Annotated in this window: 53 protein-coding genes, 1 tRNA gene and 1 pseudogene; 30 read left to right on the top strand and 25 right to left on the bottom strand. The window is 45.5% G+C overall.

Annotated features, from left to right (window positions below):
• Positions 1-140: 140 nt before the first annotated feature.
• The 4 genes from ABIX36_RS19505 (at position 141) to ABIX36_RS19490 (ending at position 6,603) form a co-directional block, all read left to right on the top strand.
• Complete coding sequence (locus ABIX36_RS19505; RefSeq protein WP_348083848.1) at positions 141-794, top strand: NAD(P)H-binding protein; 654 nt, start codon at positions 141-143, stop codon at positions 792-794.
• Positions 794-2,659, top strand: a complete 1,866-nt coding sequence (locus ABIX36_RS19500) for an ABC-F family ATP-binding cassette domain-containing protein (protein ID WP_348083847.1) — start codon at positions 794-796, stop codon at positions 2,657-2,659. Before ABIX36_RS19505 ends, ABIX36_RS19500 begins: the two co-directional genes overlap by 1 nt.
• A 319-nt stretch (positions 2,660-2,978) precedes the next feature.
• The gene (gene mnmG / locus ABIX36_RS19495; protein WP_348083846.1) at positions 2,979-4,841 is read left to right on the top strand and encodes a tRNA uridine-5-carboxymethylaminomethyl(34) synthesis enzyme MnmG; all 1,863 of its coding nucleotides are present in this window, start codon (positions 2,979-2,981) and stop codon (positions 4,839-4,841) included.
• 115 nt (positions 4,842-4,956) lie between these two features.
• A complete protein-coding gene (locus ABIX36_RS19490) occupies positions 4,957-6,603 on the top strand; it encodes an Ig-like domain-containing protein (RefSeq protein WP_348083845.1) in 1,647 nt (548 codons plus the stop codon).
• Here ABIX36_RS19490 and ABIX36_RS19485 read toward each other — a convergent pair.
• Positions 6,593-7,105 carry a gamma carbonic anhydrase family protein gene (locus ABIX36_RS19485; RefSeq protein ID WP_348083844.1) on the bottom strand — a complete coding sequence of 171 codons (513 nt, stop codon included), beginning with the start codon at positions 7,103-7,105 and terminating at the stop codon, positions 6,593-6,595. The genes ABIX36_RS19490 and ABIX36_RS19485 overlap by 11 nt on opposite strands.
• A gap of 450 nt (positions 7,106-7,555) precedes the next feature.
• On the opposite strand from ABIX36_RS19485, the gene ABIX36_RS19480 reads away from it, so the two are divergent.
• Positions 7,556-7,628, top strand: a tRNA-Gly gene (locus tag ABIX36_RS19480).
• Positions 7,629-7,632: 4 nt separating this feature from the next.
• Here ABIX36_RS19480 and ABIX36_RS19475 read toward each other — a convergent pair.
• Positions 7,633-8,106 (bottom strand): hypothetical protein, encoded by a 474-nt coding sequence (locus ABIX36_RS19475; protein ID WP_348083843.1) that lies wholly within the window; start codon positions 8,104-8,106, stop codon positions 7,633-7,635.
• A 9-nt stretch (positions 8,107-8,115) separates the two neighbouring features.
• Positions 8,116-9,708, bottom strand: coding sequence for an L-aspartate oxidase (nadB, locus tag ABIX36_RS19470; RefSeq protein WP_348083842.1), 1,593 nt, complete (start codon positions 9,706-9,708; stop codon positions 8,116-8,118).
• Between the two features lie 407 nt (positions 9,709-10,115).
• On the opposite strand from nadB, the gene nadA reads away from it, so the two are divergent.
• Complete coding sequence (gene nadA, locus ABIX36_RS19465) at positions 10,116-11,108, top strand: quinolinate synthase NadA (protein WP_348083841.1); 993 nt, start codon at positions 10,116-10,118, stop codon at positions 11,106-11,108.
• A 115-nt stretch (positions 11,109-11,223) separates the two neighbouring features.
• Here the strand turns inward: nadA and ABIX36_RS19460 are convergent, their stop codons facing one another.
• Positions 11,224-12,669: a DNA/RNA non-specific endonuclease gene (locus tag ABIX36_RS19460; RefSeq protein WP_348083840.1), complete on the bottom strand. Its 1,446-nt coding sequence runs from the start codon at positions 12,667-12,669 to the stop codon at positions 11,224-11,226.
• A 141-nt stretch (positions 12,670-12,810) separates the two neighbouring features.
• Here ABIX36_RS19460 and thiL point away from each other — a divergent pair, with 141 nt between their 5' ends.
• Positions 12,811-13,857: a thiamine-phosphate kinase gene (thiL, locus tag ABIX36_RS19455; protein ID WP_348083839.1), complete on the top strand. Its 1,047-nt coding sequence runs from the start codon at positions 12,811-12,813 to the stop codon at positions 13,855-13,857.
• 119 nt (positions 13,858-13,976) lie between these two features.
• On the opposite strand, the gene ABIX36_RS19450 is transcribed toward thiL, so the two are convergent.
• Both ABIX36_RS19450 and rmuC read right to left on the bottom strand, forming a co-directional pair.
• A complete protein-coding gene (locus tag ABIX36_RS19450; RefSeq protein ID WP_348083838.1) occupies positions 13,977-14,279 on the bottom strand; it encodes a GIY-YIG nuclease family protein in 303 nt (100 codons plus the stop codon).
• A gap of 103 nt (positions 14,280-14,382) precedes the next feature.
• On the bottom strand, positions 14,383-15,750 hold the full coding sequence (gene rmuC / locus ABIX36_RS19445; protein WP_348083837.1) for a DNA recombination protein RmuC: 1,368 nt from the start codon (positions 15,748-15,750) through the stop codon (positions 14,383-14,385).
• 357 nt (positions 15,751-16,107) lie between these two features.
• On the opposite strand from rmuC, the gene ABIX36_RS19440 reads away from it, so the two are divergent.
• Positions 16,108-16,404 (top strand): PKD domain-containing protein, encoded by a 297-nt coding sequence (locus tag ABIX36_RS19440; RefSeq protein WP_348083836.1) that lies wholly within the window; start codon positions 16,108-16,110, stop codon positions 16,402-16,404.
• 62 nt (positions 16,405-16,466) lie between these two features.
• Positions 16,467-16,745, top strand: a complete 279-nt coding sequence (locus ABIX36_RS19435; protein ID WP_348083835.1) for a hypothetical protein — start codon at positions 16,467-16,469, stop codon at positions 16,743-16,745.
• A gap of 88 nt (positions 16,746-16,833) precedes the next feature.
• On the opposite strand, the gene ABIX36_RS19430 is transcribed toward ABIX36_RS19435, so the two are convergent.
• Positions 16,834-18,024, bottom strand: coding sequence for a tetratricopeptide repeat protein (locus tag ABIX36_RS19430; RefSeq protein WP_348083834.1), 1,191 nt, complete (start codon positions 18,022-18,024; stop codon positions 16,834-16,836).
• Positions 18,025-18,083: 59 nt separating this feature from the next.
• Positions 18,084-18,335 (bottom strand): hypothetical protein, encoded by a 252-nt coding sequence (locus ABIX36_RS19425; protein ID WP_348083833.1) that lies wholly within the window; start codon positions 18,333-18,335, stop codon positions 18,084-18,086.
• 78 nt (positions 18,336-18,413) lie between these two features.
• On the opposite strand from ABIX36_RS19425, the gene ABIX36_RS19420 reads away from it, so the two are divergent.
• The gene (locus ABIX36_RS19420) at positions 18,414-18,794 is read left to right on the top strand and encodes a hypothetical protein (protein ID WP_348083832.1); all 381 of its coding nucleotides are present in this window, start codon (positions 18,414-18,416) and stop codon (positions 18,792-18,794) included.
• A 6-nt stretch (positions 18,795-18,800) separates the two neighbouring features.
• Here ABIX36_RS19420 and ABIX36_RS19415 read toward each other — a convergent pair whose 3' ends face one another.
• The 4 genes from ABIX36_RS19415 to ABIX36_RS19400 all read right to left on the bottom strand — a co-directional run bounded on the left by ABIX36_RS19415 (position 18,801) and on the right by ABIX36_RS19400 (position 23,166).
• A complete protein-coding gene (locus ABIX36_RS19415; RefSeq protein ID WP_348083831.1) occupies positions 18,801-20,078 on the bottom strand; it encodes a tetratricopeptide repeat protein in 1,278 nt (425 codons plus the stop codon).
• Between the two features lie 78 nt (positions 20,079-20,156).
• A complete protein-coding gene (locus tag ABIX36_RS19410; RefSeq protein ID WP_348083830.1) occupies positions 20,157-20,636 on the bottom strand; it encodes a gliding motility lipoprotein GldH in 480 nt (159 codons plus the stop codon).
• Positions 20,636-22,021 carry a regulatory iron-sulfur-containing complex subunit RicT gene (gene ricT / locus ABIX36_RS19405; protein WP_348083829.1) on the bottom strand — a complete coding sequence of 462 codons (1,386 nt, stop codon included), beginning with the start codon at positions 22,019-22,021 and terminating at the stop codon, positions 20,636-20,638. Before ricT ends, ABIX36_RS19410 begins: the two co-directional genes overlap by 1 nt.
• Positions 22,022-22,023: 2 nt before the next feature.
• Positions 22,024-23,166: a hypothetical protein gene (locus tag ABIX36_RS19400; RefSeq protein WP_348083828.1), complete on the bottom strand. Its 1,143-nt coding sequence runs from the start codon at positions 23,164-23,166 to the stop codon at positions 22,024-22,026.
• Positions 23,167-23,295: 129 nt separating this feature from the next.
• On the opposite strand from ABIX36_RS19400, the gene ruvX reads away from it, so the two are divergent.
• The 9 genes from ruvX (at position 23,296) to ABIX36_RS19355 (ending at position 28,513) form a co-directional block, all read left to right on the top strand.
• Positions 23,296-23,706 carry a Holliday junction resolvase RuvX gene (gene ruvX / locus ABIX36_RS19395; RefSeq protein ID WP_348083827.1) on the top strand — a complete coding sequence of 137 codons (411 nt, stop codon included), beginning with the start codon at positions 23,296-23,298 and terminating at the stop codon, positions 23,704-23,706.
• A gap of 68 nt (positions 23,707-23,774) precedes the next feature.
• A complete protein-coding gene (locus ABIX36_RS19390; RefSeq protein ID WP_348083826.1) occupies positions 23,775-23,942 on the top strand; it encodes a GxxExxY protein in 168 nt (55 codons plus the stop codon).
• Positions 23,911-24,204, top strand: a complete 294-nt coding sequence (locus ABIX36_RS19385; RefSeq protein WP_348083825.1) for a GxxExxY protein — start codon at positions 23,911-23,913, stop codon at positions 24,202-24,204. Before ABIX36_RS19390 ends, ABIX36_RS19385 begins: the two co-directional genes overlap by 32 nt.
• Before the next feature lie 18 nt (positions 24,205-24,222).
• Positions 24,223-24,861, top strand: a complete 639-nt coding sequence (locus ABIX36_RS19380; protein ID WP_348083824.1) for an O-methyltransferase — start codon at positions 24,223-24,225, stop codon at positions 24,859-24,861.
• A 2-nt stretch (positions 24,862-24,863) separates the two neighbouring features.
• Positions 24,864-25,421, top strand: a complete 558-nt coding sequence (locus ABIX36_RS19375) for a glucosaminidase domain-containing protein (RefSeq protein ID WP_348083823.1) — start codon at positions 24,864-24,866, stop codon at positions 25,419-25,421.
• A 48-nt stretch (positions 25,422-25,469) separates the two neighbouring features.
• Positions 25,470-26,300: a glucosaminidase domain-containing protein gene (locus ABIX36_RS19370; RefSeq protein WP_348083822.1), complete on the top strand. Its 831-nt coding sequence runs from the start codon at positions 25,470-25,472 to the stop codon at positions 26,298-26,300.
• A 62-nt stretch (positions 26,301-26,362) separates the two neighbouring features.
• The gene (locus tag ABIX36_RS19365; protein WP_348083821.1) at positions 26,363-27,112 is read left to right on the top strand and encodes a hypothetical protein; all 750 of its coding nucleotides are present in this window, start codon (positions 26,363-26,365) and stop codon (positions 27,110-27,112) included.
• On the top strand, positions 27,109-27,432 hold the full coding sequence (locus ABIX36_RS19360; RefSeq protein WP_348083820.1) for a hypothetical protein: 324 nt from the start codon (positions 27,109-27,111) through the stop codon (positions 27,430-27,432). Before ABIX36_RS19365 ends, ABIX36_RS19360 begins: the two co-directional genes overlap by 4 nt.
• Positions 27,433-27,496: 64 nt before the next feature.
• Positions 27,497-28,513 carry a DUF3078 domain-containing protein gene (locus tag ABIX36_RS19355; protein ID WP_348083819.1) on the top strand — a complete coding sequence of 339 codons (1,017 nt, stop codon included), beginning with the start codon at positions 27,497-27,499 and terminating at the stop codon, positions 28,511-28,513.
• Positions 28,514-28,565: 52 nt separating this feature from the next.
• Here ABIX36_RS19355 and ABIX36_RS19350 read toward each other — a convergent pair whose 3' ends face one another.
• Positions 28,566-31,013, bottom strand: coding sequence for a DUF5916 domain-containing protein (locus tag ABIX36_RS19350; RefSeq protein ID WP_348083818.1), 2,448 nt, complete (start codon positions 31,011-31,013; stop codon positions 28,566-28,568).
• Positions 31,014-31,305: 292 nt separating this feature from the next.
• Here ABIX36_RS19350 and ABIX36_RS19345 point away from each other — a divergent pair, with 292 nt between their 5' ends.
• The 3 genes from ABIX36_RS19345 to ABIX36_RS19335 all read left to right on the top strand — a co-directional run bounded on the left by ABIX36_RS19345 (position 31,306) and on the right by ABIX36_RS19335 (position 34,753).
• Positions 31,306-32,475, top strand: a complete 1,170-nt coding sequence (locus ABIX36_RS19345; RefSeq protein ID WP_348083817.1) for a hypothetical protein — start codon at positions 31,306-31,308, stop codon at positions 32,473-32,475.
• A gap of 70 nt (positions 32,476-32,545) precedes the next feature.
• On the top strand, positions 32,546-33,874 hold the full coding sequence (gene ffh, locus ABIX36_RS19340) for a signal recognition particle protein (RefSeq protein WP_348083816.1): 1,329 nt from the start codon (positions 32,546-32,548) through the stop codon (positions 33,872-33,874).
• A 90-nt stretch (positions 33,875-33,964) separates the two neighbouring features.
• Positions 33,965-34,753, top strand: a complete 789-nt coding sequence (locus tag ABIX36_RS19335) for an energy transducer TonB (RefSeq protein WP_348083815.1) — start codon at positions 33,965-33,967, stop codon at positions 34,751-34,753.
• A 149-nt stretch (positions 34,754-34,902) separates the two neighbouring features.
• Here ABIX36_RS19335 and ABIX36_RS19330 read toward each other — a convergent pair whose 3' ends face one another.
• Positions 34,903-35,676, bottom strand: coding sequence for a LytTR family DNA-binding domain-containing protein (locus ABIX36_RS19330; protein WP_348083814.1), 774 nt, complete (start codon positions 35,674-35,676; stop codon positions 34,903-34,905).
• 151 nt (positions 35,677-35,827) lie between these two features.
• On the opposite strand from ABIX36_RS19330, the gene ABIX36_RS19325 reads away from it, so the two are divergent.
• The 5 genes from ABIX36_RS19325 to ABIX36_RS19305 all read left to right on the top strand — a co-directional run bounded on the left by ABIX36_RS19325 (position 35,828) and on the right by ABIX36_RS19305 (position 41,164).
• Entirely contained in the window at positions 35,828-36,466 is a 639-nt protein-coding gene (locus ABIX36_RS19325; RefSeq protein ID WP_348083813.1) for an intradiol ring-cleavage dioxygenase, read from the top strand.
• A 1-nt stretch (position 36,467) separates the two neighbouring features.
• On the top strand, positions 36,468-36,890 hold the full coding sequence (locus tag ABIX36_RS19320; RefSeq protein WP_348083812.1) for a DoxX family protein: 423 nt from the start codon (positions 36,468-36,470) through the stop codon (positions 36,888-36,890).
• Positions 36,891-37,084: 194 nt separating this feature from the next.
• Positions 37,085-39,238 (top strand): DPP IV N-terminal domain-containing protein, encoded by a 2,154-nt coding sequence (locus ABIX36_RS19315; RefSeq protein WP_348083811.1) that lies wholly within the window; start codon positions 37,085-37,087, stop codon positions 39,236-39,238.
• A 175-nt stretch (positions 39,239-39,413) separates the two neighbouring features.
• Entirely contained in the window at positions 39,414-39,794 is a 381-nt protein-coding gene (locus tag ABIX36_RS19310) for a hypothetical protein (RefSeq protein WP_348083810.1), read from the top strand.
• A gap of 341 nt (positions 39,795-40,135) precedes the next feature.
• Positions 40,136-41,164: an acyltransferase gene (locus tag ABIX36_RS19305; protein WP_348083809.1), complete on the top strand. Its 1,029-nt coding sequence runs from the start codon at positions 40,136-40,138 to the stop codon at positions 41,162-41,164.
• A gap of 259 nt (positions 41,165-41,423) precedes the next feature.
• Here the strand turns inward: ABIX36_RS19305 and ABIX36_RS19300 are convergent, their stop codons facing one another.
• Both ABIX36_RS19300 and ABIX36_RS19295 read right to left on the bottom strand, forming a co-directional pair.
• Positions 41,424-42,182 (bottom strand): class I SAM-dependent methyltransferase, encoded by a 759-nt coding sequence (locus tag ABIX36_RS19300; protein WP_348083808.1) that lies wholly within the window; start codon positions 42,180-42,182, stop codon positions 41,424-41,426.
• Positions 42,183-42,309: 127 nt separating this feature from the next.
• Positions 42,310-42,654: a hypothetical protein gene (locus tag ABIX36_RS19295; RefSeq protein ID WP_348083807.1), complete on the bottom strand. Its 345-nt coding sequence runs from the start codon at positions 42,652-42,654 to the stop codon at positions 42,310-42,312.
• Positions 42,655-42,813: 159 nt separating this feature from the next.
• On the opposite strand from ABIX36_RS19295, the pseudogene ABIX36_RS19290 reads away from it, so the two are divergent.
• Positions 42,814-43,866: pseudogene (locus ABIX36_RS19290) on the top strand (YifB family Mg chelatase-like AAA ATPase); the annotation flags it as partial.
• Here ABIX36_RS19290 and ABIX36_RS19285 read toward each other — a convergent pair.
• The 3 genes from ABIX36_RS19285 to ABIX36_RS19275 form a co-directional block, all read right to left on the bottom strand.
• Positions 43,847-45,331 carry a recombinase family protein gene (locus tag ABIX36_RS19285; protein WP_348083806.1) on the bottom strand — a complete coding sequence of 495 codons (1,485 nt, stop codon included), beginning with the start codon at positions 45,329-45,331 and terminating at the stop codon, positions 43,847-43,849. The pseudogene ABIX36_RS19290 and the gene ABIX36_RS19285 overlap by 20 nt on opposite strands.
• A gap of 10 nt (positions 45,332-45,341) precedes the next feature.
• Entirely contained in the window at positions 45,342-45,491 is a 150-nt protein-coding gene (locus ABIX36_RS19280) for a hypothetical protein (protein ID WP_348083805.1), read from the bottom strand.
• 311 nt (positions 45,492-45,802) lie between these two features.
• Positions 45,803-46,708, bottom strand: a complete 906-nt coding sequence (locus tag ABIX36_RS19275) for a DUF1566 domain-containing protein (protein WP_348083804.1) — start codon at positions 46,706-46,708, stop codon at positions 45,803-45,805.
• A 192-nt stretch (positions 46,709-46,900) separates the two neighbouring features.
• Between ABIX36_RS19275 and ABIX36_RS19270 the strand changes: the two genes are divergently transcribed.
• The gene (locus tag ABIX36_RS19270) at positions 46,901-47,119 is read left to right on the top strand and encodes a helix-turn-helix transcriptional regulator (RefSeq protein ID WP_348083803.1); all 219 of its coding nucleotides are present in this window, start codon (positions 46,901-46,903) and stop codon (positions 47,117-47,119) included.
• A 279-nt stretch (positions 47,120-47,398) separates the two neighbouring features.
• Here the strand turns inward: ABIX36_RS19270 and ABIX36_RS19265 are convergent, their stop codons facing one another.
• The 4 genes from ABIX36_RS19265 to ABIX36_RS19250 form a co-directional block, all read right to left on the bottom strand.
• The gene (locus ABIX36_RS19265; protein WP_348083802.1) at positions 47,399-50,341 is read right to left on the bottom strand and encodes a type IV secretion system DNA-binding domain-containing protein; all 2,943 of its coding nucleotides are present in this window, start codon (positions 50,339-50,341) and stop codon (positions 47,399-47,401) included.
• A gap of 4 nt (positions 50,342-50,345) precedes the next feature.
• Positions 50,346-50,801, bottom strand: a complete 456-nt coding sequence (locus ABIX36_RS19260; protein WP_348083801.1) for a hypothetical protein — start codon at positions 50,799-50,801, stop codon at positions 50,346-50,348.
• A gap of 372 nt (positions 50,802-51,173) precedes the next feature.
• Entirely contained in the window at positions 51,174-52,382 is a 1,209-nt protein-coding gene (locus tag ABIX36_RS19255) for a hypothetical protein (RefSeq protein WP_348083800.1), read from the bottom strand.
• A gap of 340 nt (positions 52,383-52,722) precedes the next feature.
• Positions 52,723-53,886, bottom strand: a complete 1,164-nt coding sequence (locus ABIX36_RS19250) for a type IV secretion system DNA-binding domain-containing protein (RefSeq protein WP_348083799.1) — start codon at positions 53,884-53,886, stop codon at positions 52,723-52,725.
• A 450-nt stretch (positions 53,887-54,336) separates the two neighbouring features.
• Between ABIX36_RS19250 and ABIX36_RS19245 the strand changes: the two genes are divergently transcribed.
• Positions 54,337-56,001, top strand: a complete 1,665-nt coding sequence (locus tag ABIX36_RS19245; RefSeq protein WP_348083798.1) for a recombinase family protein — start codon at positions 54,337-54,339, stop codon at positions 55,999-56,001.
• Between the two features lie 289 nt (positions 56,002-56,290).
• Here the strand turns inward: ABIX36_RS19245 and ABIX36_RS19240 are convergent, their stop codons facing one another.
• Entirely contained in the window at positions 56,291-56,806 is a 516-nt protein-coding gene (locus ABIX36_RS19240; RefSeq protein ID WP_348083797.1) for a hypothetical protein, read from the bottom strand.
• 35 nt (positions 56,807-56,841) lie between these two features.
• Positions 56,842-57,671 (bottom strand): hypothetical protein (locus ABIX36_RS19235; RefSeq protein WP_348083796.1); only part of this gene is annotated, 830 nt, incomplete at its 5' end.

Genomic DNA, 57,671 nt, shown 5'->3' with positions numbered 1-57,671 from the left:
TATAAATTAAATTCGGCTTTAATCTGTTTCCATCGTCGGTCTTTCTATTTTCCAATCCCCTATCTTTTACACAACAAAAACATACCGTTTATAACCACTATATTATTTATGCGTATTTTTGCGGTTTAAACTGGCCATCAATGGAATATAAGGCAATTATAGTGGGTGCAAGCGGGCTTGTAGGCGATAAACTGCTTACGGTGCTGCTAAACCATGCCGAATACGACGAGATATTGGTTTTGGTGCGAAAAAAATTGCCGATGGAGCATAAAAAACTGGTGCAATTGGTGATAAACTTTGACGATCTGCCTAAATACGCGGCATCGTTAACCGGCCATGCGGTTTTTAGCTGCCTGGGCACTACCAATGCCAAAACGCCGGATAAAGACCAGTATCGCAAGATAGACCATGATTATCCTTTGCAGATAGCAGAATTAGCCAAGGCTAACGGGATTGAACAATTCCACCTGGTATCTGCTGTTGGCGCCAATGCCGGCTCGTCTACCTTTTATTTAAAGCTGAAAGGTGATTTAGAAGATAGTTTAAAAGCGGTCGGTTTAAAAAGCTTGCATATCTATCAGCCATCTATGTTATACGGTGGCAGAAAAGATCAGCGCACTTTGGAAAACGCCTTAATTGGCCTTTTTAAGGTGATAGACCACCTGATGATAGGCGGCTGGCGTAAATACCGCAGCATAGATGCCGCTACCATTGCAAACGCCATGTTCCGTAATTCGCTGAAGAGCGCACCGGGAATACATACATATACATTTGATCAAATAAAGAACGCTTAGTGAGTACATACATTTCGGCCGAGAATTTGGGCCATTCCTTTCATGATAACTGGTTGTTTAAAAACCTAACTATTGGCATTAACCGCGGCCGCAGGGTCGCTTTAGTGGGCATTAATGGTGCCGGCAAGTCTACTCTTTTAAAAATTCTGTCAGGTTCGTTAAAACCCACAGAAGGCAAAGTGGCACAAGCGCGTGACCTTAACGTTGGATATCTGGAGCAAGATCCGCATTTTAAAAACGCCGTTACCATCAGCGATTACATCTTCCATGCTGATAATATACAGCAGCAATTGATCCGCCGTTACGAGGAGTTGTTGGAGAACGACCCGGATAATATGAAGGAGATGGACAAGATAATGGAGGAGATGAGCGACATCGATGCCTGGGATTATGAATACAAGATAAAAACCATTTTGGGCAGGCTGGATATTCATCACCTTAACCAGCCTATCAACACGCTTTCGGGTGGTCAAAAGAAACGTTTGGCCTTAGCTAAACTGCTTATTGAAGACCCCGAAATCTATATTTTAGATGAGCCTACCAACCACCTTGATATTGATACTATTGAGTGGCTGGAAAAGCTATTAACGGAAGGCAGCAAAACCATCCTCATGGTTACGCACGACAGGTACTTTCTTGATAACGTTTGTAACGAGATTTTGGAAATAGACCGCGGTAAGATCATCCCCTACGTGGGAAACTATGGTTACTACCTGGAAAAGAAAGCCGAGCGCGAAGCGACCGACGAAGCCACTTTCCAAAAAAACTCACAGTTATTAAAGAAAGAATTGGAGTGGATGCGCCGCCAGCCAAAGGCAAGAGGAACCAAGTCTAAATCGAGAATTGACTCTTATTATGACCTGGAAGCCAAAACCAAGAACAATGGCGGCAAACAGGATGTAGAACTGAGCGTGAAGATTGCGCGGCAGGGAAACAAAATAATGGAGATGCACCATGTTACCAAAGGCTTTAATGGCAACACTTATATAAAAGATTTTAATTACGTTTTCAAAAAAGGCGACCGTATTGGCCTTGCCGGTAAAAATGGCAGTGGCAAATCCACCCTCCTTAACTTAATTACCGATGGCTTAAAACCGGATAGCGGAGAAGTTGTAAAAGGCGAGACCACTGTTATCGGTTACTTTAATCAGGCTGGTTTGTCTTTTAAGGAAGATGAACGCGTTATAGACGTGGTAAAAAACGTTGCCGAGTTTATTACCATGGCGGACGGTAAAATGATATCCGCCTCTGCCCTGCTCACATTGTTCCTGTTCCCGCCTGCTAAGCAATACGGCATGATAGCCAAGTTAAGCGGTGGCGAAAAGAAAAGGCTTCACCTGATGAGCATCCTAATGAAGAACCCCAACTTCCTGATATTGGATGAGCCTACAAACGATTTGGATATTGACACGCTGAATGTATTGGAAGAGTTTTTAACCACCTATCCCGGCATCCTTATGATCGTATCGCACGATAGATATTTGCTGGATAAAATGGCCGAGCAGCTGTTTATTATGGAAGGCAATGGGGATGTGAAGGTTTACAACGGCAACTATTCATCGTACAGGATAGAGCTGGAAGAAAGCAAACAGGCTAATAAAAAGCCTTTGGCTCCTACCCCAATACAAGTAGAAGCACCGAAGAAAGCCAAGTTGAGTTTTAAGGAAGAAAAAGAATTTGAAGGTTTAGAAAAAGAGATAAGCGATATTGAGAACAAGCTAAAGGAAACAACCGATGAGCTAAACACTATCAATATAGAAACGAAAAAACTAAACCAGCTTACAGATAAAATAACTTATTTAAATAAGCAGCTTGATGCAAAAAGCATGCGCTGGATAGAGTTATCTGAGCTGAAAGAAGCATAAGATGAAGCTATCTGACGTTATTGCATCTACGGGTGTTATTATATTATTAGCGGCTTTTTTACTTAATTTATACAAGAAACTACCGTCGCACAGCCGTTGGTATAGCGGAATGAACTTTATAGGAGCGGGCTTGTGTGGGTTATCATCCTACATAATCAGCTTCTACCCTTTTGTGGTTTTAGAGAGCATTTGGGCATTATTTGCCCTTTATTCGTTCATTGTTCCACGTGGAACATTTACCAACGAGAGCGAATAATGTTCCACGTGGAACATTAAAAATTGATATTAAACAATGTTCCATGTGGAACATGGAGGTTATATGTTTAAGAAATATAATGTAATAGTTGTTGGTGCAGGTCACGCGGGCTGTGAAGCTGCGGCTGCTGCAGCCAACCTTGGTTCGTCGGTTTTGCTGATAACCATGAATATGGGAACCATTGCGCAAATGAGTTGTAACCCCGCCATGGGCGGTGTTGCCAAGGGGCAAATTGTGCGCGAGATTGATGCCTTAGGTGGCTATTCTGGTATCATTACGGATAAGACTTCTCTTCAATTTAGGATGTTAAATCTCTCAAAAGGCCCCGCTATGTGGAGCCCTCGTGCCCAAAGTGACAGAGCAAGATTCGCTGAAGAATGGCGTATTGCCCTGGAAAAAACGCCCAATGTCGATTTTTGGCAAGATACCGTTACCTCGTTATTGGTTAAAGGCAATACCATTGCCGGTGTAAAAACATCCATAGGTGTAGAGATAGAGGCCGACTCTGTTGTGCTCACCAATGGAACTTTTTTAAACGGCGTTATCCATATTGGAGAGAAAAAGTTTGGTGGAGGCCGTTCGGGCGAAAAGGCGGCAACCGGCTTAACCGAGCAATTAATAACCCTTGGCTTTGATAGCGGCAGAATGAAAACTGGTACCCCTCCCCGTGTAGACGGACGAAGCCTGAACTACTCTTTAATGGAAGAGCAGTGGGGGGACGAAGAACGCGGGCGTTTTTCTTATACCAATGTTGAACTTGCTAAGGACCAACGCTGCTGCTGGATCACCTACACGAACGCTAAAGTACACGAAACACTAAAAGAGGGCTTTGAGCGTTCGCCAATGTTTACCGGGCGCATCAAGGGTTTAGGTCCGCGTTATTGCCCATCCATTGAAGATAAAATAAACCGCTTTGCCGAGCGCGACCGTCACCAGATCTTTGTAGAGCCCGAAGGATGGAACACTTGCGAGATCTATGTAAACGGTTTCTCTACTTCATTGCCAGAAGATGTGCAGTACAAAGCGCTTACCCAAATACCAGGTTTCGAAACAGCGAAAATGTTCCGCCCGGGTTATGCTATAGAATACGATTACTTCCCGCCTACCCAATTGGGCTTAACCCTGGAGACGAAACTCATCAGCAACCTGTACTTTGCCGGGCAGATAAACGGCACCACCGGTTATGAGGAAGCAGCATCACAGGGCTTTATTGCAGGTATCAACGCGCATCAAAAAATAAACGATAGGCACGAACTGATCCTGAAAAGGTCGGAGTCTTATATCGGCGTATTGATAGATGACCTGGTAACTAAAGGCACCGAAGAGCCATACCGGATGTTTACCTCAAGGGCAGAGCATCGCTTGTTGCTTCGCCAGGATAACGCGGATATCCGCCTTAGTCCGATGGGCCACGATCTGGGCCTGATCAACGACGAGCGCTTAGACAAGGTAAATCAAAAGATTAAAAACTCGGATGACATCGTTGCCTTTACCCGCAGCAAAAGCGTTGATCCCGCCGCTGTAAATAACCTGCTGGAAGAGTTAGGTACCAGCCCGATAAACCAAAGCGCTAAACTGTTCAATTTATTAAGCCGCCCGCAGATTGGAATTAAGGACCTTAAAAGCATCGACCCTACCCTACAGGACAAACTCTCGGCCTACGATAAAGAAACTATTGAGCAGGCTGAAATAAAAATTAAATATGAGAGTTACTTTATAAAAGAAATGGAAATTGTTGAGCGGATGAAAAAAATGGAGGACAGAGAGATCAATCCCGAATTTGATTACAGCCAACTGGTTTCACTTTCTAAAGAAGCTCGTGAAAAATTGAAAAGGATAAAACCACGCACTTTGGGCCAGGCATCCCGCATTTCCGGTGTTTCACCGTCGGACGTATCGGTTTTGATGGTTCATGTGTCGAGATAGATTATAATTGGCTGTAAATCAATTATTTATAAAATATCGTTTATAAAGCATTATTTCAAATTTTTAATACCAGCGTTCATAAAAACATAAAAGTTGCTTACAGGCCAAAAAAACTATGTTAAATCCAAAATCGGTCTTTTTTTGTAAAATTTTATTCTTCCTGTTGATAGTTTTGGTGTTTTGTGGCTGCGCGGCTCAACAAAAACCGCAGGGTGGCCCCAGGGACCTCACTCCTCCCAAAATATTGAAGGCAACACCCGAAGACCAGACCCGGAATTTTAAAGCAAAAGAAATCCGTATAGATTTTGATGAGTACTTCCGTTTGACCAATCAATACCAGGAGATCAGCATCAGCCCGGCCCAGGAAAAGCAACCGGAGTACAAGATCGACAAAAAAAGTTTGGTGATCCAATTTAAAGATACGCTTTTAAAGAACACTACCTACGTGATCAACTTTGGTAAAGCCGTTGCCGATGTGAACGAAAATAATGTGCTCAAAAATTATACATACGTTTTCTCCACCGGGAGCCATATCGATTCACTAAGCCTTTCGGGAAACGTGGTTAACTCCATTACCGGCCTGAAAGAAAAAGATGCGACCGTATTCCTTTTTACACTGAGCCAGGATTCTCTCCTCTTCGGCAAAAAGAAACCGGGCATTTTTACCACAACAGATACTGCCGGCAATTTCTCTTTAAATAATTTACGTGAGGACACTTATCGGATCTACGCACTGAAGGAAAGCAGCCCTGATAAAATTTTTAACAATGATAACGACCTTATAGCTTTCACAAAAAATCCGATCAAGGTTGATAAGGACAGCTCCAACATTTTATTAAAGCTATTTAAACAGGTCCCCGATAATTTCAGGGTGTCCGAAAAGAAGTTTACACTTGATGGAAAACTATCACTGCTCTTTAACCGCCCGGTGCAAAAGCCATCAATAAAGGTTTTATACCCGGCCGCGTTGGATGCGCAGAAAATAGTGGAGTTCACCAAAACTAAGGATACGGCAGTCGTTTATATGCGCAATATGGTATTCGATTCCCTGAGCATCGCCATATTGGATAACAACAAACCCATAGACACTGTTTACCAGCTAAAAAGTAAAAACGAAACCTTTGAAAGAAACCTAAATTTCACCTTTGGGGTAAACCGCGACAATAAACTAAAACCCGGAACGGACCTGCCTATTACCGGTAACTTCCCGCTGGATAGTTACGATGCCGCGCAAATAGTGTTATTGGAAGATTCTATCCCGATCACCAATTTCACGCTTACAAAAGATACCTCCAATTTGAGAAAGTATTACTTAAAATATCGTTGGCGCGTGAATTCAAAATACCAGATAGGGTTAAATGAGGGCGCGTTTACAGACATCTACGGCGATAAGAATAAGAAGTTTGCCAAGCCCTTTACGGTAGATAAGCCTGAAAATTATAGCCAGCTTACCCTAAAGGTGAGTGTGCCTGCAGACACCGGCAAAACCTATGTAGTTGAAATTTTAGATGATACCAAAACCGTGCTCCGCAGCGATATAGTCAGTAAGAACACTTCTTTAGTTTATAAAAACTACGCTACTATAAAGTACTCCATTCGTGTTATCTACGACGTTAACCACAACGGCCGATGGGACAGCGGTAACGTAAAACGCAGGGCACAACCCGAAACGATATGGGTAAGCCCGAAAGACATCGTGCTGCGTGCCAATTGGGAAGCTGAGGAACCCTTGGATATACCTAAGGAACAGTCTAATCCTTAAACCAGCCCGAATACATAATATAGTTTTGTGGTAATTTATTTAGTAAGGCCTTTTGCTCATCGGTAAGAAGCTTTATTTTTTTTGCCGGGGATCCGGCGTACAGATAACCCGATTCACAAACGGTCCGTTCCAGCACTACGGAACCCGCCCCTATGATCACATATTCTTCCACCACGGCATCATCCATTACAATTGCACCCATACCTATCAAAACGTTATTTTGCAGCGTACAGCCGTGTACAATGGCGTTATGGCCTATAGAAACGTTATCACCAATATTGGTTGGTGCTTTTAAGTAAGTAGCGTGGACGCAGGCACCATCCTGTATATTGGTGTTGTTGCCTATTTTGATGTAATGCACATCTCCACGTACCACCGCATTAAACCAAACGGAGCAATTATCGCCCATTACTACATCGCCTACGATGGTGGCATTTTCGGCTATAAAACAATCGTTTCCCCATATGGGGCTTTTATCTTTTACGGGGAGTATTAGCGGCATGTATAATTACTATTTAAATTTTTTAGAAAAAGGGGTTTGGCTCATGAACCTATGTATAGGTATAGCCCATTTACATATTAAATGACTAACTAAAAGAATTATCGCTATAGGTACTATACGTGGTGTTGTAAAGCCAGTTTCATCTACATTAGACCCAGAACTTATGGAAAAGTGTTTATAGCTAAAATCTACTAAATGACAGCTATATAAAATCAAAAGGGTTAATAAAAAATATTGTCGCGATGAGGCCCTAAATAAGTAAACCGTGACGGTGATAAAAAGGGCTATATACCCGAGATAATTATTTAAAGGTAATCCAACCCCATTTTTAAAATGAGCAATTAAGGAATCAACCGTGAACAATATCAAAAAGGCAATAATTATAGCATCAGCGTATTTACTCTTTTTATCCATATTAAAATTTAATACTTTAGCACCTTCAAATTAAACGCGGGAATAGCTCAGTTGGTAGAGCGTCAGTTTCCCAAACTGAAGGCCGCGGGTTCGAATCCCGTTTTCCGCTCAACTTACCAAAATTTCCACCAAGGCTTCTCCTCGGTAGAAATCCAGTAATTATCATTAAAAGGTATGTTTGTATAACCACTTGTTACGCTATATCCATAAACATAAATAGAATCTTCTATTCCATTTTTAAATCGCTTTATTATCCTTTGCACGGGAAATATTAATGTACCATCCGGCATTAATACTGATACAGTTATTTCTCCATCAGGAGCTTTATCATCTGTTATCCAACTTGCTCCGGGCACGTTCTTTATAATAGTTTCTCCTATATAAGATCCAATTGAAAACAATACCGACCCTAAATTACTCCGTAAGCGTCCACCAAGCCTTGCCCGCCCGTTTATCGAATGTTTACCAATAAACTGGTCTATCGCTATAAAACTATTTATAGAATAATCCAATTTCAAGTTATCAGCAGCAAAAGCTTTTACTATCCATTTAGATTGCGAAACAATATCCTCCTTTAAAGTACCCATATTATAAATCTAAAATACCGTGTCCTCCAACATATCCGCATGTTCCGGGTAATCGGTTGTATAATGCAGTCCCCTGCTTTCGTGCCTGGCCATCGCCGATTTTACAACGAGGTAACTTACCTGTATTAAATTACGCAGTTCGCAAAGCTTAACCGATACTTTGGTATGCTTGTAAAAATCTTCGGTTTCTTCATACAACAAACGCAGCCTGCGCATTGCACGCTCTAACCTAAAGTCAGATCGTACTATACCCACATAGTCATTCATCAGCTTTTGCATCTCGCGGATGTTGTGTGTAACTAAAATATCTTCGTTAGAAAGTTTTACGCCGTGTTCGTTCCAGTCCGGAATATCACCAGGTAATTCAAATTCATTAAATGCAACAACGGCGTCCTTATATATGCGATGTGCAAATACCAGTGCCTCTAATAACGAATTTGATGCTAACCTATTAGCACCATGCAAGCCCGTTGACGAACATTCCCCGCAAGCATAAAGCTGCCTGATGGACGACCTACCGCTATGATCTACCAGCACACCACCGCACATATAATGGCAGGCAGGCGCTACAGGGATCATATCACGCGTCATATCAATGCCCATCTCCAAACACTTTGCGTAAATATTTGGGAAATGCGCTAATATGTCCTTCTTCTTTTTATGAGTTATATCCAAGTAAACAAAATCCTCCCCAGATTTTTTTATCTCGGCATCAATAGCACGGGCAACAATATCACGCGGAGCAAGCGATTTACGCTCATCATACTCCTGCATAAACTCTTCGCTATTGGTGCGTCTTAACACACCGCCCATGCCACGTACCGCCTCTGAAATAAGGAAAGAAGGATATTCCCCCGGGTTATATAAAGCCGTGGGATGGAACTGGATAAATTCCATGTTCCGTACCTTTCCTTTAGCACGGTAAACCATTGCCACACCATCGCCTGTAGCAATGGTAGGGTTGGTAGTAACCGAATAAATATGCCCCGCACCACCCGATGCCATTACTGTAACTTTCGACAGGATCTTCTCTACATTATTATTCTCGGTATTAAAAGCATATATACCGTAACAGGTGATATTATCCGACGATTTTGTTACCATCTCACCTAAATGGTGCTGAGTAATCAGGTCCACAGCAAAATAATGAGTAAGTATCTCTATGTTGGGTTCCCGATGTATCTCTTCCAATAAGGACCTTTCTATCTCAAAACCGGTAATATCCTTATAATGTAACACCCTAAATTCCGAGTGGCCACCCTCTTTTGCAAGGTCATAATTACCTTCATTAGTACGATCGAAATTGGTTCCGTACTCAATAATCTCATTGATACGTTCCGGGCCTTCTTTTACTACAGCCTCTACAACTTCCTTGTCGCAGAGCCCGTCGCCGGCAATAAGGGTGTCATTTATGTGCTTTTCAAAAGAATCCTCTTTTTTATCCACAACCACAGCAACGCCACCCTGGGCATACTTAGTGTTACTTTCATCTTCGTTGGCCTTGGTAACTATCAGTACCTTACCATGCTTTGCAGCCTTTAGTGCAAAACTTAATCCGGCAATGCCCGAACCTACTACCAGGAAATCCACTGTTCTGGTCATGCTTGAGTTATATATTTTGTAAAATTAATACTAATGTTAATAAGCGGTATAAAACGTGTTAAGTTTGTGTAAGTAAATAATTATAAATAACCGGAATAGTTAACAACCCGGATTTTTATCAATTTTTACAATACTTTTGAGCGATTTGTAAGACTATATTACAACGAAACTAACATTTTATTGAGCAAGTAAATATTAACATTTAAGTTTTGATATTAATAGTTGATTGTCACAGAAAGCTAAAAATCAGTAAAATAAAAAATAAAAATGCGTTGATAAATGTTAATAAAAATGTATAAACAACTTTTTTACTATAACCAGTAACGACTTTTACACATTACTAACACCTTAATAACAATAGGTTTATTTTATATATAAAAAGAAGTTATTATTAATTGATTTGTGGAATGGATACCTTCGAAGAAATAAAAATGAATGGTTTTGTGGACGAATACATCGACCCGTCGCTCGACCTTTTTGCCGAGATCAATAAACTTAAAAAAGAAAAAAATGCTGTTGTGCTGGCCCACTACTACCAGGAAGGAGATATACAGGATATTGCCGATTATATTGGCGATAGCCTTGGCCTTTCTCAGCAAGCTGCAAAAACCGATGCCGATGTTATCGTTTTTGCCGGTGTGCACTTCATGGCCGAAACAGCTAAGATATTATCGCCAAACAAGAAGGTTCTGCTACCGGATATGAAGGCAGGATGCTCCCTGGCCGACAGCTGCCCGCCACATTTGTTCAGAAAGTTTAAAGAAAACTATCCCGACCATTTGGTCATCACCTACGTGAATTGCACAGCGGAACTGAAAGCCCTGAGCGATATTGTTTGTACCAGCAGCAACGCTGTGCAGATAGTGGAAAGCTTACCTAAGGATCAGAAAATAATCTTCGGCCCGGATAAAAACCTGGGTGCCTGGGTAGCTAAAAAAACAGGGCGCGACCTGGTGTTATGGAACGGTGCCTGTATGGTGCATGAGATATTCAGCCGTGAAAAAATAACCAAGCTGAAGGAACGGCACCCGAATGCGAAGATATTGGCCCACCCGGAATGCGAGGAAGTGATACTGCAACTGGCAGATTACATAGGATCTACCACCGGGATACTGAAGTATGCTACCAATAGCCCCGAAACGGAGTTTATTGTAGCAACAGAGGCGGGGATTATTCACCAGATGGAAAAGGAAAATCCGTCTAAAAAATTTTTCCCCGCTCCGCCGAATAATACCTGCGCCTGTAACGATTGCCCGCACATGAAGCGTAATACGCTGGAGAAACTATACCTGTGTATGAAAAACGGCACACCAGAAATTGATGTGCCGCAGCATATTATTGAAAAGGCCGTTTTACCTATTGAGCGGATGCTGGAGATATCCGCGAGATTGGGACTTTAGATGTTTTAATAAAACCCGTCATTGCGAGGCACGAAGCAATCTCTGAACTTTGCATAGAGATTTGCTTATATGTAGATTGCTTAGTACTTCGTAATGACGCGTGGAGAAGGATAACTTACAAATTATCCTTTTTAGTTTCTACAGCATCCTGTACAGGTTGTGGCAAAGAGCTCAGCAGATTATACCCGGTAGCTTTTTCTATATCGCGAACGGTTACCCGGTACTGTTTCCAATCAGTATTTATCGTATTAATATTTGGTGTATTAACCGCAATTACGCGGGTAGTGGCAGATACACGGCTAACATCGCGATCTCCTATCGGAACGATCACAGCAATTTTCCAAACATTGCTTGGAACCGTAACATGCCCGTTGTTAATGGTAGTGGCCGCGCCGTTTTTACCTGTACCACCTGTGCCGTAAGCCCCCATTACAATATAAACCTCGTTACCGGCAACCACTTGTGCACGCAGGTAATTTTCCAGGTTTGCCCAAGTTTGCTGGTTATTATTTGGTGCCTGAGGGATCATGTTGGTCATTAAAAAAGTAGCCGAGTTGGCATTTGCAGAACTGGTACGATCTGCAGAAGGGCAGTTGTGGCCCCTATCGAAACCGGAATTTTGATAGCTGTTGCTTTCTACATGGTAAAAACTCGCGTCTAAGCCACTAAAACCTGCGAAATTATCAACACGTGGCGCCGCGTTGTTAATGGTAGTTGCATCAATATGCCAGCTTACCCAGTTTGGTGTTCCTTTCGTGCTGCTGTAAGATTCTACGTAATACTTTTGGTCTATCAAATAATCATTAAGCATAACCACATTAGGCTGTGCACCGGATGGATTACCGAATAGCAAATTGCTGTTATCACCGCTTTCGGGCTGTGCATCTACACCCGTGGTTACGCCGCGTTCGGCAGTTGGCGGGCTTGTAGTAGTTGTGGTATCGGCGCCGCTGTTATCTGTACTGCCGCCGACTATAATGCCTGCATCGCCCATGCCTTTAAAAGTAATATCATCAATATTGGTGCGTGCGGTAGCAGTTGGTAGGCTTATTTTTTTTATTTGGAAGCGAACCTTTTTAGTGGTTTCTACTTTAAATGAATCGGTAACGAGTGTAGTGTTGGTTTCATTAACGTCAGTTCCTAATTGTGTGTAGGTTTTACCGCTATCAACCGACATCAGTAATTGCCAGGTTTGATTAGCATCACTACCATATTTACCATGGGTGATATTTATCTGCGTTACACCGGCAACATCGAATTTCATAGTAAGATTGCCGTTTTTTAGCCTTATGGACTTCGAACCGTTTTTAAGGTCAGCCGGTAAACTACCGATTAAAGCATCGTCCAGGCTCCAGATGCCGGTATTTAACTTAGCGTCAGCAAGTAGGTATCCAGACTTACTGCCGGTTTCAAAACCCTCGGTAATGGTGTATGGTTTTGGTACAACAACTTCAATGGGTGGGGCTGGGTCTACAGTAATTCCGCCGCGGTAATCCTTGGCGCAACCGGCTATGAGTAATAGCCCCAGGCTTAAATAGATAAGTAACTTTCTGTTTTTCATATAGATATTATTAGATAAGCAAAAATATTACTTAAATATTAACCGTGTGTTAAATAGTTTTATGTACGGTAAATGTTACAATCAGCGCTAACACTAAGGGGATTAATTTATTATTGGTAATTTTGTGGTTTGTAATAAAATATGTTTGAGAACCAGGAACGTACCCATTTAGAAGAATTAGGTGAGTTTGGCTTAATAAGCCACCTTACTAAAAATATAAAGCTTACTCAAAAAAGCACCATTAAAGGCGTTGGCGACGATGCCGCGGTGTTGGATCATGCCGGCAAAAAACTGCTGGTATCTACCGATATGCTTTTGGAGGGAATCCATTTCGATTTGGCTTACACGCCTTTAAAGCACCTTGGCTATAAAGCCATACAGGTAAACCTGAGTGATATTTATGCCATGAATGGTACCGCCAGCCAGGTAACGGTTTCTATCGGTATGAGCAGCAAGTTCCCGCTGGAAGCTATTGAAGAATTGTACGAAGGTATTTACCTGGCCTGCGATAATTACAATGTGGATTTGATAGGCGGCGATACAACCGCATCCAAACAAGGGTTGGTTATTAGTGTAACCGTTTTGGGCTATGCCGATGGAAAGGATATCGTTTACCGTAACACCGCCGAAGAAGGCGACCTCATCTGCGTATCCGGCGATTTGGGTGGTGCATATACGGGCTTGCAATTGTTAGAGCGTGAGAAACTGGTCTACATAGAAAACCCCAACATTCAGCCAGACCTGGAAGGCAAGGATTACATTGTAGAACGCCAGCTGAAACCCGAGGCGCGTAAGGACATCATCGACCTGCTAAAAGAACTGGATGTAAAACCAACATCCATGATAGATGTATCTGACGGCCTGGCTTCGGAGCTATTGCACATTTGCAAGCAAAGCGACAAAGGTTGCAACCTCTACGAAGAAAAGATCCCCATAGACCCGATGACCTACGAAACCGCCCGCGAATTTGGCCTCGACCCTACCGTGTGCGCCCTAAGCGGCGGCGAAGATTACGAACTGCTATTTACCGTAAAGCAAGCCGAGTACGATAAGATAAAATTTAAAATGGATTTTACAATCATCGGTTACATTACCGAGCCAAATGCCGGTTGTAATTTGATCACCAAAAGTGGCAACGTGCATCCGTTAAAAGCGCAGGGGTGGAATGCGTTTAAAGCAGGCGAGTAGTAAGTACTAATCAATTAGCAGTTACAAATAAAAATTTTGTCATTGCGAGCGTAGCGCGGCAACCTCATAGGACAAGCAACCATGCAAGTACCGGATGTTTGTCCTTTGAATTTTTTAACTTAGTCATACCAACCATCACTCAGATCCTTCCAATCAGGGTTCATAGAAATTATTAAATCAATCTTCTTTTTTCTTGAACCTGCTTTTATTTGTTTTTCTCGGGCAATAGCATCATTAACCCACTGAAATTCTTCAAAGTAAACAAGCTTGTTACATTGATATTGGGCTGTGAATCCTGAATTAGCTTTTTCCTTATGTTGGAGAACCCGCTCTTTTAAATCATTAGTCATACCTGTATAAAGCACGTTGTTAGAATGGTTGGTTACGATGTACACATAGTATTCATGTAACTTTATTTTCATAAACTATTTTAAATAAATCCATGTTCCTGCGTGGCGGGCAGGCTGAGTTTGCCGCGCTGCGCTCGCAATGACATGGTGGTAATGTATTAGTTAACGGGCTCTCCTACTCATCCCCAATATACTTCACATCTATCTGCTTATTCGCCTTCGCTCCAAGCTTTTTAATTTTCTCTGCTGTCACGGTTAAATTACCACGGCCATCGGTGAGTTTGTTGAGTGCCTTATCGTAACTGTCCTGGCTTTGTTTAATGTTTTTGCCGATGCCTTCCATATCGCCAACAAAACCCACGAATTTATCGTACATCTCGCCGCTGAGGCGGGCAATTTCCAGTACATTGCGGTTTTGGCGTTCCTGTTTCCATATACTGGCTATGGTGCGCAGCGTGGCCAATAAAGTACTCGGACTAACAATAACGACCCGCTTATCCCAGGCATCGTTGAACAGATCGGCATCCAACTGCACCGCAAAGCTGAATGAAGATTCTATCGGCACAAAAAGCAAAACAAAATCGGGCGAGTTTACCTGGTACAGGTCGTGGTAGTTTTTAGATGACAGCCCATGCACGTGCCCACGAATAGATTCCACGTGTGCTTTGGAAAACAAACGTCGCTCTTGCTCTGTTTCGCAATTCACCAGCCGCTCGTAAGCGATTAGGGAGACCTTAGAATCAATTATTAAATGTTTTTCATCCGGGAGGTCAATAATCACATCGGGCTGCAACCTGCCGCCGTCCGCGTGGTTCAGGCTGGCTTGTGTACGGTACTCTCTGTCGCGTACAAGTCCGCTGCGCTCTAAAACTTTTTCTAAGATCACCTCACCCCAGTTGCCCTGCTTTTTATTATCGCCTTTTAGGGCTTTTGTCAGGTTTGATGCTTCGGTACTGATGAGTTTGTTCAAATCCATCAATTTAGAGATCTCCCCCTTCAGCACGTTGCGCTCGTCCGATTCGGCTTTGTACACCTTCTCTACTTTTTCCTCAAAGGCTTTGATGTTTTCTTTTAGCGGGTTAAGGATGGTATCTATGCTCAACTTATTTACATCCGTAAACTCACGCGATTTTTCTTTTAGTAACTTTTCAGCGATGTTTTCAAACTCTTTCTGAAAATGGCTGCGGGTATTTTCGATATCGGCTTTTTGTTCGGCAAGTTTTTCCTGCTGGGCCTTAAAATAGGAGCGGGACGATTCTAAGGATTGGTTTGCCTGGGCAAGTTGGGTGCGTTCGTACAAAAGTTCATCCAGCAAACGGTTTTGCTCGTCTTTTAGCAGTTTGGTAACGTTTTCTTTTTCGGACTGCAGCCCGGCAGTCTTCTGCCCGGCGATAGCGAGGGAAATTTTAAGCGATTCATTTTCGGATTTTACCACAGCAAATTCATCCGCGGAAATAAGTCCTTCGGGCCGCTTTTTAATAAAGAAGAAAACCAGGCCTGCCACAAAAACTACGCCCGCAACACCCAAAATAACACCGTCCATTTTGATAAAAAAATTAGCAAAACGAATGTAGTAAATTTAATATTACTAAAAAAAGGTAAAGTGTATTATCCAGAGAAATCTCTTTTAAAACAGGGGGCGCCTACGGAGCCAAAAAAAATTTTGAATGATGCTATAAACAGGAAGTTCCTACGGAACTACGAACTCATTTGTCTATAACTCCGGAGGAGTAACCTGTTTGTACAAATAATTAAGCAACGAAATTGGCTCCGTAGGTGCCTCCTGTTAACCACCACATTTTAAAAGCGATTTCCCTGGTGTATTGTCTCTACAGGGAAAAATATATGAACTTCTGATTTTTCCTTTTATTTTAGAGAAAAATTCTAAACCATTATCACTGTGTTAAAGAGAACTACTATTATCTATACTTGTATGCTGGTATTGTTATTTGCTTGTAAAAAAGATGACAGCAGCAAGCTGCCAGTAAACTACAATGCTACCTTTACTGTAGACAGAATTAATTACTATATAGGCGAACGGGTAGATTTTAAAACAGACGGTGTAAATACTACCAATTACCTGGTAGATTACGGCGATGGGCAACAGTCGGTAACAAGCAGTCATATTTACCAGACAGGAGGAGTGTACACGGTATCGCTACTCATTGAAGGAAAAAGTGTTTTTTCAAAAAAATAAGGATATATCCCGGCACTACAAGCTATGAATTGCGTAACGGCAGTTCGGTTAATTTTAAAAGCATGGTCGTGTTTACAATGATGAGCGGGCAACTAAATAGTGAAAATATACAGGATGTAGGAAGTTTTGCGATTGGCGCAAAAACAGACACTGTATTTTTAACTAAGCATACGTATGGGCCGGGCTTACAATTTGAAGCTAATATTGTTACTGGGTCGGGGACAGGTATGCACCTTTCTCCGTTTTATACTTTTTACATTTCCGAAATTAAGCATAACATTTTCACCATTACCGACGCGACTGACGTGGGATGGTATAACAAGCTCGGCGACTATAAATAGCCCGAAAAATTAGGTAAGCTATCGCTTTTTCTCCAGTGTATCCTTTGAAGTATTGGTGGTACCGCAGCCGATGCAGGTCTAAAGAAAATTACCGACAAAAATGTAGTGCGTTCTCTACAGCTGCTTTATTACCCAAAGAGAGCGCCTTTTTAAAATCGGGGCAAGCGGCGGCATCATTTTTAAGCAGGTGATTTATAAAGCCGCGATTATTGTAAGCCTCACCATTTTTAGGGTCGACGGAAATTACATTACTATAATCAGCAATGGCGCCCGCATAGTCTTTCAAGTTGCGCTTGCAAAAGGCCCGATTAAATAATACACGGGTACTAACAGATTCAATGGACAAACACTTGTCGTAATCATCAACAGCACTTTTGTAATTGCCTGTTTTTAAATAATCATTACCCCGTTGTTCGTAAGCGCTAAAGCCTGCGCCGTTAATTTTTAAGTTCTCGGTATAATCGGCAATAGCGGCAGTAAACTGCCCCAAATTATCAAAAGCCAATGCGCGGTTGAAATAAGCTATAAAGTTTTGAGGATCTGATTGAATAGCCTTGGTGTAATCGCCTACAGCACCAGAATAGTCCTTTATTTTATACTTGGCGCGGCCACGAATAACATAAGCATCGGCCGGAGCTATTTTTAGCAACCGAGCAAAATCTGCCGCAGCGCCTTTGGCATCATTAATAGCGCTCTTTGCCTCGGCGCGGGCGTTCAAAGCATCAACATTATTAGCATCAATGGCAATTGCGGCATCATAGTCGGCAATGGCGCCTTTATTGTCGCCTGTTTCTTTTTTTAATTGCCCCCTTTCGATGTAGGCATTTTTGTATTTGGGGTCGAGCGCGAGCGCCATATCATAATCTGCCAGGGCCGCCGGGAGGTTGTTCAAGATGAAATTAGTCCGCCCGCGGTTATAGTAGGCAACAGCGGTAGGTTTAATAGAGATGGCCTGGTCATAATCGGCAATGGCGCCGTCGTATTTACCTAAAACATCTTTTAACCGGCCGCGGTCCACATAGGCCCGGTCGAAATTTATTTTTAAACTCACCGCTTTATTAAGATCTATAAGCGCGCCGTTAAAATCTTTAAGGGTTATTTTGGCGTGGCCGCGCTGATAATACCCATCTGCTTCGTTGGGATAATCGGCAATGTCTTTGGTGTAAAAGTCCACAACTTTCACGGCTTCAAGGCTATCGGCCGACGTGGTTTTTAGTTGGGCGTTTTGTGCCGAAGCGAATGCGGGGATTATAAAAAGGAAGGCGAATAGCTTATTCATGACAGGATATTAGGAATACCTAAAGTAGCTATTTTATCCGCCAGGTCAGCAGTAAATTTTTATGGATTTGTTTTCAGTGTATCCTTTGGCGCCCTAATGGTACCGCTGCCATTGCCGCTGGTATCTTTCCCGCCGGTTTCGGTTGGGCTGGTTTTGTAGCCGGCGCTATCTGCCGGGCCCGAGTTGCCAACGTGTGTTTGCCCCGAATCTGCCTGAGCCCCGCCGGTTTGCCCGGTGTTTCCTTTACACGCTGTGAAAAACAACAGCGCCGCAGCTAACATAATTACGAGGTAAGAAATTATTTGTTTCATGAAGGTAATTTTTGTTGGTATACTTAAACTACAATCAGCATATTTACATGTTTAAATTTTCTCAAAATAGATCTGGTTATGAAATACGCGTTTATCCTGCTAAGCCTTGTTGGCTGCTTTTTTATATCATCGTGTTCAAAAAGTGGGAGCGCTGCACCGGTCCCGCATAATATAAAAGTTACCGTAACCGCTACGGCGGCATTTACGGTAAAGCTGTCCGCCACAAAAGCAGATGAAACCGTAAACTCGGCTATCGATACCAAAACGGTAAGCAGCGGCACTTATGAGTTTACAACGGGCCTGGTTGTAGGCGGCGTATTGCATTTAGAGATCCAGAACTCGGGCGCCGAGAACACCGTATCGTATACCATTACCAATAATGGTGCCGCGGGCACCTCAGATTCGGGCAAGGAGTTGGGCTCTTTCAGTAAAATAACTACCGATTACGCTGTAAACTAAACCAGACTACTTACAATATTTAGCAAGGTTTCCCACGGCTTGTGTATTACCATATTCTACGCCTTTTCTAAAATCTGCGCAAGCCCCTGTGGTATCCCCCAATAGGCGTTTTGCATTACCACGATTATTAAAGGCATCGCCGTCTTTTGGTTCCAGGGCAATGTATTTGGTGTAGCCCTCTATGGCCCCCTTATAATCGCCAAGAGATTTTTTTGCAAGAGCGAGGTTATAGTAGGCATCGGCATATTCCTTATCAATAACTATAGCCTTGTTCAGGTCCTCCACCGCGCCATTATCGTCGTCGAGGTTTAACTTTGATGTCCCTCTTTTAAAGTATCCGTCGGCCTCTTTTGGTGTAAGCGTTATGTATTTGGTGTAATCTTCAATGGCATCATTGTAATTTGCCAGCCCATCCTGCGCCAGCCCGCGATTATAGTATCCATCGGCATATTTAGGGTCGAGCGCAATGATCTTGTCTGCATCGGCAATGGCACCGGCATAATCTTTCAGGTTATATTTGGCTACGCTGCGGTTATTGTAAGCGTTTATAAAATCGGGAGAGAGCTTAATGGCGGTAGTATAATCATCAATAGCTGCCTGGTAATTTTTTGTATAGCGTTTGGTATTACCGCGGCTGTAATAAACATCCGGATCTTCGGGCGTTAGTGTGGCAACTTTGTTAAAATCGGCCATGGCTGCGGTATAATTTTTGGTGATGTTTTCTGCAATACCACGGTTATAGTAGGGGTTTGGCCCGGTAGGATTTATGGCAATGGCCCTGGCATAATCGGCCATAGCGCCCTTATAATCTTCCAGTATTTTTTTCTCCACGCCGCGTTCGTTATAGGCGTCTTCATCGTTCGGGTCGAGCGCGATGGATTTATCAAAGTCGAGTATAGCGGCTTTATGGTCATCCATGTGGGCTTTGGTAACCGCGCGTTCGTAATAAGCAATCGCGGTTGGTTTGATCAGGATGGCGGCAGAGTAATCGGCAATGGCGCCTTTGTAATCTTCCAGGTTGTCTTTAGCGCGACCGCGATCAATAAAGGCGTCCTGGTATTTTGGGTTAAGGCTTATTGCTTTGTCAAAATCCTTTATTGCTTCCTGGTAACTCTTAAGCTTTGATTTGGCGCTTCCCCGTTTATAGTAAGCTTCGGCGTCGCCGGGTTTATCGGCAATAATTTTGGTATAGTATTTTACCGAGCCGGCGTATTTAACACTATCGGCAATTTGCGCTTTTACAAATAAGGGGGTGAAGAAGAGTAATATGGCAAGTTTTTTCATTGCTTAAAGTAATAGGTTTAAGCAACTAATATAAAAACATGAAATGGCTTTACCCCGGCGTATGAAAAAAAAGTGTGCTTACTGCGCTTTTTCTACCCGCAAGCCTACGTCGCTCACCTCGTGCAGAGGGTTATCGCGCATGTTTTGCTCTATCTCAATGTGGTACACGCCTTTAGCGGGGAATTTATATTGTTTGCGTAAAGGCAACTGGTAGCTGTATAGGTTTCCGCTGCCGCTGCCCAGCCATTCCCCATCCGGGTTCGCTAATGGAAACTGGTAACGGGTTTTAGCTGTTTTACTGCCATGTTTTTGCAACAGAAGCACGTATATGTTTGAGTACCGGTATCCGCCCCCAACCCTCAGGTTTAGGTAAAGATTATAAGGCAGGGTTTCGTCAGCTATCTTCACATCAAACTTAACCCGGTTTACATACGCCCAGTTATGGTTGCTTATCTCCGAATTTTGATCTAAAACAGCAGCCGGGTCTGTGCAGCCCTGCATCAAAAAAGAGCTAAGGGCAACACATGCAACCAAAACAAAATTAAACGTCCGCTTCATTATTCCGGCCTTGCTGGGGGTGGGTTATTGTTGTTACGGTTTGGATTATTGGGGTTGTTAGGATTTGGCCTTGGTCTGTTTGGCCTGCGGTTTGGGTTATTGCCGCGGCTACCTTCAGGGCGGTTACCACCTTCGGGCCTTGGGCCGGCCTGCTGGCCGCCTTCGCGTTTTGGCGCGTTGTTTGGCTGGCGGTTACCTTCGGGGCGCGGTCCGGCTTGTGCGGGTGACTGCCCTTCCGGCCTTGGGCCCTTATTGCGGCTTTTGTTTTTGTTCTTATTTTTATTGGCATTGCGGCGCTCATCCAAACGGGTAAGGCTATCCTGGCCAACAACATTTTCGTAATCCAATACTTTTACCGGAGTTGTTTCCACCTCAACAATTTCGCCCAGGTCTTCCGGCAAAACACCGTCCCTGTTCATTTGCTGAATTTCCTTTACGCGGCTTATCGGCAAGGGGATCCATGCTTCTTCGCGCGGGTAAGCAAACCACATTATCTTTTTAAATATATCGGTCTTTTGCAAACGGGCGTCGCCTTTTTCGGTCTTCAGGAAGTTTACATTATCTGGAATGTGTTTCAGCGCATCCATGTAGGTATCCAGCTCGTAGTTGAGGCAGCATTTTAACTTACCGCACTGGCCGGCAAGTTTAAGCGTGTTTAACGATAGGTTTTGGTAACGCGCAGCAGATGTTGATACAGTCTTAAAATCGGTAAGCCAGGTGCTGCAGCAAAGTTCGCGGCCACATGAGCCGATACCACCTAAGCGGCTTGCTTCCTGGCGCATTCCAATCTGGCGCATCTCTATACGGATACGGAAACTCTCCGCCATTTTTTTGATCAGCTCACGGAAATCTACGCGGCCTTCGGCCGTATAATAAAAGGTAGCCTTGGTTTTATCGCCCTGGTAATCCACATCGCTAATCTTCATGCTCAGCTTCAACTCTAAAGCTAAGGTGCGCGATTTGTGCATGGTTTCCCACTCCATATCCTTGGCCATTTTCCACTTGTCCACATCGGCAGGGGTTGCGCGGCGGTAGATCTTTTTTACCACATCGGCTTCTTTTACGTGGCGCTTGGTCATTTGCATCCGCACCAACTCACCAGTGATAGATACGTGGCCAATATCGTAGCCACCGGTGGTGGTTTCAACCGCTACCAGTTCGCCCGCTTCCAGGTAAATATTGTCGTTATTATGATAGAATTCCTTTCGCGAGCCTTTGAATTTTACTTCGACTATACTAAAGGGCTTATAATTGTTTGGCATATCCATATGCGATAGCCAATCGTGTACATCCAGTTTGCTGCAACCGTTAGTAAGGCAACTGCCGTTACTTTTGCAGCCTGCAGGTGAGCAACCGCCCCCTGTTGAGCAACTTCCGCATCCCATAATTAATTCGGTATATAATGATTCCCCGGAGGGACGATTTTTAAATTTAGTACTTTTATAATTTGCAAAGATACATCTAAAAACAAGATCTTAGGGTTAGCATTGCGTTCTATATGGTAATGAGCCTTTTCCAGCTCGTCTATAATGGTTTCCGACTGTGCGATGTTCATCACTTTGGCCATTTTACGGGCCGTATCCAGTTCCTGATCCGGTAAATGTACCATTCCTTCGGCACCTGCCGATATTAAACAGCATTCGCGGATAAAATTAATGCCGTAGCGCAAAAAATTCTTTTGGTTCTCGCGCCCCATTTTGGAGGATTGATCTACAAAGCTCAACACTTCCAGCCCCTTGTTTCCAAAACACAAACGCAGCCATTGTACAAACAGGTTATGGTAGCCTTTTGCGTCCTGTTGTAACATGCCCAGTGCTTCGGTCATGTTGCCATTGCTTAAGTAGGCAATTTCGGCGGCGGCGGTTTCGGTTTGGTTGTGCTGCGCGATGAGATGATTTTTAACATCATCGAAATTTAAACACGGAATTTTAATGAGTTGCGTACGCGAGAGGATAGTGTTCAGGATCTGGTCCTGGTTTTGCGCGACCAGCAAGAACAGTGTATTGGGCTGCGGCTCTTCAATCACTTTTAGCAGGGCGTTGCCTTGTTTATCCAAATATTCGGGCAGCCATAAAATCAGAACCTTGTAAACCGATTCGAAGGGTTTAAAGCTGAGTTTTTTGATGATCTGGTGGCACTCCAGTATGTTGATATTAGCCTGTTTATTGCCCGAATCTAAATACCCCCGCCAGGTATCTAAGCTGAGGTATGGGTTTTCGGTAAAGGCCGTGCGCCACTGCTCAATAAAATCGATAGAAGATTCTTTTGGTGTGCCGAACGTTGGATAAGAAAAGTGCAGGTCGGGGTGCATCAGTTTTTGGTACTTGCGGCAACTGGAACATACACCGCAGGAATCGTCGGGCTGTTTATCCTCGCAGCTTAAATATTGCGCGTAAGCAACGGCCAGGGCCAGGCTTCCGCTACCTTCGGGCCCTAAAAAAAGCTGCGCATGGCTCACCCTGTTCTCGTTTACAGAGGTGATCAAACGTTGCTTTATAGCGCTTTGCCCGGTAATTTGCTTAAACTGCATTGGTGCAAATTAGTGAATTTAGTTTTAAGTAGTGAGTTTTGGGTTGAGGTTTTAATTTAATGCATTAAACCCGACTATACTTATACTTTTGTACAACTCAGAACACAGCACTTAAAACGCACTACTTAAATGAGAGTAATGGCTTTCGACTATGGTACCAAGCGCATCGGTATTGCGGTTACCGACCCGATGCAGATCATCGCTACCGGGCTGGATACCGTCCACCCCCTGAAAATTATCGACTACCTGAAAAAATACCTGCAAGCCGAGCCGGTGGAACGCTTCATTGTTGGTGAACCAAAGCAGATGGATAATACACCATCGCAATCGGCACCCCATGTAAAAGGGTTTGTAAACCTGCTCAAAAAAACTTTCCCCGAAATTCCCGTAGAAATGCTGGATGAGCGCTTCACCTCCAAAATGGCATCGGCAACCATTGCCCAAAGTGGCATGGGTAAAAAGGCAAGGCAGAATAAAGAGTTGGTGGATACGATATCTGCGGTGATACTGTTGCAGAGTTGGATGAGTAAAAGTTTCTGAACCGCTGATTTTAATGATTAAATGATTTCGCTGATGATTTTTATTTTTGATATACACAATAGATTTGAATGAAAGAAATTGTAAATACAGCCTATCAACATTCGGATATAACCGGAAAGATTATCGGATGTGCAATGAAAGTTCACAGCATCTTAGGAAATGGCTTTCAGGAAGTGATTTACCAAAAAGCGTTGGCATTAGAATTTGAAAAAGCCAAACTGCTTTTTTTCACGTGAACTGGAAATGGATATTTTTTACGATAGTGTTATCATTGGCGTAAGGCGCGTGGATTTCCTGGTTGAAGATAAAATTATGGTAGAGTTAAAAGCACTTACTAAATTAGAAGACGTGCATTTAGCGCAAGCGCTTAATTATTTAGAAGCATATAAGCTGGCTACGGGCTTACTTATTAATTTTGGATCGAAAAGTCTGGAGTTTAAAAGAATCACAAACGAGTACAAATTAAAGCATCAATCAACGCAATCATTTAATCATTAAAATCAGCGGTTCAGAAATATGGAAATTCTCCCACAAGACCTCCAGGATTATTTAGATGCGCACCTGGACCCGGAAACCCCCGGGCTGCAGGCCATCAACCGCGAAACGTACTTAAAAGTGTTGAAACCGCACATGCTGTCCGGCCATTACCAGGGCCGGGTACTGAGTATGCTGAGCAAAATGGTGGCACCAAAACTCATTTTGGAAATAGGCACATTTACCGGCTACTCTGCCATTTGTTTGGCTGAAGGATTGGTTGAAGGCGGCGTTTTGCACACCATAGAAGTTAACCGCGAGTTTGAGGAAATGCTGAATTCACATTTCAAATCAACAAATGTGGATAAAAAAATAAAGCTGCATTTTGGCGCTGCTGAAGGGGTAATTGCTGATTTAGAGGAGAATAACTTCGATTTAGTATTTATTGATGCGGATAAACGAAATAATTTTGCTTATTTTGAGTTAGTAATTGACAAAGTAAGGCCCGGTGGGTTAATAATAATTGATAATGTTTTGTGGAAAGGCAAAGTATACGGCAACGAAAAGGACGCCGATACCGTAAACATCCGCAAACTAAATGAACAGATAGCTGTTAACACGACGGTGGAAAAACTAATTCTCCCCATTCGTGATGGACTATTGATCATCAGAAAAAAATAATTATGAAGAAACTCTTTACTGTTACTCTACTGTTAGTATCTGCACTTGTTGCAACCACTACAGCCGTTTCGGCACAAAGCGCTCCACAATCATACATCGAGAAGTTCAAAGATAATGCCATTCGCATTATGCATGAAACCGGCGTACCCGCAAGCATCATTTTAGGCGTCGCCATGCACGAATCTGCCAGCGGAAAGAGCAATATAGCCCAAAACCTGAACAACCAGTTTGGAGTAAAAGGCGGAGGCACTGTAGTTTATTACAAACACAACAAAAAAGTAAGGACAGCATACAAACGTTACGAATCGGTAATGGATTCCTTCCAGGATTTCGCCCGCATCATGACGGAGCGGAAGCAATTCAGCCACCTGGCAGATAACCTTACCCAATATGATTACAGCGGTTGGGCCCGTGGTATCCAGCGCAGCGGTTACTGTAGCAGCCGTACCTGGGCATCGCAGGTAATGGCGATCATCAAAAAATACAAGCTTAACGATCTGGATGAAAAACCTGCTGACGCACCTGCGGCGGCCCAGTTAGCAGATAATAACCAAAAATAATTTTTCACTCTTTTTAGCTTAGCCCGGCAATGCGGGCTATTGGTTATTATGCGGAAATTTTGCATCCTCTTCGCTCTCGCTATTGTTTTCAATTCCTGCTCTGCGCATAAAAGCACCATCAGCAGCAGTAAGGCCCGCAAAAACAACAAAGCTATTCAAAAACGCAACCATGCAGCTATAGCGGCTCACCGTAATATGTCGTCGCTGGAGTATATCGAACGATTTAAAGCCATTGCTATACAGGAAATGAACACCTACGGCATCCCCGCCAGCATTACGCTTGCGCAGGGTTTGTTTGAATCGGGCGCGGGCAACAGCGACCTGGCCGTGGCTGCAAACAACCACTTTGGTATTAAATGCGGCAGCACCTGGAGCGGATCAAGCTATTATAAGGACGACGATAACACCAACGATTGTTTCCGGGTATATGATAACCCCGAAGATAGCTACCGCGACCATTCCGAATTTCTAAAAAAGAAAAATTACGCACGGCTTTTTGAACTGGATAAGGACGATTTTAAAGGCTGGGCCTACGGTTTAAAGGCTGCCGGTTATGCCACCAACCCCAAGTACCCGCAATTACTGCTGAACATCATCACCAAATACAACCTCGACCAATATGACCGCCCCGAAGGCGAAGTGGCCAAAATAAAACGCGAGGACCGGGTACTCGACCAGATCAACAGCAATATTGGCGTTGCACAGCAGGATACCATTGCCAAAACATCGCCCGACGACAAAATTTACACCGTAAAGCAGGGCGATACACTATACAACATCTCCAAACGTTTTGGTATCACTGTAGACGAATTGAAAGCACTGAACAGAATGGGCGATAATGGGCTAAGGATAGGCCAAAAGCTTGTTGTGGTTAAATAGCGTGTTAAAATTTGTTAATTTCAGCCAAACCCATTCGTTAAACGTGTAGTTTTAATCCCTTGATGAAATTATGGCTTCCCTTACTGTTCTGCATGGTTTACGGATCTGCTTTTGCCCAGCAAAAGGAGGTTACGGGTATCGTGTTTGATAAGGAGAACAAAGTTCGTATAGCGAGGGTAAACGTCCGCAATAACACCTCCGGGCAATCGGTATACAATACCATTAAAGGCGAGTTTACCATTAACGCTAACCTTGGCGATGTGCTCATCTTCGGTAAGGCAGACCACCACTCCGATACCATCACCGTTAAAAACTATGCGCCGCTTGCGGTTTATATGAAGGCAACAGCCATTCAGCTGAAAGAGGTAACCATCCGCGATAGCGTGTTGAACCCGCAGCGCCGTTATTTGGCCACAAAAGGCGAGTACGGGAAAATTTATGGCTCCTTAGCTAACCAGGATCTGCTGAGTATTGGGCAGGGCGGTGTAGGCTTTAGTATTGATGCTTTATACAATATGTTTAGCCGCAGCGGCAAAAATGCCGAGCATCTTAAAGAGATCATTGATAGGGATTACAGGCAGTCTGTTATTGATTACCGCTTCAATAAATCGTTTGTGGCCGGCATCACTTTTTTAAAAGACCCGGACTTAACCGATTTTATGTTTAAGTACCGCCCAAGTTATTATATGGTAACAACCGCCAACGAATATGAGTTTGTGGCATACGTTCGCACCAGTTTAAGGCGTTATAAAAGAAACCCTAAAGCATTTGAGCTGGCCCCGTTGCCAACCCAGTACATCAATATAAAATGAAAGGCTGGCTTATAGTTGCCCCGTTTTTAAATGTTAACGCCATGGCATTGTTCCCCATTATTTTGCTGCGCGACGAAGAGATGCGCAACGATGAGGTACTGCTAAACCACGAGCGGATACATTTGAGGCAGCAGGCCGAGCTACTGGTTTTGCCCTTTTATGTACTATACTTTTTAAATTACCTGGTAAACCTTGCCCGGTACCGCAGCCATTACAAGGCTTATCTAATGATCTCGTTCGAGCAGGAAGCTTATCAGCGGGAGTTGGATATGGCTTATTTAGGCCGCCGGAAATGGTGCAACTGGCTGGCTTTTTTTTGATTGCGAACACATTAGTTACATTTTGTGCCTTGAAATAACAGATTTTTCCATTTTCTTTGCGTTTATGTTGAAAACCGGTTTTAAAGTAGTTCTCACACTTTGTTGTTCAATTGCACTCTCAGCCAGTGCCCAAACAACCGATACTGTTAAAAGAGATACGGTTAAAATTGATACCAACCTATTGAACAGGTATCGCTTATCGCCAAAGCCCAATGCTATTCCCGTGCCCTCGAAACCTTTGCTGATACAGCAGGAACTGTTGCCCGTAACCATGCTTGATTATAAAGTGAGCTACTGGCGCAGGTATGTTACCCTGGGACTAAACTTTAACCAGGCGGCCTTTAGCAATAATTACAGCGCGGGTGGTGTTACTGCAATCGCTTTAGGTACCAATTTAATTTACCGTATCGAATATAATAAGGCCCCGTTCAGCTACTCAACAGATTTGAACCTGCTTTACGGAAAATCGAAAAACAAAGGGCAGGGTGCCCGCAAAACCAACGACCGGATCTTCCTGGATAATAAGGTGGCTACCCAAATGTCTAAACACTGGTTCTTCTTCGGTTCCTTAAGTTTCGAGTCGCAGTTTGATAAGGGTTTCCAGTACGATGCCGCGGGGGTTAACCCACCGGTGCTCATCTCCAACTTTATGTCGCCGGGCTATTTAACCGAATCTGTGGGTTTTGAGTACAAAGCCGAAAAGTTCTTCGATCTGCGCCTGGGTACCGGCACGGCCCGCCAAACTTTTGTGTTGGATACCACCATCTACCATAATAATCCGGGGAACTACGGCGTAACCCCGGGCAAAACCATCCGTACAGATATCGCCTTCCAGATGGTGGCCATATTTGATAAGGACATTGCCAAGAATATGCACTTTAATGCACGGTATGATATGTTTGTGCCTTACGGCAGGGCATTGGCTTTTGTTCGCCACAGGCTTGACGCGGTGTTGGCGGCAAAGGTAAACCGCCTCATCAACGTATCTATCAATGGTACGCTCCTGTTCGATAAAAATACGTCGGACAGTGTACAGGGCACCGAAGGCCTATCGCTGGGGATATTATATAAATTCCCGTAAAGAGTTATCTCTTCCCGCGCAATGACGCGTAGGTTAAAAAGCTTATAATGGCTTATCCCTTAGTGTTATGCTTCCTCAACGCCTGGAAATCGATATAATACAGCACCTTTAGCGAGAAGTTATTATTCTGCGGCAGGTTAAACGTGTTGTGTAAATTGTTGAGGTAGCCATCGTTGGCCGGCAGGTCTGTATTTACGGCAGAGTTTTTCCAGGCGAGGCTTAGCTCGCTGCCCGGGGTAAATTGCCAAACATACACCATATCCACGTTCCAGATGTTTACGTTGCGGTCGCTGTGATCAAAGTTGTTTGATGTAAGCGGCGCTACGTAACCGTCTTTGCCAAGGCTGAAGAATTCTTTGTTGTTCACCTTGCTCCAATAATGCCTCAACCGCAGGTTAAGCCCCATTATGGCGCTAAACGTATATTTAAGGCTGAAGATGTTTTCTACGGTGTGCACGTTCCTTAAAGCAAAAACCGGATGGTTGGCATCGTCATTTGTCGAGAAACCTAAGTAGTTTATCCTCGGGCTGATGGTAACATCCTCATTAATGGAGAATTTGTTGCTCAGGCGTAGGTTAAGAAACATTTCAAGGTCGTTACCGTGGCCGCCTTTACCGTTCCATACCCAGGTATCAGAATACCAGAAACCACCCGATACCATTTTAGAACGGTTGGTGCTTAAATTCCAGTTGAGCATAAAGTTACGGGGCGAGCGGTAGCGCTCCCCATCCCGTGCTTCATAAAAATCGTTACCTTCAAAACGGTAATGGCCGTTGATATTTGCCTGCCACAGGTTTTTAAAAGTACCAAAGGTGCCAAAGTTTTGGTTAAAGTTTTGGTAATTGGAAGCATTCACACGGCGCGAGTAATAATTGTTGGTCCAAATTCCGTATTGGGTAAACAGGTGTTTGGGTTTGTAATTGGTATACTGCATGTTAAGGTTGTGCTCCAAATAATTGTTGTTGTTGTAAAAACCAAGGTCGTTTACATCATAATGGCTATCCACCATATCCTGCCCAATATCCCAGGTAAAATTTCCTGATGATTTACCGCCGATAACCTCATAACTATAACCGGTTTTGGTTTTCATATTTTTGCCATACAAATTACTCATCATGGCAAAACCGCGTAATTTATAGGTGTTCTTTTTATTGTTGAGGTTATACACAAAGCCACCAACATCTGCCGAGTAATCTTCGCCAAAGCGGTTTACGTTAGTATTGATGAGCGTTATGGCCGAGTTGTTTTTCAAGTTTTGGTCGAACACCAAAATGTTGTAGTTGGTAAGCGGGCTGGTTTTCACCATCCTGCGGTTACCCAACGAGTCTTCTATGGTGGCGTAAGCTGTATTTGTAATGGCGTTAAAAAGCCCAATGCCCAGCCCCTTTGATGTCCGGCCGGAAAGCTTGATAGCATTTAACAGTTTTGTTTCGGTTGGGTTGTTTATAACCTCCTCGCCAGCCTTTAAGTCGATATTGTAGTAATTGATAGGCTGGCCCCCCACCCTGCGCGAATAGAACAGGTTGCCCTTGTTGAACAGCTCAGTACCCTCTGTAAAGAAGGCGCGGTTCTCGTTGTATTTTACTTCGAAGGGTGTAAGGTTGAGTACCTTATTATCAGATTGTACCTGCCCAAAATCAGGGATCAGGGTAAGGTCAAGTGTAAAGGCATCGTTGATGCCGTATTTTACATCCATACCACCGTTAACCGATGCTTTGGTATTAGGCACTCCGGCTGTATTGTATGGGTAATGATTTACGTAGGTGGAGAAGTATGGGTAAAAAGCCAGCCGCACGGGCGGGTTCAGCTTTTCTAAACCGGTTAAAATCCCTTCCTGGTTAATAAAGCCATTCGCTTTAGGGTCTATCTCGTTCCAAAACAATTGCTGCTGTATACGCTGACGTTTGCGGATGAGGTTCATGCCCCAGGTTTGCACATCCTTTTTGGCAAAACGCAATGCCGAATAGGGGATCCGCATTTCTACCGACCAACCGGTTTCGCCAATATGCACCTTGCTGGTCCACACGGAGTTCCAGTTAGGGTCTTCGGTATTTCCGTTGGCATCCGGCGGGGTATATTTGGCATCAAACTGGCTGTTGGCCGATGTTACGAAGAACCCGGTGCCGTTTATGCCATCCTGATAGGTATCAAAAATGATCCCCAGGAAATCTGCATTGCCTACGTTATCGCGCGTAGCAATTTCCTTAGCCATTTTATCTGAGGATGTTTCGTACATCCGCGCGCCAACGTAAATGGCGTTGTTATCATATATGATCTTTACTTCGGTACGCTCTTCGGGTTTTTCATGTGTGCCGGCGTTTGGCTGCAGTTCCACGAAATCAGTAGCTATGGGTACATTCTGCCAGGCGGCATCGTCGAGCACGCCATCCATTTTTGGCGGGGTTTCGGTTTTAATAGCAACTAAGGTTTTTTTCGCCTTTTGAGAAAAAGCGCTAACAGATAAAACAGAGAGTAAAAGGGCAAGGAAAAGTACCTTCATGTAAGGGGGCTTATAATGCTATAAGATGTGCGAAGTTTGCAAAACGTTACAAGTTTTAGTGTTAAATGTTAGTTAACAGATGTTAAATAATTGGCTATGTGTTAAATAGTCCTCAAAAAAACATATTCCCGGGACGGATAAATGCATAATTGAGCTTTATTTTAGGTTTTTGTGGCGATTGGATTCCTGAAAATTAAGGGTTATCTACACTTTTAAGCCATTGAAGTAACCGTGACTAAACCCAGCGTTTTTTATTTAATAAGCCTATCTTAACAGCACCTATTTATTTACAATGAGATTTAACCTTAAGGCTGTTTTTATTAGCATATTAATAACGGGGCTTACCTTTGCCGCCATCGCGCAGGATGACGGTGTTACAATCCCGGCGAACATCGTGCTCGCACAAGACTCGGTTACCAAACAACTCGTCGGCGCACTCAACAGTTTTCTCCTACAGAAAGAAAAACCAAACAAAGAGAACTCGTGTGTTTTAAAAGAAGCGCTGTTGGAAACATCGGCCCTGCTGGATGAGATGAAAGGGGTTGAACAAAATGCCGCCCTTAAAGGCCCAAACATTTACAAACCGCAGTTTAACAACCTCATTAAAAACAGCGACGGCAGCTTCACTATACAATTGAGTTACCTGGGTGTAACCGAAGGCAGACCACAGCTAAAAGCCGTGTTTACACTTAGGGCACAGCAAACAGGTGGGGCATTTTATTTTTACTCGCCACTAAAACAGAACACATCTGCGTGGAAAACAAAGGAGAGTGGGTATATCACTTTTAAATTTAAGGATACCTTAAACGCCGCAGATGCAAAGGCCTTCGCCAAAAACGTGGCCTTCCTGGATAGAAAGCTACAGTCGGGCAAACCCATTGTGCATTACTATTGCGATAATTTTTTAGAAGCACAGCACCTGTTGGGCGTTGATTATAAATCGGACTACGCGGGCGTGGGGAACAACAACCTTACCGCAAACGAGGGCGGCGTAAGCCTTATCATTAACGGCTGGAGTTCCGGGCAACACAGGTTCGATCCGCACGACCTTTTTCACGACAGACTGCGAACCGTGATGAGCAGCGATGTTATTAATCGCCCGGTTGATGAAGGGTGCGCTTACCTGTACGGCGGTAGCTGGGGCAAAAGCTGGGAGGAGGTTTCGGCCATGTTTAACACCTACGTAAAAGATAACCCCAATGCCGACTGGTTACAGTTGTATCTCGATGCCAAAAACTACTACAACGATGGCGGTAAGATCTTCAAGATCTCGTACATGATCAACGCGCTTGTTGTTCAAAAACTGGAAAAGGAAAAAGGCTTTTCCACAGTGATGGAATTGCTGGGCTGCGGCAAAAAAGAAGCCGGCGACGCGAATTATTTTAAAGCGCTGGAAAAACTGACGGGCATTAATAAAGCGAATTTTAACACCGAGGTTTCGAAATTGATAAAGGGGAGCTGATTTTCATTTAGTAGAATGGGTTTATGCTTCAAAATCATACCTTTGTATCCTCAAAAATTAGGAATACATAATGTTTGAAAATTTATCAGATAAGCTCGACAGGGCGTTTAAAGTACTAAAAGGACAAGGCTCGATCACGGAAATAAACGTGGCCGAAACCATGAAAGAAATACGTAAGGCTCTTTTGGATGCCGACGTTAACTATAAAACTGCTAAAACCTTTACAGATGATGTAAGGACAAAGGCAATGGGCGAGAATGTATTAACCTCCATTTCGCCGGGGCAGTTGCTTACCAAGCTCATGAATGATGAGCTGACAGAGCTGATGGGCGGCACCACTGCCGAACTCGATCTGAAGGCATCGCCAACCATTATCCTGATAGCGGGTTTGAACGGTGCTGGTAAAACAACCTTTACCGGTAAACTGGCCAACTACCTAAAAACACAAAAAGGCAAAAAACCATTATTGGTTGCCGATGATATTTACCGCCCGGCGGCGATAGACCAATTAGAAGTTTTGGGCCAGCAGATAGGCGTGCCGGTTTATGCCAACCGTGATTCGAAAGACCCGGTTGCAATTGCCTTAGAAGGTATTGCACAGGCTAAGCGCGATGGCAACAACGTGGTTATTATTGATACCGCCGGCCGTTTAGCTATAGACGAGGCCATGATGCAGGAAATAGAGCGCGTAAAAGCCGCTACTAAACCTCAGGAAATTTTATTTGTTGTTGATAGTATGACCGGGCAGGATGCCGTGAACACCGCCAAGGTGTTTAACGATCGCCTGGACTTTACAGGTGTGGTATTAACCAAGTTGGATGGCGATACCCGTGGTGGTGCGGCGTTGTCTATCAAGTCGGTAGTCAACAAGCCGATAAAATTCATTGGTACGGGCGAAAAAATGGAAGCGCTTGACGTTTTCCACCCGGATCGTATGGCATCCAGGATCCTGGGCATGGGCGACGTGGTATCTTTAGTAGAGCGCGCGCAACAGCAGTTCGACGAGAAGGAAGCTGCCGAGTTGCAAAAGAAGATCCGCAAGAACAAGTTCGACTTTAACGATTTTTACAGCCAGATACAGCAGATCAAAAAAATGGGTAACATGAAAGATCTGATGGGCATGATACCGGGCGTTGGCAAAATGATGAAGGATGTAGAAGTAAGCGACGACGCCTTTAAAGGTATCGAAGCCATCATTCAATCGATGACGCCGAAAGAAAAAGAAAACCCCGACCTGATCAATCAAAGCCGCCGCCAGCGCATCGCGAAGGGATCGGGCAGCGACCTACAAGAAGTAAACCGCCTGATGAAACAGTTTGACGATATGAAAAAGGTAATGAAACAAATGAGCAACCCCGCCGCCATGGCCAGCATGATGCGCCGGATGCCGAAACAGTAAAGTCCCCCAGCCCCCTGAAGGGGGGAGTAAGATAATATATGCCTCAGTGGAAATGCTGGGGCTTTTTTTTATGGATAATTCTATATTTATATGATGAAGCCTAAACTACTTTTAATATGCCTGCTACTGACAGGTAAAATATTCGGACAAACAAAAGTCGTTGTTGTAGACGGATTTGGGAGGACCGAGGTATATAACGTGTTGCAAGCAGATAGCAGCGTGCGCGAAGGAGAGTATACCCGCTTCATCAGTAGAAATAATCAGGCACCCCTTGTTGTTGGGCGCTACCATCAAAACGTAAAAGACAGTACCTGGAAATATTATTCGGGCGCAAACCGCGTAGCCGAGGGCAATTATAGAGCAGGCTTAAAAGTTGGTGTTTGGACCGGATATGCAAGAGGTGCCGAAAGACTGAAGTTTGATTTTACTACTCAAAAATTAATTTTGTTTACCCCGGCGGCTGTTGATACCTCCTTGAAGGTTAGCCTGGTTGGCGACAATACTAATGCAGCTATCGAGCGCCGACCAATGTATCTTAGCGGCTTATATACTCTCGCCAATTTTTTAATGAGGGGGATACGCCCACCGGCCATGCTTATGGAAGCGAGGAAGGGAGGCGAGGTATTGGTGAGCGTTATGGTTGACGAAAACGGAAAAGCAACAAATTATAGCATCAGAAAAAAGTTTGGCTTTGGCGTAGATGAAGAGGTGCTTAGGGTTTTTAACCTTTCTGATGGTGAGTGGACTCCCGGTAGCGTTAATGGCAAGGCAACAGCAATGGTGGTAGAAATACCGGTTGTTTTTGAAATTAACAAGCCGGATGACGAGCCGCATAAACCAAATCAAATTGTAATTATAAGATCGAGTTTTGGGCGATGATATAATTAGTATAGTTTAAACGCCTCAGCAGAAATGTTGGCGCGTTTTTTATTTAAATTGATCCCGACGCGTCCTTGCGAGGCACGAAGCAATCTCTAAGTAGGACAATTCCCGGTGCATTACTGCGTAGATGAGTTCGGCCCAAAACTTCAAAACCCCTCCAGCCTATCCTGGTAATTCCTCCCAACGGGTACTGTAACCTGCGCGCTCAGCAATACTCTGGTACGCTCTACCGCCACAATTTTGTTTTTGGCGATAATGTATGATTTGTGGATGCGCAGGAAATCGCCGCCGGGTAAAATGCCTTCAATGTATTTCAATGTTCCCTTGGTCACTATCTTTTCTGTCGGGGTGTAAATAATAGAGTAATCTTTCAGCGCCTGCACGTAGGTGATATCGGCAATGCGGGTTTTTACTGTTTTAACCCCGGTTTTAAAGTAGATAAACTCCGGCGCTTCGGACGTTATCTGGGGTTCGTTTTCAATGGGCTGTGTCGGGGTGTTTTTCTGCTGGAGCCAGTCGAGGGTTATTTTAAAGCAAGCGGTAACAACCACATACCAGCCGGAAGTAACCATATTATACGGGATATTATACCAAAACCCGCGATGCCGGATATCGCCTATTACAAACCCGAACAGGAACATATCATAAGCGCCCTGCAATGCCACGTAAACGGCAATGGAAAGCAGTAAAAGCAGGGCAAATAATACATGCCGTCCTTTATTAAAAAGCCTCGGCACAAAAACCAACAGGTTGAGGTAGGCCAATACCATTAGCAGCCCTACCCGTACGGTTACGCAGGCGATAAAATTTGGCAGCCCGGCCTTATCTATCAGGTAGCGGCGTTCGTATAAGAACAGCAGTGTTATTACTATCCAAAATAACGCCTGCGGCAAAAGCTTGGTCCATTTTATATTGCTCATAGCGGGTTGGGTATCCTTAAGTAAAAGTAAGCTATTATCGGCTAAGCTCCAGTTGGGGCGGATGCCATTGGTCTATTAATGTTCGCGTTCATCTACTAAATAAATTTTTGCTGTATAAAGCACCCAACTTGCAGCATCAAATTTAAAAACTATGGACAGGCAAAAATTTATTACCACGTTAACGCTGGGGCTAACAGCAGCGCTCGCATCAGCAAAAAGCAACTTAATGTTGTCCCAATCGCCCGGGGTTGGCGGCGGTTGCGATGGCTGCGACCTCATTTACCAGGGCATGCCCAAACAACTATCTAACAGCACCCATCTGCCCGGCTGGGCCAAAGGTGGCAAAAAGATGATCGTAGAGGGAACGGTTTATCGCAAAGACAAACGCACCGTTGCCCCCAACATTATCGTATACATTTACCATACCGATAGCAAGGGTTATTACAGCCAATTGCCCGGGCAGGTGAATGGCAAACGGCACGGACATTTGCGCGGCTGGGTAAAAACAGGCTGCGACGGTAAGTATACTTTTTATACCACTATGCCCGCCCCGTATCCCGAACGGAACAATCCGGCGCACATTCACCCGGTAATAAAAGAGCCCGGCATCAATGAGTATTATATCGACGAGTTCCAGTTTGATAACGACCAATTACTTACTGATAGCCTGCGTGCTAAAGCCGAGAACCGTGGCGGCAATGGTATCATTAAATTAACCAGCAACCCGGCAGGCATACTGGTTTGCAAGCGCGATATTATCCTCGGGCTCAACATCCCCAATTATCATTAAGATGAACGAACGGAGCATCAACATCGGGCTGCTGATACTGCGCATAGGTATTGGTAGCATGTTTATTTTACACGGATGGCCCAAGCTACAGGGCGGCCTGGATGGTTGGCATCGCCTGGGGCTGAATATGCACTACCTCGGCATTAACTTTTTGCCGGCCTTTTGGGGCTTTATGGCCATGGCGGCGGAGTTTTTTGGCGGGATATTGTTGGTGTTTGGAATAGTGGTACAGCCTGCAGCAGCATTTATGCTTTTTACCATGCTGGTGGCTGCAATAGGTAACCTGGCGCAGGGTTATGGATTGGAAGGTATTGTAGAAATTATTGAAGTGAGCAGTTCGCTGGCGGTGCTATTGGTTGTGGGTGGCGGAAAGTTAGCCCCCCGACTCCATAAAGGGGGCGCTGAATTTTTGCGCGAAGGATAGGAGCGGATACCGGCCCGTGGCTAAGGCTTGCGCAGTATGAGCGGATAGCCTGGCCCGAAGGGAGCGCCCGAATAAGACAAAAGATTTTTAGCGCAATAAAAAGGATGAAAACTAAGCACTTGTAAAATTCCTACTACACATACCCGCTTTGTGATTGAATTTTACAAACTTTAGCAGTTAAACTTTTTACGATCATGATGTTATCTTTACGTGTACGCCGGGCGCTGTTGGTTGCGCTGGCTGTTTGTGCATTGTCCTCCGCGCAAGCGCAAAAAAAGCAGCTTACCACCGGGCAAATGCTCAAGAACGAGCCCAATAAAATTATTACCCCGCTGCCAACTATCACCGGCTGGGCAGATGACAGCCACTACATAAAAGGCGCTAATCGCCGCCCGGGTGGCAATGGCGGAGGTAGCAGCGTATCGGTAGATGTGCTTACCGGCACCGAAACCCCATACACCCCGCCCGTTACCAACATGACGGTGAGCGTGCGCGACAAAGATGTTTACCTGAAACAGGTAGACGGCACCGAAACCCGCCTCACCAAAACAGCAGACGAAGAGCAGAACCCCACCCTATCGCCAGATAACAGCAAAGTAGCCTACACTTTCGGCGGTAACCTGTACATTTTAGATGTCGCCAGCGGCAAGCAATCGAAGATCACTACTGATGGTACCGATGTAATTTACAACGGCTACGCATCGTGGGTTTACTACGAGGAGATCCTGGGCAGGGCATCGCGCTACAAGGCGTTCTGGTGGTCGCCGGATAGCAAAACGCTGGCCTGGATGCATTTTGACGACACGCAGGTGCCGATGTTCCCGCTGTACAATTCTGATGGGCAGCACGGCTTTACAGAGCTTACCCGCTACCCCGAGCCGGGCGACCCGAACCCTAAGGTGAAACTGGCCTTTTACAATGTACCGGCGAATAAAATTACCTGGGCCGATTTTAACGAGAACGACGACACTTACCTGGGCACACCTATCTGGTCGCCGGATGGTACTGAACTATGGATGCAATGGATGAACCGCGACCAAAACAATCTGAAGCTATACGCCGTAACCCCGGCAACGGGTACCAAAAAAGAAATTTACGACGAGAAACAAAAAACATGGATCAGCTGGTTTAAGGATGTTAATTTCCTGAAGAACAACCAGGGTTTTATTGTGATGAGCGACAAAAGCGGCTGGGAGCATATTTACTGGTACGGCATGGATGGAAAACTGAAATCGCAATTAACCACCGGCGGTTACACCGTAACCGGCATCCAATACATCGACGAGAAAAACAAACAGGTTTACTTCACCGCCCGTAAAGAGAACACCGCGCGTGTGGATTTATACAAAACCACCTTTAACGGCAAGGGTTTAATCCGTTTAACAGCAGGCGAGTTTAACCATGCGGTATCTATGTCGCCCAATGGCACTTACTTTACCGATACCTACTCTAACGTAGAAACCCCGGCTAAAACCGCCGTGTACGATAGCAAAGGCAAACTGGTGAAAGATATTGCCGATAGCAAAGGCACCGAGTATGGCGATTACGAACTGGCGACCACCAAACTTATCCGTGTGAAAACAGCGGATGGTTTCGACCTCCCGATGACCATTATGCTGCCGCTTAATTACGACCCGAACAAAAAATACCCGGTGATGATCAGCATCTATGGCGGGCCAAATGCCGGTACCGTTATGGATACCTGGAAATACAGCGGCATGGCGCAATGGTGGGCCAAAGAAGGCATGATACAGGTGGCGATGGACCACCGCGGATCGGGCCATTTTGGCAAGGCTGGCCAAAACTATATGTATAAAGACCTGGGTAAATGGGAAATGGCCGACTATATTGAAATGGTAAAATACCTGCGCACCCTCAGCTATGTGGATCCCACAAAAATGTGCATCACCGGCGGCAGCTACGGCGGTTACATTACTGCTTACGCCCTCACCTATGGCGCCGATTACTTTACACACGGCATAGCCAACTTTGGCGTAATGGACTGGAGCCTGTACGACACCCACTACACCGAGCGCTTTATGGGCACGCCCAAAAACAACCCCGAAGGTTACAAAAGCAGTTCGGTATTAACTTATACCAATAAGCTGAAAGGCGTTTTGCGTATTGTACATGGTACCATGGACGATAACGTGCACGCCCAAAACAGCATCCAGCTGATTAGCAAACTGATGGACGAGGGCAAGCATTTTGAATTTATGCTGTACCCCGGCCAGCGCCACGGGTTCCGTGATAAAAGCAAAGCCGAGCACCAGCAAATGGAAACCAACCGGTTTATTTATCAGTATTTATTACAAAAACCGATACCAGCGGAGTTGGCGGCTAAGTAAAAGGATATAAATTCACTTTATTTGTGAAAAAGTGTTAATTTTATATGGCAATGTGCTTGTTTCTCAAAATTTAATTTTACTTTGCGTAACAAAACAAATAATAACTCGTTAAACTATTAATAAACGGTACTGTCTAACAAGCGGTACTTAACTGTTAACTTAAACACCACACGCCATGCAAAAAGCCTATCAATCCATTTATGTATCGTTTTACAGGTGGAACTTCAAAAACTTCGGACAGGGTAAAAGCTTACCAGAATTTAAATCGATGTTTAACGTGAGCTTTTTGCTGGTGGTATTGCTCACCAACGCCATGCTTTTAACAAAGCTGATGATAAAAGGACATTTGGTAAACCTTGGTATGGGTGTATGCGTGGCTATTGTTGCCGGCGCCATACTTTTCCTGGTGGCCAATCACTTTATTTTGCTGAACAACAAATGGTTTAAAAATGTGAACATACAAATGGCGCGTGTAAGCACCCGCCGCAATGTTAACATTTGCTCGGCAGCTTTATTATTCAATGTATTTATCGCCTGCGGCTTAAGCTTTATTTAAGCCAGCCGCAACAACTCATTATAATTTAAACGCCGCAATTTTGCGGCGTTTTTTGTTAATAGCATTCTGCAATTGCTTAACCGCCCGCGTTTGCAGTGAAATCGCTTAAAACCTGGTGGTTAACAGGAGGCGCCTACGGAGCCAATTTCTTTGCTATAAACAGGTTACTCCTCCGGAGTACAGACAAATGAGTTCTCAGTTCCGTAGGAACCTCCTGTTTATAGCATCATTCAAAAAGTTTTTTGGCTCCGTAGGTTCCTCCTGTTTTAAAAGCGATTTCTCTGCGCGCGTTTGCTTAATTAAACAGGAATTGTTTAAAATCCATATCTTGCAGCTGCTTAATGAAACCGCTGAAAGAATTTAAGATAAACAATTTCGACCTGCTGAGGCTACTGGCCGCCATTGAGGTGATATTCGATCATTATTACCAGCACCTTAAGCTGCCCATAAGCCATACCAGCTTAAAAATACTGTACCTTTTCCCGGGTGTGCCCGTTTTTTTTGTGATCAGCGGGTACCTCATCTCGGCTTCGTACGAACGCAATAATTCCATCAAAAACTACATCCGTAACAGGGCGCTGCGCATTTATCCCGGCCTTTGGGGTTGTATTATTCTAACGCTCATCGTTTTCACCATTACCGGCGTAAATTTTTTAAACAAACAAACCCTTGCCTGGCTGCCAACGCAATTGCTGGGCTTTATTTATACGCCAAACTTTTTAGCCAACTACGGCTTCGGCTCCTACAACGGGAGCTTGTGGACCATCCCCATCGAACTGCAGTTTTACATTATGCTGCCCATCTGCTTTTTATTAGCGCCAAAGGGTAAGCTCAACGGATGGTTCATTGCGTTATTTGTAGTTTTTGTAGGGCTAACGCTCACCTACAACTTATCGCACCTTAGCGATAAACTAACCAAGCTGTTGCGTTATACTTTTATACCGCATTTCTACCTGTTCCTTACCGGTGTTATTTTTCAGCGGCTGCGCATCTACAGCTCAAAATTTATTTACGGAAAAGCGCTGTACTGGATAGTGCCCTACGCGGCGTTCAGCATGTTCTTTTTCGACAGGATAGACGCGGCATACTTTACGGTGATCCAATACCTGTTCCTGTCCTTTACCCTGCTTTCGATGGCGTATACCCTGCCAAACCTCGCGGATAAACTACTACGGAAAAATGATATCTCCTACGGCATTTATATTTACCACGGCATGATCATCACGGTAGTGGTAGAACTGAAGTTGGTACCCTATTTTAACCTGGTTTATTTGATCCTGGGCACGGTGGTAATGGCAACGCTTTCCTGGTTGTTTATAGAGAAACCATTCATCAAACGCAAAGAGCGCACCATCCACGCGGTGGAATAGGGGGGCGTTAATTTGGCTTATTTTATTTCCCAATTGAGAACAATACCCTCGTCAGAAGGTAGTATTTATTAGACTTAGGATGACACGACATATAGTAAAATATGTTAACCCAACACATTTATTAAACAACGGACTAAGAGTGTTTTATAAAATAATTATTGAAATTGTGTTAAGTTGTGTTAACCCTAATTAACACGCAAGGAAGAGGGAAAATGGAAAGGGTTTACAAAACCGACTGCCGATAAACAACGCTTGCACCCTATTTCATCAATATCCCCACAAACATATTGCCCGCCAGATTAAAGGGGGCGAATAAGCCGTAGATGATTTTGGCGGCGGGTAGCTGCATCCCCTGCGGTAGCTTGCCGGCCAGTTTAGATACCATGAGCCCATGGTCCCAAAAACGGAGCACTTTTATTTGTTTATAGTTTTTGAGGAGGTAGCTTTTAACGGCCTGGGTAAAACTGTTCTTGTCCCAGCGATATACGTAGTTAATGGCGGAGCCCTGTTCCTCCCATTCGGTACCCATCAGGTTGCCGATAAGACTATCGTAAGGCTCTATCACGATGACCGCTTTTTTTGCTACACGCAGCATTTCGGTAAAGCCCGTAACCGGGCGGGGCAGGTGATGCAGGCCGTCCTGCACAACAACCAAATCGTACGAAGCATCGGGTACATCGAGGCTTTCGCCGTTTAGCATAATGGTGCTGATAGATGGGTCGAACTCGTTGCAGATCTTAAGGGAGTTCTCGGAGATATCGCTTACGGTTACATTGTTAAAGCCGTTCTTTTTAAAGAACAGGCCTTCGCCCCCAACGCCGCCGCAGGTAAGTAACACGCTCCACTCGCGGATGTTGGCGTTGCTTTGTTCCAGTACGGCAAGAGCTTTTAACAGCCGGCGATCGCGCAGGTAACGGGTGAGCGGATCAGTAGTGATATGAAAATCAAACTCCGAACGCTGTTCCGGCGCGTAAATTCCCTCGTAAGCGTTCTGCTGCTGTTTAACCTGCTCAAGCATCCTGTAACTTTTTAGGGGAAAGATAGGAATTTTGAGGGAAAGGAGGAAGTGGGGAGGTGTTGGGCGTGTGAAATTGCCCGATGCTATGAATACATTGTACCCTTGCCCGGCGAGAATGGTTATAAAACTATTTTTTCATAGCGTCTTTTGCAACGTACGAATTATAAAAATCGCCTGTTCCCTTGGCATCTAATCTGCCCACAATCACCTCTTCAGAGCTTTTCCCGAGTTCGATGTTCGGGCGTAAATGGTAATGCTCTCTTGCTCCTATCGGAATGCCTGTCTCATGGTCTTGATTTAAGTTGGCTATTTTAATTAAAAGCTTTGCAAACGACCTCAACCCTTCAGGGTCGCCGTGAATTAATATCTCCTTCCATTTTTTTATTTCACCTTCAAATTCGTCTTCGCAATCCGCAACATCAATATCCAAATGACCTTTAATTTCATTTCCGCGCCATTTTATCTTTGCCATACCAACTGTTTCTTGCTAATTAACCAATAAATTCTGGTATTTCTTGTAAGCCCAACTCCGTTCAATCCGTCCATCGCTCGTTTTTTAAGTATAAAAATTCCCCTCATGTAACCTTCAAAATAAATCTATATCTTTCGCTATACAAAAACCTTGTCTATAGTGTTAGTTAAAACCTTTGGAAGTGCGGTGTATGGTATAGAGGCAATTACCATAACAGTGGAAGTGAATATTGCGGCGGGCACCAAATACTTTGTGGTGGGCCTGCCCGATGTGGCTATTAAAGAAAGCTATTTTCGCATAGAATCCGCCTTGAAAAATTGCGGCTACCGCATGCCCCGCCAGCAGGTGGTAGTAAACATGGCCCCTGCCGACATAAAAAAGGAAGGCTCCTCTTACGATCTCACTATCGCTATTGGCGTGTTAGCCGCCTCCGGCCAAATAGAAACCGGGGAGCTGGATAAGTACCTCATTATGGGGGAATTGTCGCTGGATGGAGGCTTGCAGCCAATTAAGGGCGCGCTCCCCATTTCTGTACAGGCGCGGAAGGAAAAGTACAAAGGCTTTATCCTTCCCAAACAAAACGCCCGTGAGGCGGCCATAGTAAACGACCTTGAGGTGTACGGCGTGGAGAATATTAAACAGGTAGCCGATTTCTTCAACGGTACCGCCACATTAGAACGCGAGGTAGTAAACACCCGCGACGAGTTTTTCGACAGCCTCACCAATTACGACAGCGATTTCAGCGAAGTGCGCGGACAGGAGAACATTAAACGCGCACTGGAAATTGCCGCTGCAGGCGGGCACAATGTGATACTGATAGGCCCGCCCGGTGCTGGTAAAACCATGCTGGCGCGGCGGCTGCCATCCATATTGCCACCCCTGAGTTTGCACGAATCATTGGAAACCACCAAGATCCATTCGGTTGCCGGTAAACTTTCCGCCGCAGATGCGCTGGTAACTACCCGGCCGTTCCGCTCGCCGCACCATACCATTAGCGATGTTGCGCTCGTTGGCGGCGGCAGTAACCCCCAGCCGGGCGAAATTTCGCTGGCGCACAACGGTGTTTTATTTTTAGATGAGTTGCCGGAATTTAAGCGCTCGGCTTTAGAGGTAATGCGCCAACCGCTGGAAGAACGCAAGGTAACCATCTCCCGGGCAAAGTTCACGGTAGATTACCCCAGCAGTTTTATGCTTATCGCTTCAATGAATCCATGACGCTGTGCGAAGGTTTCTTTGCATTTTGAGGGGAATTCGGAACGTACGCGAGCGTGATGACGATGTCTTCCTTGCCGATTTCGATGGATGTCACTACCGATTCGACGATGTTGCGCTTCTCCCCGAACTTCAGAGTCTCCCATTCGTCATACAGGGTTTTCACTTCCCGCATAACGTTGTCGCTCGACAGCATAGCGATGCTGAGCACGTCGGTCTCCGCTTCGAGTATCGGCAGACGGGCATCCAGCTGGTTGAGCTGCTCCTCCGCGGGGCGGTACTTTTCCGCGAACTGCTCCTTGGAAAGTTCCTGGCTTACTCGCAAGTCTATGAGGCTGTGGATGGTTTTCTGGAGGCGCTCCCGCGCGGTCTTCGTGCTCTCGAGCAGGGCTTTTTTCTCCCGTATCTCGCTGTCCGTTTCGGAAAGGTAGCTCGCTACGTCTATGCCTTTCAGGTACTCTTTCAGGTGCTCCTGAAATATCTCGTCAAGGTCGGCGACCGATATGCGGTGCCGGCACTTGCTGCAGCTGTAGACCTTCGAGGTGTGATACACGTACATCGTCTTGCCGCAGTCGCACTTAACGAATCCCGACAGCAGGTACACCGCCTTCGGGCGCGACATGCGCCCCGCTTCCTGAATGTCCAAAACATGGTTTACCGACTGCCACAGCTCGGAAGAGACAATAGCGGGGCAGGGCATGACCACCCACTCCGACTCCGGCTTGATGACCCACTGCTTGCCGTCGCCGAGGCTCTTGGTGTAGTTCGCCCGCCGCTCCCCCTTTGCGGTGCTGTCGCGCAGCAGGCGCGAAACGGTGGTAGCGGTGAACTTGGAGTTGTTGCGGGTCCTATACCCCGCGTCGTTGAGCGCCCTCGCCGTGCTGAACTTGCGCTGGTGCTGCATGAACAGCTCGTACATCAGCTTGCGAACGGGCGCCTCCCTCTCGTCTACCACCAGCTCCTTGTTCTGCCATCGGTAGCCGAACGACGCCTGCCCGCCCAGCGGCTTGCCGAGCTTCGCTCTTATGGGAACCGACGCCGCGACCCTGCTGCTGATTTCCTCCCGCTCCCATTCCGCCATTGCCGCAATGACCGTGTAGAACAGCCTGCCTGCGGGAGTGCTGGTGTCGATGCTTTCGGACAGCGAGATGAGGTCGGCGTTGTGGGTTCTGAAGATATTAGAGAACTCCAAGAGCTCCAGCGTGTTGCGGGCGAGGCGGGCGAGCTTAGAGAATACCAAGCCGTTTATGTGCCCACTCTTGATGTCACGCAGCATCCGCTGCGTTTCGGGGTGCTCCATCACGGACTTTCCGCTCACAGCGTCGAGCTGGTACACTTCCAAGATTGGCCAGCCTTTGGCTTGCGCGTAATACCGGGCGCGCTGCTCATGATGCTCGGGGCTGTCGTCCTTTACCTGCATGTCCGTGCTCACACGGATGAAAATGCCGACACGTTTTGCTTCCATTTGCGTAGGATTAGTGGTGAAAGAATAGGTTGATTAAAGATAGCAAATAGTCGGCAGCGTAGCCGATTATTTCTATTGCCGCGTACAGCAAGGCGAGCCACAACGCTGCTCCGAATGCAAAAAGATGCAGGTTTTCGGTTTTAAATTTAGGAACTGGCATATTTATATGTTTTCCTAATCGTATCCTCTGCGAGCGCGGAGAAGTAGTAGCGGTTTTTCATGGTAAATCGTGAAGTTTTCTGCTTCAATTAGAGTGCATTTTTTCGCAACCTCGCAAAAACAACAGCCCTCTTTTTCACAATAAAGCCCCCTAACACTCGCTGCTTGGGGGCTTCAACCTAAACCTTATCACAATGGCAGCGGATGCCGCCATTAATAGAATTGGCAAAGTACGAAAATTATCGCTTTCAGCATCGTTGATTTCCGGCGCTATCCCAGAACTGCCCGAAGCAAGGGCAATTCGTCGCTGGCTCAGAATGCCCGTATCGGTCGCACCGTATATTTAGCGGTCTTCGTGTCTGATCCGGCATTTCCGTATTGATGGGTAATCAAGTAAGCCCAGGTTGAATTTGTTGTAAGCTCCGTCGACGACCACGTATCGTAGCTGTGCTCTACCGCGTCGTAAGGAATAGCTGATGAATTGTACAGTGTAGACAGCTGATTTATCGCGGGCAGATACCAGTCGCTGTACCCGCCGTCCCTGCACGCCCTGCATGTTCCCGCCGCAGTCTTCGCGGTCGTGCCGAACAGGGCGACAATCTTGTCGGTATTCGCCTTGCCGTCCGTTGTGCTGTATGCCCCAGCGGCACCGGCACCCCAGCCGACTTCGGAAAACAGGTGCTTTGTGGCGATAAGGCCGTGCACCGTGGTCGCGTCTATCGAGAACACGTAGCCGCCCTGATAGTATTCGCCGATCTTGAAGGCGGTGACAAAGCTGAGCTGGGGGCTGTAGCCCGTGCCCGCCGAATTGGTCGCGTAGGCGCGCAGGTAATACTTCGTGTTCACCTTGAGCTTGCCGATGGGGCTGCTGAACGCCCCGGTGCCAGTGCCGCTTGAACTCCTGCTGCCTGCAATGGTCGGGTTGGGCGTCTCGCTCCAGCATACTCCCCGCTCGGTGACCGTCGCTCCCCCGTCGCCGCTCACGAAGCCGCCCGTGGCGACAGAGTCGTGACCGACGACGAAGGTCGGGTGCATGCCCTGGGAGCTGAGCTCAAACAGCGTGTCCACTTTCGGCGCGGTAGCGGCCGGCTTCGGCGGCACAACGGGATCAACGGGAGTTGGAGTGCTGCCACTGCCTCCCTTGCCGCACGAAGTCGTCAAAAGGATTGCAAGTAACATAACGGGGATAAACGCTAACGGCAAGATGGGCTTTTTCATATATTCAATTGATTTATTTCCGATGGGTGTAACAAGTTAAAGGTGTTGGAAACTTTTTAAAAAATAAGATGAATTAAATTTAAGGGATATAAATATATTATCAAAGATTTTAATATCTTTTATTTGATATTTATTAAATACTGGGGATATTAATTGCTCAAGCCCAAGTTTTGCCGTTGCATATATTTGATTATGCAGAAAGAAAAGCGCGTCTATAACCGCATCAAGGCGTTTTTAGCGCTCAAGAGAGTGAAGAGCAAGGCATTGGCCGAGCAACTTGATGTAAGCGAGCAGACGGTATCGAAATGGTGCACCAACTACAGCCAGCCGTCCATTCCCGAACTCTACGCAATTGCGGAGTTTCTTAAAACAGACGTGTGCGAGCTGCTTGAGCCGATGGCGAGAAGCTAAGGGTCGCGGGCTCTCGTGTTTAGATGCAAAAAAAAAGGGGGCAAGGGTTGTTTCCAACCTTAGAGCCCGAACGAGGCCGCGACGAAAGCTTGAAATAAGGTACTATACGAAGCCCCCTCAGACTCGCTGCTTGGGGGCTTCAACCTAAACCTTATCACAATTGATGGCGGATGCCATCAGCAATAGATACTGCAAAGATAATTATTATGTCAATATTAAACAGTCCAGTCTACGCGGTAATCGTTCGCCTTATGCGTCACTTCGTGGCAAAGAAGTGCGCTACTTTCTTGACCCTTTCACTATGCTTTGCAATAGGGCCTGGTTAATTCCCCCCTCCTGATATTGCACTTTAACCCTATACCCTTTCATCACCGTTGGTTGAGTGTTCGGCAGTGGCTTCGTATCAACTGTTAGTACTGTATAAAATTCATCAACCGTCACAAATGTTATCTTGTCTAACACCGTGGGTGAAATCGTGCTTCTCACTAACGTTTCAATAGTGCTAAGCTTCTTCCTATTAGATGAGCAGCACACTACCCGCTCGTATCCGGCAGCCAGGCACTTCTGAATGTTTTTAAGTTCATACTCCGGCGCGTTGGTGACCGACAGCTCGACCGCTATGCGCATTCCCGCTTTTTCAAGCAGCACGTCGACTTGCCCGTTCCTGTCGGGCGTCGGCGCTTCGATCTGCGCCGTGTAGCCGCGCTCTTCTGCCAGCTTTTTTATAAACGCCTGCGCATAGCGGTGCTCCCGCACCGACTGCGGCGCGGTGGCGGGTTCTATTTCAGGAATAAAAGAGGGGCGTTTTGTAGTTGGCGGCGCGGGCTGCGGTTGAGGCTCCATGACCGGCACAATTTCGGGAACAGCAAGAGGTGCCGACGAAGTGATTGCAACAATCGGCACGCTGTAGAGCGCGCGAGAGCGGTCAATGATTGCTTCGGTATTGTCCTGTTGATTGTCGTTCTCGTGGGCAATAACCGAGAGGTTAAAGTCCGCATCTGCGGTATTGACGCGCGCAATGGCTTCCCCTACGCGCAGGTTCTGCAAGTCGTCCGCGGTGAAGGCCGCAAAGCCCTCTTGCATGCGCTTTGCCTCGCTGTCAGCGAGGCGGAAGCAGATGCGCGTAGCAGCATTGGCAAGCACGCTGCTGGCAACCTCCGCATCGTGCTTCTGCACCTGCTGCATGTCCTGATGCGCCAGCACCAGCCCCAGCCCATACTTGCGCGCGCCGGAAAGGATCGCTGCCATGGAAGGGGTGACAAAATTGTGGAACTCGTCGATGTAGCAGAAAAATGGCCTGCGGGTGCCTATTGCCTGAGCTTGTCGCGCCATAGCCGCCTGCTGCAACTTCGCGACGATGAACGCGCCCAGCAGATAGCTGTTTTCTGCTCCCATCAGCCCCTGCGAAAGCTTCACCAATACTATCTTTCCGCTGTCCATGAGCGCGCCAATATCAAGACCCTTGGTTTGGCACACCATCGCGCGGATGACTTTGGGGCGCAAGAAGCTGTCGAGGCGCGTTAATATCGGGCCGACAGAGCCGCCAGCCTTGAGTAGCGGGTATTCTTTCTGCCAATAATAGGCGATGTCGGGGTCGGTGACGGTTGCGAGAATGCCGTTGCGATAGGACGGCTCAATCAGGAACTTGCGCAAGTCGCCCAAGTGGTACGTGGCGGCATTGAACAGCAGTGCCAGTATCGCGTTGGAGAGGACGCTGTACATCTGGTCGCCAAACGAGGTGCTCAACCTCTTGAAGACTGCCGCCAAGTCGGAGGCAAGGAGCTCGCGCTCGATGTCCGAGTGCGCCTCGAAAATGTTGAGCCCTATCGGATACTCGCTGTCCGTCGGGTCAATCAGTACAACGTCCTTAATGCGCGATGCCGGGATGCTTGCAAGCAATCCAGCAATCAGGTCGCCATGAGGGTCGAGGCACAGCAGGCCGTTGCCTGCCGCAATATCCTGCATCATCAAGCTGTGCAGCAGCGTCGACTTCCCTGTTCCCGTCGCGCCCATGATATGCACATGTTTCAGCCTCTCGTCGATATTTATGCCGACAGCTATTTCTTGCCCTTGGTGCTCGTTGATACCTAAGACGTACGAATTACTAATTAAAAGTGGCGGTGCCTGCCTGGTCGTGCGGTGCTGCCTGAGCAGCTTCTTAGAAAGCTGCTGGCTCGGAACGTGTGCAAGGGTCGAGAGTTCGGAAACATTGAGCAGCATGCCCAGCCTATGGCTCTGCCGCAATGCCAAGTCCGACAGCCTCTGGTCAATCGTGTATGCGGGCGTGCTCAATGGCTGCAAGGCGTTATGGTTCGAGATAGAGGCATGAACAAGCGCGACCGCGCTATGCCGCAGCAATGCAGCAGCGTTAGTGATGCAGTCTGCAAACGCCGCGATGCGTACATTCGCAAAGAACAGCGGCTGCGATGTCTTCTCTTTCGCCAGTTGCGGCATTTCGGGCGCGTCAATGAAAAACGATCCACCGATGCCGTCGCCTGCCGCGCGGACAATGCTTTCTCCCCAAGGCTGCGTCGCGCCGCAGAATAGCACCTGCACTATTATCGCCTCGTCGTCTCTCAAACGCTCGAACGTGCCGAACAGCGGCGTATAGGGGTCGTATGCCCCACGAAGCGTCGCTATCGGGCGCATGCACTCCTCTTGCAGCCCGAAGTCTGCCGTACTTACCGCATTATCGCCGTCTGCCCAACGGATTATATCATCCGCTTGCGTCTCCTGCACCGAGCATTCGGGAAAGTACGACCGCAGCTGAATGTATATAAAGGGCGCAACATTTTCGCTGCACACAATTTGAATGCTCACTGTTTCATATTCTGCAACAATCTCAAAGCTGGCTGGCTCACGACATAATGCGAACATTGTTAGGAGACGCTCCATCGTCTCGCTCCTTGCACTGTATCCTTTGGGAACGGTAACGGCATATATGGTGAGGCGCGGAGGGTCTCCACCGTCGGGAACTGCAACGCTTTCGTCTACCGTGGCTTCGGCGATTGCGGGGGCCGGCTTCGGCGCAAGGTGTCCTTTCAGCCTGCTCAGGAAGCCGGGTCTCCTGCCGTCGTCAATGATTTCGCCTGCAACGTAATGGCCGAAGAAGGGAACGAAAGATGGCTCAAGCCGCACCGGCTCGTCAAATGCGTGCCATCCCCTGCCTCGCTGTTCCCAATCGTAAAACTGCTCGGTGAGCGACTTGCCTCGGCTGCTCATGTGGCTAATTCAGCGCGACTGTCTGCCGCTTCGCGTGAATGGGGTCGAGCGTTGCTGTCACCTCGCCAATGAGCGCGTCGATGCTCCTTTCGAACATGATACGAGTGTCCTGGGCGTACATCGTCGCCTCGGTGTCCTCGAACAGGTAACTCATGATCGGGCTTCGGTATATCCAGTCGAGCAGCCAGTTGCGCTTGTGCCAAAACCACCAGCTGACAAAATAGCTACGCCCATAGGGGGCGGCACAGACGTAAAACCACAGCTGTTTTCTTCGTATGACTAAGTACTCCCGCTTGTCTTGCAGCACGTTCCTGCTCTCGAACACCGCGCGACGCTCTACCTTGATGTCGGGATAATCGTACGAGGAGATGATTTTTTCCAGCTTTGAATAGCATTCGTCGGATGACAGCTGGAGGTCGGCGAAATGCCGATACGCGTGCTTGAGGGCTTTTTGTGGCATGGCAAAGGTTATTGGCTGGCATAAAGCTACTTAGCGCGATTTAAAAAAGCAAATTTCTTGGAAAATTAAAAGCGGCTTTCTACCTTTAGGCAAACCATAAACCCTGTCGCCATGACTCTTTCTTTTGTGCTTCTCCGCTTTCACTGGAACCTGTCGTATTTGATAGACAGTCATCCCTTAGTCAGCCTTGTCTTATTGGTTTGGATACTTAAATATGTCTTCCGTTGGTTCTTCGGCATCAACAAGATTAGGCGCGCGCAAACCCAGTACACGCAGCTGCTTGAGCAGCATAACGATCTTCTGCAACGGCAGACGGAAATGATGGAGCAGCACAGGACAGTGTTGAGTAAATTAGGTGATAAGTACCTTTAGCTAAAAATCACCCAAATCCAATTCGACGTCTGGAGGTCTAAAGTCCTTATTGTTGATTTTGTGATAATAGAATGCTTTACCGTCCATATTCAAAATTGGTGCCTTTTTGAAATCCATGAAGAACCCTTTTCTCGTGCCGTAGGTAGAACTGACCGTAATGCGTTCTAACCGTATGATGCGCTCTCTGTAATCGCTATTCGTAGCAATTAGAAAGTTGCATCCGGATAAATTATCGAAACTTATATCATTGGACATGAAATTGCCGGAAGCTTCGTTCCCTTTTAAGTCATAGAATTTGGCTTCAAAAATAAATTCCTGCTTCTTAAAATCTACGACGAGCGTTTTGATTACCCTCCGAAAAGGAATAAATTCTGTTCTTAATGCCAAGTATTCTTCTAATTCAGGTATTAGACCTGTTACAAAAACGGAGCCCTTCATTCCAGAATTCGGAAATCCTGATTTATACATGTGAACTGGCTGCTTCGTAACAATTATCACAGTCTTAATGAAATTATCGTATTCTGCCCTGACGTTGATGTTCAACGATTTAAGGCTATCCATATTCGGGATTACAACCGTGTCCTTTGTCTGACTGAAATTTATATATTTGGAATAAAATGCCCTATCTCGTAACGCGTATATCGACGCCTCTAAGCTGTCTGTGTAACCTGTTTTAAAAGACACCCTAAATTGTAAAATCATATTGAGTGGAGAAAGCGGATTTAACAATAGCTTCATTCCTTTGTAGGTGTCGTTTTGCTTGGTTAACAGGGAGTCATTTTTCTCTAAAATCCTTTTCGCTGAATCAACGTTTTCTTTTTGTAAGGAAAGTTGCATTTGATTGGCAAGTAAAATTGGCTGTAACCTACTGATGGTTGTATCCGCTTTTTTCAGGCTTTCACCAAATTTTTTTATTATCGTGTCTTGCCTTAAGCTGTCCTTTAATGCCTTAGCATTGTCTTGTTTTCTCGCATTTTTTTCTTTCTGATTATCAAGATATTGGGAGTAAATGGCCTGCCCGACCTGCAACAATAGAATCAGTCCTACTAAGCAAAGATTCGCCCTAAAAAAGATTTGCTTAAAAGTATATTTTTCATTAAAACCACGAAATTTTGATTTCAGCTTTTGTGATGTCAAACCGTCTTCAACCTTAGCGAAAACTGCTAAAATGGTGCCAAATAAAATTGTGACGATAACGAACCCAATCATGAAATAAATATAAGTAAAAGCCACTGCATCGCAGTGGCTTACATTAATTTCACGAAAAAATTGCTATTGGAACCATCGCAACGATTACGAGGCACAGCAATACTCCTGCCACTGTCCTTGAAGGAGTATCAGGCTCGGTGCAACAGAAACAGTAAGCGGCTAACAGATTAATTATTATCACAATTACAATTAATGGCCATATCCGCCCTTTTTTTATCTTTTTATTTGGTGTCATAGTGAACGAGATTTAATGGTTACCAAAAGGTATCTTCCCTCTGATAACCATTAAATCAATTTGTATTAATCATAGCACATACGACTATAAATGTCAATAGCACACTTATTCCATCGTCACCGCGCTAAACCCCTTGCTCTCCGCCCCGTCAATCAGCAGCTTCAAATAAATATGATACTTCGGCAGGCTGATAAAGTCGTCATACGTGAACACGGGATAAAACTGCTTTTCCATCACCTTGGCATCTTCCAATCCCACGCGGAACACGATCAGCGTCCCGAAATTGGCAAGTATCGCGCTTCTCGTGTCAGGCTCCAGCTGGTCGAGGTGCTGGTTGGCCAGGAACAGCCCCAGGCCGAACTTGCGCACCTGCGGGAGCATGGCGGCAAATGAGGTCGATACGAAGTGCTGCGCCTCGTCTATGAACACGTAGAACCGCCTGCGCTCCGTTATGGGGATTGATGCCCGGCGCATGGCGGCATTCTGGATGCTGGTGATGATAAAGCTGCCGAGCACGGTTGCCACGTCCTCGCCTACCTCCCCTTTCGACAAGTTCACCAGCACGATCTTCTGCCCGTTCATGCAATGCTCAAAGGAAATGCCCTGCCGCTGCCCGAAGATGCCGCGCAGGGTGTCGTTGGCAAGCAGCACGCCCACCTTGTTCAGTATCGGCTGCACGGTGCTCGCCTGCATGCTCGCGGAGTATTGACTGTATTCGTTCACCCAGAACGACTTGGTATAGGGATTCTGTACGTGCTGCAATACCTGCGCGCGAAACGCGCTGTCGGTCAGCAGCGTTGAGATGTCCAGCAAGGTGGCGTTGGGATATTCGAGCAGCGAGGCAATGGCGAAACGCAGCACGTATTCGAGCTTGCTTCCCCATGCGTCGCTAAAGAGCCGCTTGAACGTGGTTATCATCTCGGACGCTACCAGCTGCCGCTGATGCTCCGGCACGCCTGCCAGCGGATTGAAGGCTGGCAGGTCGGCGCGGTTGGTCGCGTCGAAATATATCACGTCCTGCTTTCGGTGTTCCGGCACCTTCCTGTGCACGGCCTCGACGGTATCGCTGTGCGGGTCGAGCACGCAGATGCCGTAGCCCTTGTGCATGTCGTCGACCGCCATGTTGACGAGCAGATGCGACTTGCCCATGCCGGTCTTGCCCAGGCAGAATATGTGGTACAGGCGGTCGGTGGGCTTGATGCCAAATATTCGGTTGTGGTTGCGCCAGTTGGTTTGTCCAATGGGAGTAAAAGGTGTGTTTTCTTGCATCAACAAAGTTTAACAGCAACACAAGATTGGTTGCAGTATCGGTTTTCACATGCTAACCGTTAATTACCGTTACTACCCCCTCCTTTGAATAAATGTGATTATATCGGAATGCCGATAGAGGAACATCACTTAAATAGACTTATGGAGATTTACCACCGGGACTATGGGGTACAAATGGATTTATCGCAAGCAGAAGCTGAATTCGCTAAACTTTCCCAATTGTACGGAATTATCTATCTCTCCCCGACGCAATTGCAGATACAAGACAACGAGTCAGCCGTGGCAATTTACGGTTCTACCAAGTCGAGTTATAATGAATTGGCTACACATCAGATTAATAATTAACCAGTTTTAAGCTCAAAAGAGGGGCGGGCAGAATCTTATGTGTAGCAACTTAAGACGGTTACTGCCTTCCCCTCTTTTGAGTTTTGAGGCGACTACGATAAATGTATGAACAACAACGGAACACTTAGGCACGCCGAATATCTGCGCAAGTCAACTGACGATAAGGAGAAGCAGGTGCTTTCATTGGGGAGTCAGCGCGACGTTCTTGACAGATTGAAGAAAGCGCACGAATTAAGAATCATAGAAACAGTTGAAGAAATGATGTCTGCAAAGCGACCGGGGAGACCCGGGTTTGCAAAACTTATAAAACAAATAAAGGCAGGCAAAATTAACGCCTTAGTCACGTGGGCACCGCATCGTCTGTCACGTAATTCTGTTGACATAGGGGAGCTGATCAACTTATTTGACACCGGGCATCTCAAAGAGATTGTGACTGAAAGCCACGTGTATCGCAACAATCCAATGGATATTTTCATGCTCGGTTTTCATTGCCTGCAAGCAAAGTTTGAAAATGACAACAAGGCAATAGATGTTAAGGGAGGCATGATAAGAAGCGCGAAACTTGGCATTTATCCAAGCCGACCGCCGCTCGGATACCTCCCCGACAAGGGCGGAATAAAGGGGGCACGGAAGCGAAGAATAGACCCAGTTAATTTCCCAATAGTCCGCAAGTTATGGGAGCAGGTGCTTAGCGGGCAGTACACACCCAAGCAGGTTTTGGACATCGCAACCGAGCAATGGGGGCTTCGTAGTAAAAAAGGGCTTAAGTTGTCGAAATCGACGCTGTATCAGATGCTTAACAATCCCTTCTACTACGGTGAGTACCGATGGCCCCGCAACGGCGGAGAATGGTACAAGGGGATTCACAAGCCTATGGTTAGCAAGGCGGAATTCGATCGCGTACAATTGCTTATTGGAAAAACTGGCAGGGCAAGACCTGTTAAGCATTATTTCGCCTTTGGCGGCTGCTCCCTTCATTGCAGCGTATGCGGTTGCGCAATCAGCGGCTGCGAGAAGACCAAGTATCAAAAGAACGGCAACGTTCATACTTACCAATATTATTTCTGTCCAAAGCATAAGCCTGGCGTTCTTTGTAAGGAGCCGCCTGTTTCTGGAAAATCGCTTGAGGCGCAGATAGAGCGTCTTTTGCAAGAGATTAACATTTCCAAAGACTTGCACCAGTATTTAATGGCTTGGGTTCGTAGGGAAAACAAAAAGCGGTTTACCGAAATACTTGCTCAAAATGCTGCCAATAAACTTGCCTACGATGTTGTGACCAACAAATTAGATGGTTTAATTGACATGAGAGCAGGCGGATTAATCACTGATGCTCAATATCAGGAAAGGGCGCAAAAAACACAGTCCGAAGAGACTCGTCTTGCACAATTGATTAAAGACGCGGACGACAGTGTCTCTGGGTGGATTGAAACTGCTGAAAAAATGTTTTCGTTTGCGGAGATGGCGGTTTATAACTTCAAAAAAGGCTCAGCAGCGGCCAAGAGAGGTATCCTTGTGAGTTTAGGTTGGAACCTATGTATAAAAGACAGGAAGCTTGATTTATCAGGGGAGAACTGGATTGTCCCGCTTAGGCACATAGCTAAAAGGCTCCAAGAAGAATTACCAGCGTTGGAACCTGTTTTAGCTTTGGAAAATAAGGTTCAAGTTGAGAATTTCCTTAATAGTCCATTTATGTGCTCCCAACTGGACGACCTTAGGAACCGTATTATTAAAAACCCTCAAAAGAAATACTTTACAGCGGACGATATTTAAACTCGACTATACTAATTATACGTCGAGCCTTGTGATAAGAGATGTCGAGGGCTTAGGGAAAACGTTGCGAACTTTTGAGCTTATTGCAATCTTCCAATCCTGTTTATTAGTCCTTCGCGATTGCGTTAGGGCTGAAACGCTCGACAGAGAACATATTGCAGCTTCAACACCTTGAAAGGCATGAGCCATAAAAGCGTTTATATAGATCCCTTCACACCGGGATTTGTTTTGAAGTATTTGACCAAAACATACTATTAATATGTAAAGCGATACGGAGTCCTAATGGGTTTTATTGCACATATATATTCCCTTTCTTAATGTTTTTTTTCCTCTCTTTAATATCTTCATAGTATCCTTTTAAAATTATATAAATACTTTTACGCTTCCCTGCTATTTTGACATTGTCAATTTGATTAATGGAAATTAAAATAGTTTCAGGATTATCAATTCGCTCATTGTCAATAAACACGGGTAACTTACTATAAGGTTTTTGCGGGATTTTATAAACGTTTAACAACTCGCCAAACGTTAATAGTTGGGTTCCTGGCGCAAGGGTTATTGTCACCATGCCATTGACCTTAAGGAACTGACAAACTTTTTCGAAAGCGGGCTCTTGCAGTGGGCTCATGGTAACCGTCCGTTGTGGGTCTCCATAATAGTTTGTTGTGTACAACGGGGGCTTGTCTTTTGATGTATAAATTATGTAAAAGACCCTTTCTACTGTATCAATTGCCGATTTGTTCTGTGCCCGAACGTTGTTAAAGACAAAAAGCGCGATAATCGCTAAATAAATCGTTTTTTTCATTATGCTGATTATTAAAAGGTTCATATATGGCGTATCTAACGATATCCAGTAATTTGGAAGGTTTGGATGAATTCAGATGGATAGCGACTCTCGTATTTAAAAGATTGTGAGTTCCAATAGTTATAAACAAAACCTTGACGAGCGCCATCTACATAATAGCTAAACCCAGTAATAAGCACTTGATGGTATTGTGGCACTCTATCTTCATACCGGCTTATATATACTCCTACAACAGGATTGTTGTTTTTAAGAGCACCTATCGGGTCGTTAGTTCTATTTCCAGTTAGTAATTTTTCAAAAAGAAACTGAGTCATAATTCCACTTTTTTTAATTCCTTCTACCTGCGCTGTATTCAGACTATGTGCTCTAACGAATTCTAAAAAAAAACCGAATCCATCCGTTTTTTTACCCCCAAGATAACTTCTGGCGGCGGCCGACGAATAAAAAGCACAGAGACCAAATAGTTGACGATGCAAGCCATCATTTGCAGGTAATTTCGTACCGTCAAGATGGAATAAATTTCCAGCGTATGAATATGGATCGGAATTGGAAGTCCCGCTTACGACACCAAATGAACTCTCTCCATTCGAATTGTTATCAACCCCACCCGCACCGACATTAATGTCACTGATATTCTTTGATGGAGAATAAAGGTTGTCAAGCGCGCTCATCCGTACTACTTGTCCGTTCGAACTGACATAAAATCCATTACCGGCTAAAGCTTTGTCCCATGTGGCGCTGTAATTCTTTGTGCCTCCGCCGCCAGCAAAGTAATTGCCGCTGTTTATCCAATAATAGTCTCCGGCGGCCGCATATCCTGCCTCATTTGCATAGGAACGGAATATAGTCTGATGCGGGGTCCACG

Origin of the sequence: Mucilaginibacter sp., assembly GCF_039925265.1 — a bacterium.
Taxonomy (GTDB): Bacteria; Bacteroidota; Bacteroidia; order Sphingobacteriales; family Sphingobacteriaceae; genus Mucilaginibacter.
This window is presented reverse-complemented; position numbering and strand designations above follow the sequence as displayed.

Bases quoted from the DNA above. Each gene is read 5' to 3' on its own strand.
- ABIX36_RS19285 (WP_348083806.1), bottom strand. From the start codon at position 45,331: ATGGAAGCAAAACGTGTCGGCATTTTCATCCGTGTGAGCACGGACATG.
- nadB (WP_348083842.1), bottom strand. From the start codon at position 9,708: ATGACCAGAACAGTGGATTTCCTGGTAGTAGGTTCGGGCATTGCCGGA.
- ABIX36_RS19490 (WP_348083845.1), top strand. From the start codon at position 4,957: ATGTTAAATCCAAAATCGGTCTTTTTTTGTAAAATTTTATTCTTCCTG.
- ABIX36_RS19365 (WP_348083821.1), top strand. From the start codon at position 26,363: ATGAAATTATGGCTTCCCTTACTGTTCTGCATGGTTTACGGATCTGCT.
- ABIX36_RS19370 (WP_348083822.1), top strand. From the start codon at position 25,470: ATGCGGAAATTTTGCATCCTCTTCGCTCTCGCTATTGTTTTCAATTCC.
- ABIX36_RS19425 (WP_348083833.1), bottom strand. From the start codon at position 18,335: ATGAAACAAATAATTTCTTACCTCGTAATTATGTTAGCTGCGGCGCTG.
- ABIX36_RS19295 (WP_348083807.1), bottom strand. From the start codon at position 42,654: ATGGCAAAGATAAAATGGCGCGGAAATGAAATTAAAGGTCATTTGGAT.
- ABIX36_RS19355 (WP_348083819.1), top strand. From the start codon at position 27,497: ATGTTGAAAACCGGTTTTAAAGTAGTTCTCACACTTTGTTGTTCAATT.
- ABIX36_RS19460 (WP_348083840.1), bottom strand. From the start codon at position 12,669: ATGAAAAACAGAAAGTTACTTATCTATTTAAGCCTGGGGCTATTACTC.
- ABIX36_RS19505 (WP_348083848.1), top strand. From the start codon at position 141: ATGGAATATAAGGCAATTATAGTGGGTGCAAGCGGGCTTGTAGGCGAT.
- ABIX36_RS19265 (WP_348083802.1), bottom strand. From the start codon at position 50,341: ATGAGCAGCCGAGGCAAGTCGCTCACCGAGCAGTTTTACGATTGGGAA.
- ABIX36_RS19305 (WP_348083809.1), top strand. From the start codon at position 40,136: ATGAAACCGCTGAAAGAATTTAAGATAAACAATTTCGACCTGCTGAGG.
- ABIX36_RS19390 (WP_348083826.1), top strand. From the start codon at position 23,775: ATGAAAGAAATTGTAAATACAGCCTATCAACATTCGGATATAACCGGA.
- ruvX (WP_348083827.1), top strand. From the start codon at position 23,296: ATGAGAGTAATGGCTTTCGACTATGGTACCAAGCGCATCGGTATTGCG.
- ABIX36_RS19250 (WP_348083799.1), bottom strand. From the start codon at position 53,886: ATGCAAGAAAACACACCTTTTACTCCCATTGGACAAACCAACTGGCGC.
- ABIX36_RS19345 (WP_348083817.1), top strand. From the start codon at position 31,306: ATGAGATTTAACCTTAAGGCTGTTTTTATTAGCATATTAATAACGGGG.
- ABIX36_RS19420 (WP_348083832.1), top strand. From the start codon at position 18,414: ATGAAATACGCGTTTATCCTGCTAAGCCTTGTTGGCTGCTTTTTTATA.
- ABIX36_RS19450 (WP_348083838.1), bottom strand. From the start codon at position 14,279: ATGAAAATAAAGTTACATGAATACTATGTGTACATCGTAACCAACCAT.
- ABIX36_RS19245 (WP_348083798.1), top strand. From the start codon at position 54,337: ATGAACAACAACGGAACACTTAGGCACGCCGAATATCTGCGCAAGTCA.
- ABIX36_RS19255 (WP_348083800.1), bottom strand. From the start codon at position 52,382: ATGATTGGGTTCGTTATCGTCACAATTTTATTTGGCACCATTTTAGCA.
- ABIX36_RS19275 (WP_348083804.1), bottom strand. From the start codon at position 46,708: ATGAAAAAGCCCATCTTGCCGTTAGCGTTTATCCCCGTTATGTTACTT.
- ABIX36_RS19330 (WP_348083814.1), bottom strand. From the start codon at position 35,676: ATGAGCAATATAAAATGGACCAAGCTTTTGCCGCAGGCGTTATTTTGG.
- rmuC (WP_348083837.1), bottom strand. From the start codon at position 15,750: ATGGACGGTGTTATTTTGGGTGTTGCGGGCGTAGTTTTTGTGGCAGGC.
- ABIX36_RS19270 (WP_348083803.1), top strand. From the start codon at position 46,901: ATGCAGAAAGAAAAGCGCGTCTATAACCGCATCAAGGCGTTTTTAGCG.
- ABIX36_RS19310 (WP_348083810.1), top strand. From the start codon at position 39,414: ATGCAAAAAGCCTATCAATCCATTTATGTATCGTTTTACAGGTGGAAC.
- nadA (WP_348083841.1), top strand. From the start codon at position 10,116: ATGGATACCTTCGAAGAAATAAAAATGAATGGTTTTGTGGACGAATAC.
- ricT (WP_348083829.1), bottom strand. From the start codon at position 22,021: ATGGGATGCGGAAGTTGCTCAACAGGGGGCGGTTGCTCACCTGCAGGC.
- ABIX36_RS19260 (WP_348083801.1), bottom strand. From the start codon at position 50,801: ATGCCACAAAAAGCCCTCAAGCACGCGTATCGGCATTTCGCCGACCTC.
- ABIX36_RS19435 (WP_348083835.1), top strand. From the start codon at position 16,467: ATGGTCGTGTTTACAATGATGAGCGGGCAACTAAATAGTGAAAATATA.
- ABIX36_RS19415 (WP_348083831.1), bottom strand. From the start codon at position 20,078: ATGAAAAAACTTGCCATATTACTCTTCTTCACCCCCTTATTTGTAAAA.
- ABIX36_RS19315 (WP_348083811.1), top strand. From the start codon at position 37,085: ATGATGTTATCTTTACGTGTACGCCGGGCGCTGTTGGTTGCGCTGGCT.
- ABIX36_RS19300 (WP_348083808.1), bottom strand. From the start codon at position 42,182: ATGCTTGAGCAGGTTAAACAGCAGCAGAACGCTTACGAGGGAATTTAC.
- ABIX36_RS19400 (WP_348083828.1), bottom strand. From the start codon at position 23,166: ATGCAGTTTAAGCAAATTACCGGGCAAAGCGCTATAAAGCAACGTTTG.
- thiL (WP_348083839.1), top strand. From the start codon at position 12,811: ATGTTTGAGAACCAGGAACGTACCCATTTAGAAGAATTAGGTGAGTTT.
- ABIX36_RS19375 (WP_348083823.1), top strand. From the start codon at position 24,864: ATGAAGAAACTCTTTACTGTTACTCTACTGTTAGTATCTGCACTTGTT.
- ABIX36_RS19475 (WP_348083843.1), bottom strand. From the start codon at position 8,106: ATGGGTACTTTAAAGGAGGATATTGTTTCGCAATCTAAATGGATAGTA.
- ABIX36_RS19380 (WP_348083824.1), top strand. From the start codon at position 24,223: ATGGAAATTCTCCCACAAGACCTCCAGGATTATTTAGATGCGCACCTG.
- ABIX36_RS19325 (WP_348083813.1), top strand. From the start codon at position 35,828: ATGGACAGGCAAAAATTTATTACCACGTTAACGCTGGGGCTAACAGCA.
- ffh (WP_348083816.1), top strand. From the start codon at position 32,546: ATGTTTGAAAATTTATCAGATAAGCTCGACAGGGCGTTTAAAGTACTA.
- ABIX36_RS19410 (WP_348083830.1), bottom strand. From the start codon at position 20,636: ATGAAGCGGACGTTTAATTTTGTTTTGGTTGCATGTGTTGCCCTTAGC.
- ABIX36_RS19335 (WP_348083815.1), top strand. From the start codon at position 33,965: ATGATGAAGCCTAAACTACTTTTAATATGCCTGCTACTGACAGGTAAA.
- ABIX36_RS19360 (WP_348083820.1), top strand. From the start codon at position 27,109: ATGAAAGGCTGGCTTATAGTTGCCCCGTTTTTAAATGTTAACGCCATG.
- ABIX36_RS19485 (WP_348083844.1), bottom strand. From the start codon at position 7,105: ATGCCGCTAATACTCCCCGTAAAAGATAAAAGCCCCATATGGGGAAAC.
- ABIX36_RS19280 (WP_348083805.1), bottom strand. From the start codon at position 45,491: ATGCCAGTTCCTAAATTTAAAACCGAAAACCTGCATCTTTTTGCATTC.
- ABIX36_RS19320 (WP_348083812.1), top strand. From the start codon at position 36,468: ATGAACGAACGGAGCATCAACATCGGGCTGCTGATACTGCGCATAGGT.
- ABIX36_RS19430 (WP_348083834.1), bottom strand. From the start codon at position 18,024: ATGAATAAGCTATTCGCCTTCCTTTTTATAATCCCCGCATTCGCTTCG.
- ABIX36_RS19350 (WP_348083818.1), bottom strand. From the start codon at position 31,013: ATGAAGGTACTTTTCCTTGCCCTTTTACTCTCTGTTTTATCTGTTAGC.
- ABIX36_RS19240 (WP_348083797.1), bottom strand. From the start codon at position 56,806: ATGAAAAAAACGATTTATTTAGCGATTATCGCGCTTTTTGTCTTTAAC.
- mnmG (WP_348083846.1), top strand. From the start codon at position 2,979: ATGTTTAAGAAATATAATGTAATAGTTGTTGGTGCAGGTCACGCGGGC.